Source organism: Armatimonadota bacterium (assembly GCA_013359125.1).
Lineage (GTDB): Bacteria > Armatimonadota > Fimbriimonadia > Fimbriimonadales > GBS-DC > JABWCR01.
The window spans coordinates 1-57671 of sequence record JABWCR010000012.1 but is presented as its reverse complement, the minus strand read 5'-3'; the positions used below and the strand labels follow the sequence as shown (position 1 = coordinate 57671).

Genomic DNA, 57671 nt, shown 5'->3' with positions numbered 1-57671 from the left:
GTTGGTGGTGCGCACATCGGCATCGATGGTGAGGCTTTCGATGGGCTTCTGGACGCCGCGCAGAGGGCGCAGCGCGAGATCGAAGACATCGATGCCCGCATCGCGGCGCAATGTCTGCGAATAGGTAACGGTGATTCTCCGGGATTCGCCCGCGGGGATGGGAAAAACTCGGGCGCGGAGCACCGATCGACCGGCAAACTCCAACAGAGCGGGGTCTTGTCGGCGGCGGACGATGCTCTCGAAAATGCGCCTGGCTTCGGCGGCGTTCAGCAGCTTGGCTTCGATCTTGCGATCGCCGAACGACATTGAGAAGTTGCTGACCGCCGCGCCGTCTGGCAGCGGGAACATATAATCAGCCATGATCGGGCGCGGGCCGTTGTTCTGGAACAGCTGCTCGACGGTGGTCTCGGCCGTGCCGTCCTTGATGGCTATCCGAACGTGATGCTCTCGAATAGTATAGCCTTGGTGGTCTCGTTGTGGGATCTCGTCGGTCTCGATCAGCAGGCCTTGGGCGGCCGCAACGTAGGAAGCGAATGCTATCGCAATGGCAAGCGCAATCTTCATGGTTCTCCCTCACGGATTGATTTGTGCCACTGTTTTGACGAACCGGCAGGCGCGCGGGGTTCATAATCTGTTCGATGAAGAGACTGGGGGTCGATACCGGCGGCACCTTTACGGACATTGTGGCCGTCGATGGGGATGAAGTTCGGCTGCTCAAGACGCCTTCTACGCCGTCGAATCCCGCCCAGGCGGTTGCAGAAGGCGTTCGGCTGTCTGGAGTCGACATGCCGTATGAACTTCTGCACGGCACCACGGTCGCTACGAACGCTGTTCTACAACAAAAGGGCGCAAAGACGGCCTTTGTAACCACGAAAGGGTTTGGCGACCTGCTAAGGATCGGACGGCAGACGAGGCGGCGCATTTATGACCTGCGCGCCGAGGGACCGCCTTGCTTGATACCAACCGATTTAGTTTTCGAAGCAGAAGAGCGAATAGAGCAGCGCGCTCTTACGGCGTTCGATGGGATAGCCGGACTGGAAAAGGCCGCTCGAAAATGGGCGGATCAGGGCGTCGAGTCGGTCGCGGTCTGCTTTATCAACTCGCCGTTCGATCCCAGGCTGGAGCGATTGGCCGGGCAGATACTGGGCGATCGCTTCTATGCGTCTCTGTCGATCGATGTCTCGCCCGAGTATCGCGAGTATGAGCGGGCATCGACCACGGTCTTGAACGCCTACGTGGGACCAATGATGCGGCCCTACCTCAGTTCGCTAAGTGGGTCCCGGGTCTTGATAATGCGTTCGGACGGCGGCTTGATGTCGGCGGAACGGGCGGCGAGACTGCCTGCGTTGACGCTGTTGTCGGGCCCGGCGGCGGGCGTTGTCGGAGCGCGCGCCGTCGGGCAGTCATGCGGTTTTGAGAAGTTGCTGACCTTGGATATGGGCGGCACCTCGACCGACGTTTCTCTCATCGATGGGGACTATGGTCGGTCGTATTCAGGGGAGATCGACGGGCTGCCGTTTCGCCTGCCAAGGATCGATATCGAGACGATTGGGGCGGGCGGAGGATCGATCGCGCGATTGGATCCGGGAGGGGCGCTTCGCGTTGGGCCCGAGAGCGCGGGCACCGAGCCTGGCCCGGCCTGCTATGGCAATGGCGGCCCGCCGACCGTAACGGACGCATGCCTCGTGCTGGGTTGGATATTGCCCGATTTGTTCGGGTATCAAGGTGCAAAGTTGGACATTTTAGCAGCAAGCGACGCAATCGGCGGCATTGCGCGCGGGCTGGGATTGAGCGTTTCAGAATCTGCGCAGGCTATCGTCGAGTTGGCGCGAGAGAAGATGGCGAGGGCGCTGCGGTGGGTCTCGGCGGCCAAAGGATACGATCCGGCGGAGTTTTCGCTATTGCCGTTTGGCGGGGGCGGCGGGCTTCATGCGTGCGCTCTGTGCGAGCGGCTCGGCATGAAGCGCTTTTTGGTCCCCACCGCTCCCGGTCTGCTTTCGGCTTGGGGATTGCTGCTTGCAGACGTTGCGCACGAAGAGACGGCGAACATCTTGCACCAAGACCGGCGGCCCGAGCGACCAGGCGACATCGATCCAAAGGCTGTCGAAGAGCGATTCCTCGATCTGCGCTATGTAGGGCAGTCGTACGAGATCACGGTTCCCGAGAACGGCGCCGAGAGGTCGTTTCATGAGCGGCATCGGCAGTTGTACGGCTTTGCGGACGAAAGCAAGCCGATTCAGGCGGTCAATCGCCGCGTTCGGTGGACGGTGAAGCCTGCTACAGCTGCGACGACCATACCCGTAGCGCCAGTGCGATATGCAAGCGGGGAGATACACGCATGGCTAGATGGGGTTCGGATGCGGCTGCCTGTAGTTCCTCGGTCTGACTTTCGGCAAGAGTTATTGGGCCCGGCGCTGGTCGTTCAGCACGACTCAACGACACTGATCGAGCCGGGCTGGCGCGCGACCATATTGAACGGCGGCGAGATGCTGGTCGAGATGGTGTGAGAGGGCCAAGTTACGCGCCGCGCTTGTGCGCGAACGGGAATCATCGGAAATGTAGCACAAAATCGAGTACGAATCGAACCCTGAGCACGGCGACCTGTTCAGGGAACATTCTTGCGAGGGGCGTTACGCTCTATGGCGAAGCCGATAGACGTACGCCAGGACTTCGGCGACGGCCTCGTAGAGATTGACCGGAATCTCGTCGCCGACTTCGGCTCCGGCGTAGAGGCTGCGGGCTAAAGGCGGATTGGCTATTATCGGCACGCGATGGAGTTCCGCCTCAGCGCGGATTCGGGCTGCCAGCGGCCCCTTTCCCTTAGCGATCACTTTAGGAGCGCGCATCGATGCCGAATCGTATCGCAGAGCCACGGCAAAGGTCGTCGGGTTGGTTACCAGCGCGTCGGCGCGGCGCACATCCTGAATCATGCGGCGCATCGCCAACTTGGTCATTTTCTGCTTGATCATGCCCCGCATGTGCGGGTCGCCCTCGCTCTGCTTGTACTCCTCCTTCACCTCGTGCTTGGTCATCTTGATGCTCTTTTCGAACTGCCAGCGCTGGAACAGATAGTCGGCCAATGCGAGCGCGAGCCAGGCAAAGCCGATTTTGACCAGCATGGCGTGAGCGGCTTGACCGATAAGGCCGACCGCCTGCGCAAAAGGCAAGCGCGAGGCCGACAACCACTGCTCGCTGCTGCCCAAAGCGGCGCGATAGGCCACGTAGGATATAAGCAGGAATTTGAAGAGAGCTTTGAGAATTTCGAACGCCGACCGAACGGAGAGCAGCCGCTTGAAGCCGTTGACCGGGTTGATGCGGTCAAGATTGGGCATCAGGGCTTTGGGGCTGGCGGCAATGCCGACCTGGAGCATGTTGGCGACCACAGCGATAAAAGCCGAGAGCGCGAGGATCGGCACGGCGGCCAGCATTCCACCAATGGCCATATCGGCAGAGAAGCGCATTTCGCCTGCAGCGACGACTCCCTGTTTCATCGTATCGATCAGACGGCCGCCGCTCCAACTGGTCAGCAAAGGCAGCGTGAGCGCAAAGGCAAGAAAGAGCGCCGCGCTGGAGACCTCGGGCGACCGAGCGGTTTGCCCCTTCTGTCGGGCGTCCTGGCGCTTCTTAGGAGTCGCCTGTTCGGTTCGGTCGTCTCCGCTCATGGTTTACAGTAGTCGCGCCAGGCCTGCCAGCGACTCGGCAATTAGGGCGATGATGCGCTGGCTGCCCCACAAGAGCGCGGGCAAAGCGACTGCGACCGCGGAGATACCGATCAGGATTTTGGCCGGCATACCGACGATCCAGACAGGGATTTGGGGAACTGCGCGAGAGACGGCGGCCATGGCGGCGTCCGTGATGAAGAGGGCGCCGATGGCAGGCGCAGCGATCTGTGCGGCTAGCATGATGGCTTGGGTCAGCAGGGTTGCCGCGCCCGACATGGCGCCGTGGGCGAGCGCGGTTGCAGTAGGCGCCGATCCGAACTCAAAGCTGCGCACAAGCCCGGCCATCAAGATATGGTGCCCATCGGAAATAGCAAAGATCGTCAGCGCCAGCAGGTAGTGAAATTGCGCGAGCAGGCTGGATGGGAAGTTGGTGAAGGGGTTGATTTGGTGGATCATTCCGAAACCGATTTGGGTATCGAGCCATTGACCGGCCATCTCGGCGGCAGAGATGATCAGCGTCGCAGTGTATCCCAGCGCGATGCCGACCAGAGCGCTTTGAACTACGCCTGCGCCAATCGCTATGAGATTGTCCGGGTGGGGGCCGACGGTCTCGCGCAGCATGGGCGTCAGTCCGAGGCTCAGCGCGAGCGCGAGACCCAGGCGAATGGGCGCCGGCACGCCCTTGCTGCCAAAGATCGGAGCGACAGCCGCCAGCGCCGATGCTCGAGCAAAGAGCAGCAAGAACGTCCAGATCCATTGAGCATCAAGGTCCATGCGCTATCTCGGCGGGATGCCGCCCAGCGTGCGGGAGGTGAAATCGACCAATTGATTGAGCATCCAGCCGCCGAACAGAACCAGGGCAAGGGCGCCCGCCAGCAGTTTAGGGATATACGTGAGCGTCATCTCTTGGATCTGGGTAACGGCCTGAAACACAGAGACGAGCACGCCGGCCACCAGGCCAAAGAGTAGGATCGGCATACAGGTTTGCAGCGCGATCATCATGGCTTGACGGCCTAACTCGAGGATTTCGGTTTGGTTCATTTTTCTTGTCCTATCTAAAGCCGGAAACCAGCGCCTGAGCCAAGGTCGACCAGCCGTTGGCGAGCGTGAATACGAGGAGTTTGGCCGGGAGCGAGACGACCATTGGCGGCAGCATCATCATGCCCATTCCTAACAGGACGCTGGCCACGACGAGGTCGATGATGAGAAACGGGATGTAGATGTAGAAGCCGATCAGGAAGGCAGTTTTGAGCTCGCTGACGATGAATGCGGGAATGAGGGTCAACAGCGAGAGATCCTCGGGCTTTTCGGGCGGCGGTTTGCCCTGCATTGATATAAAGAGGTTCAAGTCCTGCGTATAGGTTTGGCGCAGCATAAAGTCGCGCACGGGCGCTTGAGCCCTTTCCAGCGCGACTTGGAACGTGATTTCCTTGTTCATGTAGGGTTGCAGGGCGTTCTTGTTCACGTCGTCCAGCGTGGGCGCCATCACGTAGAAGGTTAGGAATAGGCTCAGGCCGATCAGCACGGGGTTTGGGGGCGTCGTGGGGCTGCCGATGGCCGTGCGCAAGAAGGAGAGGACGATGACGATGCGTGTGAAGCCGGTCATCATCATAAGGAGCGAGGGTGCGAGGCTGAGCAGCGTCATAAACGCCACGATCTGCAGCGTCAGCGCAACGTCTTGCGGGTTTTGCGCCGAATCGACGCCGATGGAGACGCGCGGAATGGGCGTCTGGGCTAATGCGGTCGCGGCGGCGAGGAAGAGGATGCAGGCTATCAGCCGCTTCAATCGCGCTCACCTGCCATCGATCGTAGCCTTTCCGTGGCAGCGCGAATCTTGTCCTGCAGCGCGGCTCGCTCGTCGTCCTTTACGGAGCGAATCAGCGCTTGTTCGAAGGCATTGTCGGATGGCAGGGGTTCTGGATGTTCTTCAAGAACCGTTAGAAGCTGGACCGATTGTGCGTTGGAGGCAATGAGCATTAGTCGGCCTCGAACGCGGATGAGGCTGAGGGAGCCGTTCGGTACGGCGCGCGTTTCGATGATGCGGATTTCGCCGTCCAACTGAGAGCCGCTGCCCGACCGACCCGCCCAGCGCATGGCCAAGGGTAGCCCGTATCGTAAAGCAAGCGCAACCAGAGCAAGCGCTGCCAGCATCTGTGCGGCGTTGCTTGCTCCGACGGGCGTAGCGGCCTGGGTTTGCGTTGCCAGAGGGCCGCCCGACCGAGTGCCCATCGCTCCCGGCTCAAGTTCTTGGGCGAGGGCGAAGCAAAGCGAGAGCAGGGTTGCAACGAGGATTCGCATCACGCCCCCATGCGCTCGATCCGCTCGGCTTTGCTGGCTACTTCGACTATTCGGACGCCAAAGTTGTCGTCTACGACGACGACTTCGCCGCGGGCGATCAGGCGCCCGTTGACTTTGACTTCGACCGGCTCTCCGGCAGAGCTCATCAGTTCGACTACTGAGCCGGGTCCGAGGTCGAGGATGTCTTTGATGACCATCTCGACCTGGCCCAGTTCCACCGTTACTTCGAGCGGGATGTCAAGGAGCAGGTCGATATTGGAATCAAAGCTCTTGGATACTGTAGTTTGCGAGGCATTCTGTTGGAGTTCTTCGGTTAAGTCGATGCTGTTTTCGCCTGGCATTGCCATGAGGCGATGGGCGGTCGAGGTCGAGATGACCCAGACGAGTTGAGCGGTAATGGGCTGCTTGCCGTATTGCAGACGGATTTCCACCCAGTAGACATCGTCGGATGCCAGGAGATCGACGGGCGCTGCGCAATTGTCCAGACCGATGTCTTTCGGTCCCGGCGCCGGGGCGACATTCGAGTTTTCTGCAAGCGAGGCAAAGAAGGCGGCCATGAAGCCTTCAAAGAACTTGCCGATATTGCCGGTTTCTTCTTCGCCTATTTCTTTTGGCCGTACGCCGACGAGCGCCTCCATTAGGTTCAGGACGTTCTCGGTGGGCGGCCCGTCGCCCTGAAGCAGGAAGAGGTGCGATTCGTCTGGGTTCTCAGCCAAGGTCGTTCTTAGGTAGGGCGCTTGGCTGGAGATGCGGCTGGCCAGCTCTTCGGAGCTGACCAAGGCTACGGTCGGCGTTGGGATGGCGACTTCGACGCCGGTTTGGCCTGAGAGCGCATCGGCGATCTCCGGCCAGAGCTGGCTTTGAAACTCCATGAAGGCCGTTGTTTGTTCTTCAGGATTTGTGCTCATAGATTACTCTTCATCGATTGCCTCGATCAGGGATATGGCCAGTTTCTTGTTGCGGGTTGCTGGCCGTCCGCGAAACTTGAGCCTTCCGGCCACGTACATATCGGCCAGTCCATTGACCGGTGTTTGAAGCGCAAGAACGTCTCCAGGGCTCAGATTGAGCACCTCGCTGACCTTCAGTTTGCACTGGCCCAAGGTCACGCTGCATCGGGTTTTGACCTCGTTTAACTGAGCGGTCAGCGCCGCACGGGTTTGGGCAGAACTTCGTCGACCAGATGTGGCGTTCCACTTTTGCGAGCTGAGTTTGGCCGTAACCGGCTTGATAACCATGTGCGGTATGCAGACGCTGCAGGCGCCGCACTGCTCGCCGACGCGCGCCTCCATAAGGATTGTTAGCACAACGTCGCCGGGGGGCGCGATTTGTACGAATTGCGGGCTTGTTTCGAGACCTTCGGCCATCGGCTCCAGCGTCATAATGCCTTCCCATGCGCCTCTTAGCGCGATCAAGATTCTCTCTGCCAGCCCTATCACGAGCGGTCGTTCGACGTCTGTCAGGGTTGTTCTGTGCATCGCTTTGCCCGGTCCGCCCAACAGCCTGTCGACCAGTGTAAACAGCAGCGAGAACTCCATCTCGAACACGCACTGCCCGGCCAACGGAGGCATCGTGAACGTTACAAACGCCGATTGGTTGAGCGAGCGCAAATACTCCTCGAACGGCGTTTGCATCAGTTCGACCACTTCCAGTTGAATGGGCGATCTTAGGTAGGCGGACAGGTTTGTGCCGGCCAATCGGGCAAATGTCTCGTGCACCATTTGGAGCGTGCGCAAGTGCTCTCGCGAGAACTTATCGGGGCGTCGAAAGTCGTAGGGCTCGTACGACGTGCGCTTGCGCAGTTGTGCAAGCGGGTCGTCGCTCGCTTCGTCCGAATCGCTCGACTCGGACGTAGAGAGTTGCGCCAACAGCGCCTCGATATCGGCCTGGGACAGTATCTCGCTCAACTTGCCTCCGTTCCCAGGCTTGATTATCGGAAGATAGCCGGTAATCTTGCAATGTTTTGAAGAGCGGGGAAGCGCGGTTTAGGTAGAATCAGGGCGATGGAGACTGAGTTCGTGCTAGATGTGCCAAAAGAGTTCGAGCCGCTTTACAGGGAACGGCCGGGGGGCATTGTCAAATTTCCCAACCCTGTTTTGCGGCGGAAGGCGAAGCCTGTGCAGCGCATCACGCCCGAGATCAACGAGTTGATCGACCGGATGATAGAGCGGATGGACGAGGCGCGGGGCATTGGCCTGGCTGCGCCTCAGCTGGGAGTGGGCTTGCGCGTTATCATTGTCGCTCCTTCGGACAGGGAGCCTCGCGCATTGATCAATCCACAAGCGCTGGAGCGAGAGGGAAGCCAGCAGGCAGAGGAGGGCTGCCTCAGCATCCCGGCGTTCTATGGCGAAGTGATTCGACCCCAGATCGTAACGGTGCGGGCGCTCAATCGGCGCGGCAAGCCGGTGCGTTTGACGTTTGAGGGCATTGAAGCGCGGGTCGCGATGCACGAAATCGATCATTTGGACGGCGTACTGTTCATCGACCGAGCGATCCAGGAGACGTTGCACTGGCATTCGCCCGCATCGGACGACGAGAGCGACGAGGAGCAGGCTGCTGCGGGATAGACCGCCCATCGTTTTCTTCGGCTCGGGCCGGTTTGCGGTTCCGGCGCTCAAGGTTCTGCGCGAATCGGGCTGGCCCATTCTCTTGGTCGTTACGCAACCTCCCAAGCCGTCTGGCCGGGGTCTGCGGATGAATCCGACGCCCGTGCACGAGGCGGCTGCTGGGCTTGCGATCGAAGCGCCGCGACGATGCAAAGACCCGGAGTTCGTCGAGCGTTTGAGGTCTTTGGCGCCTGCCGCAATGGTAGTCGCGGCGTATGGCCAAATTCTGCCTCAAGCAATGCTTGACATTGCGCTCTGTCTCAATCTGCACGGGTCGATCTTGCCCAAATATCGGGGCGCCGCACCCATCCAGCGCGCGATCATGGCTGGCGAGAGCGAGACGGGCGTATCGTTGATGAGAATGGTTCTGGAGATGGACGCCGGGGACGTGTACGCGATCGAAAAGACTCCGATCGGCTTGATGGAGACGGGGCGCGAGTTAGAGACGCGGCTTTCGGAGATGGCTGCAGAGATGATTGCCCAGCATCTCGAGGCGATTTTGGAGGGGCGCCTAGACGCAGCGCCGCAGGACCATTCGGCGGCGACGTTCGCGCCCAAGATCGTCGGGGAGGATTTTGGCCTTCGTTGGGACGAGACGGCCAGGCAGTGCCACGATCGGCGACGGGCGTTGTGGCCAAGGGCGTTTGCTGTATGGAAAGGCAGGCGCGTTAAGGCGCTTAAAAGCGCCCCTGCAGAAGGGAACGGCGCACCGGGAGAGGTTTTGGCCGTTGGCGAGCAGGGATTGTTGATTGCTTGCGGCCAGGGGGCGTTGTGGATAGACGAGCTCCAGCCTGAAGGGAAGTCAAAGATGAGCGCTCAAAGCTTTGCCAACGGCTATCGAGCGCGACCGGGCGACCGTTTTGATCTTATTACGGCGGAGGCGGCGGAAAGTCGATGACCTCTACGGCAGCCGCGCTGGAGACATTCGATTCTGTCTCTAACACGGTCGCGGTGGTGCTGCCTTTTGCAACGCCAGAGACAACGCCCGATCCGTTGACGGTTGCAATACCGGTGTTTCCCGAAACCCAGACAAACGTGCCGTTGATCGGCACCGTTTGACCGGCTCCGTTGACCGCGCGGGCCGTTACAGTCCGGTTCTCGCCGACGAAAACGGTAACCGAACCGGCGCTCAGCAAGATTTGTGCGATGGCCGAGGTCATCGTTGCGGCGATCGTGCGCGTTTGACCGCTGACGACGGCCGTCTGCGCGCTGCTGAAGCCGATAATCACCGGACCGACGCCTGCATCGGGCGAGGTTCCCATCATGCCCATGTCCAACAGCACGTCGCCCGGCTCCATGTCGGTCAAGGTTACCGAGACAGAGCCGCCCACCACGTTGCCCGTAGCCGTCTTGATGACGGCTCCGTCTCGCATGGCGTTGACGGTGAAGGTCTCGCCCGCCTTGAGCGCCGCGGGGACGTTGACCGTAATCGAGCCTGTGCCGGTAAAGTCGAAGCTGACGGTGTTGTTGCCGGCGACCACGTTAATGGGGATCGTGGCGCTGCGAGTCTGGGCGCCGCCGGTCATGATCAGTCGGATGGTGTGAGGACCGACCGACACATTGTTGATAGTGGCGGGGGTCTGTTGCCCCGTGTCGGCGCCGTCCAGGAATATCTGTATGCCGGATGGGTTGGAGCTGATCGCGAGGGTCCCGAGCACGATGCCGCCGCCTCCGCCGCAACCGTGCGAACCCAACAAGACGAGGCACGCGACAAGCAAGGATATCGATCGAATCATCATACGGTAGACGCCCCTCCGAGCATTCTGTTTCGCCTTAGATGGCCGTCGTCCTGCATTCGATTAAAATCCGGGCATCCTCGTCGGCAACAGCCCCTCGATGCCGACCACTTGCCACTTGTCGTCGGGGATGATATAAAGGATGCGACTGGGCTTCTTGCGAAAGTAGATTTGAACCGGATCGACTTTCAGGTTTTCAGCCGCGCCCCCGATCCACGTTACTTCAAATCCGGTCGTAACTTGAGCCGTCGCGCCGGTTACATAGATCGCCGGTTCTTGATAGGTCGCTTTGATCTCCTTGGCAACCATGAAGAAGCGACGCAGGTTGCGCTGAAGTTCGTTCTTAGTAACGCCTTCGTAGTTGAAGTCGTCCGAGACGATCTGCATGAAGTCGGCCGTATTTCTGGCTTCGATGGCTGTTTTTGCTTCGGCGAATACCTCCCGAATAGAGGCTTGCGGGTCCTCCGGCTTCCCGATCGTGGCTTCGAGCCCAAATCGCGCCAGGATCAGCAAGACGAGAATGGCAAGGATTGCGCCGATGCGTCTTTTTCGTTTCATCGGTCGTCCGGGCGGGCGTTGGCGTTCTTGGCCCAATCAACGATGTGCAGGCTCTGTCGCTCGTTCAGGTCGGCCATGCGCTTGAGCTGATAGGCTCTTCCGGAGCGGACTAACTCAAGTCCGAACGGTTTAAGAACTTCGTCGTAAGGGAGTTCGTCCGTCGAGCGAATCAGTTTGTTGTAAAAGGAGGCCATGTCCTGTCCGGCAATTTCGGAGTAAGCCTTCAAGATGCCGTCTTCGTCATAGCCTGGTTTAGGCGGATTGTGCCTCTGCATCAGCAGCTTCATGACGTCGTCTAAGCTCTTCTTGTTGTCCGAGAGGGTGCGGAGTTTGACGTCCATCAGAAAGCCGACGATCATGCCCTTGTTATAGTAGTTGAGGCCGCCGAAACCGGAGCTGTCGCCGGTCTCCCAGACTTTGAGACTGCTGTCAGCGAGGGTTACGCGAGAGCGGGCGCGGTTGTTCTGAAGCTCGGCGATGTCGGCCGCGAGGCCGCTCAAGAACTGCTCCTCCGTTTCCAATCCTGACCGGCTCAATATGAGGCGGGCATAATACTCTGTAACGCCCTCGGCAAACCAGAGATTCTCGGTGCGAACCTCTTTAGAATAGTCGAAAGGACCGAGGACCTTAGGACGGATTCGCTTGACGTTCCAAGCGTGAAACAGTTCGTGAGCGGCCAATCCGGCAATCGAGTGGCCGACCGAAAAGTTGAGAACCGTGCTGTTCATGTGCTCCAGCCCGCCGTAGAAATTGGCAAAGTCGGCGGGCCCGATCGCATGGATGATGTAAAGGTATCGTCGGAATGGCGCGCCGCCCATGATTTGCATCGCTGTTTTCGATACGAACTCCAGTTCGCGGCGCCATTCGGCCCGTTGTTCGGGGGTCAGCGATCCGGTAACGCACATTTCAAAGCGTACGCCGTCGATAATAAAGCTTTCTAAGCGGAAGAGGCCTATTTCGATCGGGCAGTCGACCAGTTCGTCGTAGTTGACGGCTCGGTAGCTATTGGGCGTCTCGCCGGGCGCCATGCCGCTTACAGACGCCCAATCTTGCGGCAGTCGGAGCTTAACCTCGCTGGGAGCGTTTAGGCCGCCATCGACATAGAGAAAGGCAGACGGGCCATTGATGAAACCAGAAGCAGGCCCCAAGTAGCATTTGAAAAAGCCGTAGCCCAATTCGCGCGCCGCGACATCATAGGTCAGAGTGAAGGTTTCGCTCTTGTTGGCCACCCGCCAACTTCGAAGACCGGATTGTGTTACAGAAAGCGCTTCGCCGTTTGCATCGTTTGCAGAGAAGTTGCTGAGGCCCTGCTCATATCGCTGAATGATATACCACCCAGGGCACCAAGCGGGAATCGATAGCGTTGTCGATTCGCCCTCGGCCCCATAGACGCGCATCTCGATGCGAAATCGGCGGGAAGCCGGTTGAGAGGCATCGACCGTATATTCAGTTCGAACTTGAGCGTCGGCAAAGAGCACAAGCGCGACGCTAAGGACGACTACGAAGGTTTTCATTGTGTCGAATAATACCCAAGGGGGAGATTTCAGGTTAAATATGGGCATCGAAACCGTGCGCGCCTTTCTGATAACCGACATTGAGGGAAGCTCAAGGCTTTGGGAGACAAGCCCCGCCGAGATGAGCGAAAGTCTGCTTTTGCACAACGCCATCATCAGCGAGGCCGTCGCCAGTCATGGCGGTCGCGTGTTCAAGACGGCCGGCGATTCGATCTGTGCGGCGTTCGATTGTCCTTCCGACGCTCTGGCTGCAGCGGTCGAAGCGCAAAGCAGGCTAGAATCTACAAATTGGTCGCTGCCTGAATCGATTCGCGTGCGCATGGGCATTCATGTCGGCGTTGCCGAGGAGCGGGATAACGACTTTTTTGGTTCGACTATCAACCGAACGGCGCGATTGGCGGGCGCGGGGCACGGCGGGCAGATTCTGATGTCGGCCGATGCGTGCGACCAGTTGAACGGATCGGCGAACGAAGGCGTGGCGCTGAAGGACCTTGGCCAGCATCGATTGCGCGATCTGATCCATCCACAGCGCATCTGCCAGGTGGTCGCGCCCGACCTGCCCAGCGAGTTCCCGCCCCTGCGAACCATCGACTCGCTCCCGAACAATCTTCCCAAACAGGTCAACGCCTTTATTGGCCGCGAGCGCGAATTGGACGAAGTCAATCAACTAGTACGGCGGTATCGGCTGGTTACGATCTTAGGTTCGGGCGGCGCCGGCAAAACTCGATTGGCGCTGGAGGCGGCGGCCGAGCTGATCGAGCGGTTCCCAGACGGCGTTTGGGTAGTCGATTTATCGACTGTAACCGATCCGGACCAGATCGCGTGCGCCATAACAACAGAGTTGGCATTGCGCCAAGATGGCGGTCTGACCCTTGAAGATTCCCTTGTTCGATACATTGGCAGCAGCACGACGCTGCTTGTTCTGGACAATTGCGAGCACGTGATCGAGGCGGCTGCCGGTTTAGTCGAGAGATTGCTTCAGAGCTGTCCTAATCTTAAAGTATTGGCAACGAGCCGCGAATCGCTTGGAATTGTCGGAGAGACGGCTTGGCGCATTCCATCGCTCAGCTTCCCTCCTCAGCAAGATTTTAAAGGCTTTGCACTGAGGGATTTAGAGCAGTTTGAATCGGCCCGGCTGTTCTTGGATCGCGCGCTGATTACCCTGCCAGGCTTGGAACTGAGCGATTCGATGGCTCCGGCCATCGCACAGATTTGCAGCCGGTTGGACGGCATCCCATTGGCGGTCGAGTTGGCCGCTGTGCGAGTACGGGCATTGAGCGTCGAGCAGATCGCACAGCGGTTGGACGACCGGTTTCATCTGTTGACCGGCGGCAGTCGGACGGCGCTGCCCAGACAGCAGACATTGCGAGCAACCATCGATTGGAGCTACGGTTTGTTAAGCGAGGAGGAGCGCCTCTTCTTTCGACGCCTTTCGGTGTTTCTAGGCGGCTGGAGTTTGGAGGCCGCAGAGCAGGTCGCATCGGGCGATGGGGTCGACGAGTATGCCGTGATCGATCTTCTGGGGAATCTGGTCGATAAGTCGTTGGTGAACGTGGAAGAGCGCGGACCGGACGGGCTGCGGTATGCCTTTACAGAGACGATTAGAGAGTACAGTCGAGACCGCCTGATGGAAACGGACGACATGGCCAGCCTTCGCCGCAGGCACATGGTCTATTACCTGGGGCTGGCAGAACGGGGCGAAGCTCACATTGACGGGCCTGGACAAGCGGCGTGGCTGCCTAAACTGGATCACGACTATAAAAACTTGCGTTCGGCGATCGAGTGGGCATTGAGAAACGACGGCGAAGCGTCGTTGACGCTAGTGTGCCTGTTGTGGCGCTATTGGATGATCCGCGGGATGTACCACGACGGCCGCAAGTTCACTCAGAAAGCGCTGGATGCGGTTCCGGAGGCGCCTCAATGGCTGCGCGCAAAGGCTCTCAACTCGCTGGCGTTGCTCGTTCAACAGCAGGGCGACTATCGCTTGGCTCAGGCTCTATCGGAAGAGAGCCTCGCTATTCGCACTCAGTTGGGCGACGAGCAGGGCATGACGTTTGCGCTCGCCTCGATCGGCGCAAACGCGCTCTTTGTGGGCGACTTAGAGGCTTCGCAAAAGATACACGAACAGACGCTCGAACTTTCCAAGAAGAGCGGCAATGCTTGGGGAATGGCGCAGTCCGAGGCAAGCCTTGGGCTGATCAGTTGGTATCGGGGCGATTACGAAAAGGCGAGAGAAGGCTTCGAGTCCAGCCTTGCCCGATGGAGCGAGTTGGGCGATCTGGTCAACTATCAATATGCTCTGGTCGGCCTTGGCCTGGTCGCATGGCAAGAGGGCGATCTGGAGAAATCGATCTCGCTCCTGCGCAAGGCGCTCAAATCGTCGCGCGACTTGGGCAATAAGATGGGTACCGCACAGGCGCTCAACGTTCTGGGAATCGTGCTGCTGAACGCAGGCGAGTTGGAAGAAGCCGAAACTTGGTTGATCGAGGGGCTTGAACTGTCAGAGAAGTTGGATGCCAAGTGGTTGATCGGCTTGGCGTGCGGCGGCATCGGATGGCTGAAATTACAGCAGGGCGATGCAAAGGCTGCCAGACAGTATGTCAGTCGGTCGCTCGCTCTGCGCGTTCAGGTGGAGGATCGGTGGGGGGCGCTGCTGAGCCTAGACGGATTGGCATTCATGGCGGCGCTTAGTGGTCGTCCTGAAATATCGGTGCAGATATTCGGGTTTACGGATGCCGGCAGGGCGGACATGGGCGCCCTGCGATTGAAGACGGACGTGCGCAACTATGACGAGATTTATGCAAGCATAAGGAGCGCATTGGGAGACGGGGAGTTTGATCGACTCTATGCGGAGGGCGGCAAAATGACAATGGATCAGGCGGTCAAACTGGCGAACGAGGGCTGGTAAGTGGCAGACAATCCGTTTCGTCTGATTCGAGATATTGCTGCATCGCGCGATAGAAACGAGCAGAAGTTGCTTTCGAATCGCTTGGAACGAGCGTTGCGCGAGCAAAAGAGACTGCCCATCGAGAAGGATCACGCCCTGTTTAGCTACATCGGCGCAGAGCAAGCGTTCGTAGCGGGCGATTGGACCGGATGGCGGCCTACCGTGGCGCTGGGGCGGCTGCCCAACTCGCAAGTTTCAGTCGCGCTGATTCGTTTTGCTTCGGACGCGCGATTAGAGTACAAGATTCATGTTGGAGAACGGTTGATTTTAGACAACCTTAATCCGCTGAAGTGTTCTAACGGTTTGGGAGGCGAGAACTCGGTGCTGGAGATGCCGCGGTATCGAGCGCGGCGATATATGGGCGGGGCGTCAACGAGACCCCTGACGCCCATTCATTGGAAAGCGGGCGGTCGCGAGATTAAGCTTTATCTTCCGGCAAAGGAAGCCGGCCGATATCCGTTATTGCTGTTTCACGATGGATTAGATTATATAGATAAAGTTAAGGCAGATGGATTATTGGACGATTTGATCCGTCGGAGAAAGATTCCGCCGTGCGTCGCCGCCTTTGTGCCGCCGGTCGATCGGATGTCGGAGTATTGGCGCGGGATGGACGGTTACATGCAGGCGATCGTTGAGGATTTGATGCCGTTGCTATTTGCAAAGGCGCCGATCGATCCGACTCGATGCGTTTCTGTGGGCGCGAGTTTGGGCGGGTTGCTCAGTTTGCGTCTGACAATGGATTATCCGCAGGTGTTCAGCCGCGCGCTGTGCCAATCGGGAGCGTTTCAGGTCGATGAAAAGGGATTGGAAGAGAGACTTAAGCTTCCATTGCCCATCAAGGTGTACTTTGACAACGGAGTGTATGAGAGCGACCTAACAGCGGCTAACGACAAACTTGCGGAGGCGATCTTGAAGCGTACAAACGCAAAGAGGACGGTTGCAAGCGCCGGGCACAATTGGACCGCGTGGGCCGATCGCTTGCCCGCAGCGTTGGAGTGGGTGATGAAATGAGCAGAAGTCGTATCAAAGTGTCGCAATATGCGGATTATTGGCGCAACGGCTTCCTGGTCGTGCCGGGACTTGTGCCCGAGTATGAAGCGCTGCGGCGCTATGCCGACGACCTATTGCACGGTCGGATTGAGGTGCCTGGCATGCCGTCTCCTCCGGAGAAGGCCGACATGGAAACTCTGCACAGTCGGTTTACCCGAATCCATATGCTGCACAGGGCGTCGGGCGAGGCGGAACGAGCGATGTTGCACAGCCGCGTTTTGGACGTGCTGGAGGCGTTGATGGGGCCGGACGTGCTGGCGCTGCAGACTATGCTGTTCTTGAATCCGCCCGGGCGCGGCGGGCAGGGCTGGCATCAGGACGCCTATTACATTCCAACGTTGCCGCAAACATTGATCGGGGCATGGATCGCTTTGGACGATGCGGACGAAGAGAACGGCTGTTTGTGGGTCGCGCCCGGTTCGCACGTCGAGCCAATCTATCCGCCAGACGAGATGGGCGGGCCGTTGCACAGGCAGGAAGCGTTCGACGATCTGGCCGTGGCCGAGAATGTCAGTTCGCTGAACGATCAGGCAAACTCGTTGACCGCCATATCTGAGAGGTATGGCGCCGTCTCTGTTCCAGTGGAAGCGGGCTCGGTCGTTTTCTTTCACGGTCATTTGCTGCATCGGTCGTACCCTAATCGTACGGCGGATCGGTATAGGCGGGCGTTTGTGAGCCATTACTGCAATGCGAGAAGCTGGGTGCCCTGGAACCATGGACGGCCTTACGACGGCCCGAGCGCCAATTACTGCCACATATTGGCCAGAGGGCGCACGCACTTGCCCTTTGCCCAGCCGCTGTTTGGGACGCCGTGCGCCGCGCTGGAGCCTGATGCGAGCGAGGCGCCGCCAACGGACGAACGCATGATGGGCGTGGGCGGCGAGATGGTGTCGATCGGAGCGGACTATCCCCAGGAAGATTGAGGCCGCCTCTATGGAATAACGGATTGGAGGGAGGCTGATGAATCCATACTTTGTGAATTTGATTGGAGAGCGGGCTGAGCGGCTGCGGCTGTTGGCAGAGGCGATGGGCAGGGAGACAGGGGCCGTGTTGGTTGATTCTGAGATTGCGGAGAAGGCCGGAGCAGAGGCGGCGTACAGGGCTCAGTCTTCGGTGCGGGTTGTGGCGGTCCCATTGCCAAGGGTCAGCGTTGCCAGGCTTTGCGGCTAGGGAGATTGGGTATAATCGTCCTCTGTGGGGCGATAGCTCAGTTGGGAGAGCGCTTGCATGGCATGCAAGAGGTCAGGGGTTCGAATCCCCTTCGCTCCACCAGTCTCAACCACTTTCGACTCTTCTCGCTTTTGCCAGTTCTTTTTCAGAGATCAGCAAGGGGCTGGCGCACCGATCGACCAGGGCCAGCCCCTTTTCTCGAAAGGATGATGCCTTTCTGCTGGAAGGCAAAATGCGCGCCTCCCAGATTTTTAGACCGGAAAGGGCGAAGATAAGTTCCCAACGGTAATGAAGTTTGCGGACCGACCGGATTGGCGGTCGGCCCGCTGTGGGGAGGGGAGGCGTCAGAGAGAAGTCTTATGCTTTGCGGCGCCGGCGGATCAGCCCGGCAAGGCCCAAACCGAGCGCGGTCATGCTGGCTGGCTCCGGCACGGCTTGGGTGATCACTCGAATCTGATCGCCTGGGCTGGATGCGCGCAGATGTACCTCGATCTCGTTGGCAGCGATCCATCGCACATACTCGTTCGATCCGATCTCCAACCCCCGAGCATTGAAATGCGAGGTCGATTTGTTGCCCGCAGGCACAGCCGGGTCGATCAGATAATCGCTGAGCATAAAGTGGTTGTTAGCCGCATTGTTTCGCTCGTTGGTGATCAGTCCCAGAATGGGCATATCGAATCGGAAGCGTGCGACTGCGTTCTCGCTGCTGCGCGGATCAAAATAGAGGTAGTAGCTATCGATCATCGTGCCTGCGGCGATCTTGTTGTCGTTGTTCTCAAAGTGGCTTGTAACATTGGTCGGGAAACTGACCGGAGGCCACATGCTAACGACGAGGTCGTTGGCCAGTGGATGGTTCTCGCGCTCGGTCCAATACTTGACGTTGGTGGAACCGTAAGCGTCGGCTCTGTATTTCATATCGTTCGGGTTGGTTATGTGGAAGGCCGGACCGCTCACGTGGTGGATGCCGGCAAAGGCGTTCAGGGTCATTGTTGCGATACCGACTGCGATGGCAAGTTTGAGTCCTTTCATCTTGTTCTCTCCTTGGCGATGCGCCGAGGAGGATAGATGCAAAGGCTGTGCCAGGAATGCTGATTCGAATGCGGGGCAACAGGAAACCAGAAACAAAACCGGCCAGGAGAGAAGCCTCCCCCGGCCGGGATTGGGTTACTGCGTTACGACAGGTTTAGAACTTGACGCTGAGCGTAGTGCTCGCGACGCCGCCCTTGTTTCGGCCGGTGGTTGGGAACGCGAATGCGGGCGCTCCCTTGGCGTCGAAGTCGATCACCTGGTACATCACGTTGAGCGTGGCGTTCTCGCCGAGGTTGTAGCCCAAGCCGAGGGTGAAGTAGTTCTCGATCGGCTCGGCGCCGGCGTTGCCGCCCGCCCACGTTGCCGACTTCAGTTCCCACATCACGCCCTCGTAGTTGAACATGGCGCTCCAGCGCTCGTTGAACTTGTAGTCCACGCCCGCCATGACGCGGTTGATCTTGTCGGTGGTTCGCAGACCAGGACCGCCGTCGGCGCCCTCATAGAACTCGCCGCTGGCTCGGAACGAGAGATTCTCGCCCGCCTGGTAGCTGGCCTTCGCCATGAAACCGCTGATGTCGGTCGGGTTGTACCAGTTGCCGATGCGGCCCCAGGAACCCGGCGCGCCGAAGGCGAATCGGACTTCCTTGGCGCCGACCGAAATGTTCAGGTTCTCGCCAAAGTCGTAACCGATCCAACCGTAGGCTGCCCAGTTGTCGTCGTCCAGCATCTTGGTATCATCGTTGTAGAGCAGCGATGCGGCAAACTCGGCGCCGTAGCTGATGCGTCGAGCCTTACCCTTCAGATCGGCGCCGAAAACGTCGACGCGATTAAAGGTGCCTGCTGCGCCGGTCGGCAGAGGAGCCGACGGGCCGCCCACTGCGAAGTAGGTCAATCCCAGCGTTCCGCTCATGTCGTCGCCGCTAAAGAGGTTGATGTTGGCGCGCGCGCCAGCCATCTGCTCTGCGGTCAACATGCCGCCCATGGTGCCGACGGGCTTGCCGCCCGCGTTGGTGATGGGCATCATGCCGCCTGCGGTGAAGTTCATGTAGCTATCCAACAGGCCGCTCGAGTTGTTGGAGCGGACCGTGTTGGTGCGCGCGGCCCAAAGGCTGAGATTGATTCGACCGAAGTCGATCATACCGCTGGCGCCGTCCACTCGATACTGGCGGTCGTTGTAGCCGGGCATTTGCAGATAGTAATCGGGGTTGACGCGGGCAAGGGTCAACGGGCTGACCATGACGGGCATACGACCAACCGTGAGGTTGAGCGTCTTGCCGAACAGGTCGACCGGAGCCTTGACGTAGCCTTCCCAGATAGTGATGTCGGTGTTGCCAGGGGTGTAACCGCCGCCAACCATGCCTGCGTTGCCGATAGCGGGCAGATAGTTGCCCACGCTCAGCATTGCATGAGCCGACACATCGTCGTTGATCATGGCGTTGTAGCCCAATCGGAGCTCGTGGAACACCTCGGTACCGTTGAGGATGCTGCCCTGGGCTCCTACGGACTGGCCGTTGAGGCCGAACGCGCTGCTGCCGTCGATGCCGTGGGGGCCATAGACGCCAACGCCGAAGGTACCGGTCAGTTGGGGTCCCTTCATCTTCTCCAGTTCGGAGACGCGATTGGCCAAGCTAGCGTAGTCGCGCTTCAGGGCATCGATGTCGACGCCGCGAGCGTTCAGTTCTTGTTGAAAGGTCTGAGCCAGTCGCTCCATTCGGTTGACGGCGTCCTGCATGCCTCGAAGGCCGGCCATTTCGCGATTCAGTTCGTCCAATCGCGCATTGATCGGGCCGAGGTTGACAGGGTCTTGTCCTCCACCGCCTGTGGGGCGCGCCTTGAGCGCATTGATCTCGCGCTCGAGCTCATCCATTTTCGCCATGCGCTGATCCAGCCAGCTGCGAAGGTTCATCCACGCTCTGTGGAGCGCTTCGGCGAACTCGTATCGGGTCAGGGTGCGGGTGCCTTTGAAGGTGCCATCGGGGTAGCCCACGATGATGCCTGCGCGCACCAGCTCGTCTACGGCCTTGTAGGCCCAGTGCGACGGATCCACGTCTTGGTTCTGCGCGGTGGCCATCGAAAAGACCAGCGTTGCAGTCGCCAATACAACTGAGAGACGTTTCATTTGGAGCATCTCTCCTCCTTGAGTGAGTTTCCGCGCTCTGCCTGGCCGCCCGTGCGAAAATTTCCTTGTTGCCTTTCGCGCCGCGCTACCGGCCAACCGCGGTTCCTAATGCTACAGCATGGAGTCTAGCACAAAGACCAGGGCGATTGCAACCCTGGCGGATTGGTTTAGACATCTTTTAGACGATTCGGTCCTCTCGCAGGTTTCATCGACCAAACCTCTGTTTGATCAGCGTCCAAAAAGCCTGCACGCCGTCCGTCCAACGAATCTTTTTGCCGCCCTTCTTGGTCCTTGGTCGATATTTGTAAAGCGAAACTTCTACAATTCGAATCCCTTGGCGCAGCGACTTGGCCGTTACTTCGGGGCAGAACTCGAAGCCGGTACAGGTCAGGTTCATTTGTTTCAACGTTCCTGCTTCAAAGGCCTTGTAGCAGGTCGCTTCGTCTTGGAGCGGGTAACGGTAGAGAATGCGAACGGCCAGCGAGAGAAGTCGATTGGCGATCTTGTTCGGCAATGGCATCTCCTTTGGAAGACCTTGGCTAAAGCGATTGCCGTAGGAGACGGTTGTGCGACCTTCGACGATCGGCCTGATCACCTCGGGGATTTCTGTCGGGTCGTATTCGAGGTCGGCGTCTTGGATGATGACGATGTCGCCAGTAGCCATTGCAATGCCGGTACGGATTGCACTGCCTTTGCCGGAGTTCTTATCGTGTCGAGCAAGCGAAATGTCCGACTCTTTTTGAAGAATTTCCCAGGTGCCATCGTCCGAATGGTCGTCGACTACGATGATCTCTTTGCGAAAGGGAGCGTCGCGCAATCGACGCAAGACTTCGGAGATGGTGTGCCTCTCGTTGTAGACCGGCACGATAACGGAGACGAGCGGGTCGGCCTGCATGAGGCCGAAGTATACCTACGAATCTGATGGCACGGATTGTCTGCGCCGCTTGACGATGGCGAGGATCGGCTTGGTCCAAAAGGCGCCGTAGAGGCCAAAGAAAACGACCGTTGCAATGAGCAATGAGACAAACTCTTGCGCAGCAAACTTAGACAAATACCATGCTGAGGGTGCTGCAACGCCGACGCAAAGCAAGGGCTTCCAGAGGCGAGCGAACAGAGGCCAAAGGGGCTCTTTGTCCGCCTTCATAAAAAAGAGGCTCAAGGCAATGTGGATCAGTCGGCTGGCCAAGAAGAGCCAAGCGATTTGGACGCCGTTGTAGGATCCGCCGCTGAGCCAGTACATGACGAAGATGAAGATGATGGAAGGGGTGATGGAATAGGCGAGCAGCTTGGGCCGCACGGTGCCTAGGAAGTAGTTTCTGAGAGGCGTTGTGAAGACTCCGACGAAAAACCAGTTAAGCGCCAATACCTGAAGTATCGGCGCGGCTCCAATCCAGCGTTCCGACAGCACGACCCCAATAATCAACTCCGGGAAGAGCATAAGAAAGGCGTAGAGAGGCGCCATGAGCAGGGCGACGTAGTAGGTGATCTGTACCAAATGCGCATAAGCCTTGTTCTCTCGATTGGCGTCTGCGACCATGACGATGGCGATGCGGTCGAGCGGAAGCACGACTACTTGAAAGGTTACTTGCACAAGGTTGTTGGCTTGGCCGTACAGTCCCAATTCGTGCGCTCCCTGGAAGCGACCCAGGTAGATGCTATCGGCGAAGGTGATGACCCCCGCATAGAGGAGCAGGTCGAGATAGGCCCACTTTCCGAAGGCGAACAGTTCTCGCGCGACCGGCCAACTGAACTGCTTGCGGGGCCGCCAGCCGTTGATCCAGTAAGCCAGCGCCATTGTGCCCCCGCACCGAATCAGGACGGAGGCTGCGTAGCTCCAATAGGCGTAGCCGTTGATCGCGCCGACCACCAGCACGATGGCGCCGAGCAGTTGCGGGGCAAACTCGCTGATCGCCAATTGATCCCATCGGCGCTCTAGCTGCATGATCACGCGCGGCACGACGGTCAGCGTGTTCAAGACAATGGTGATCGCCATCACGCGCAGGAGCGATTCGACTTCGGGCGTGTTATAGAACCGTGCGACATCGCCGGCAAAGATGAGCGCGAGGGCGAACATCACTAGCCCTGCGGCGTTCGAGATGTGAAAGGTAACGTCGCAGGCCATTTTTCGGTCGCCCGAATAGGTTTGGAGCGCGCGCGCCATTCCGATGTCTCGAAACAGTTCCATGACGATGACCAGGTCGGCCACCATGCGAAAGATGCCGAACTCGGCGGGCGTTACGTGGCGGGCAACGACAATGAGCGACAGGAATGCGGCGGTTCGTCCCAGCAGCGAGGCAGAGGTGAGCCAGGCCATGCCGGTAAAGAGCTCTCGCCTTACAGTTTGCTTTTTAGGGGTATCCGGGGGCATTTGCGCCCGTTAGCTCGCGGCGGCTTCGACGCTCTTGGGCTCGTCTTGAATGAAGCCAATGCGTTTGTAGTAAGGAATGAGTTCGAGGATGGCCCAGCCGATGACGATGATGGGGAGCGCCTCGGGCTGGCTAATCATGATGTGGAAAGCCTGAAAGATGAAGAGGGAGACCATGAACGCTCCGAGCGATAGGACGAACGCCCGTGCGTATCGGTTGTCGGTTACCTTCCAGACGACAAACAGGCGATAGAAAAAAGCGCCGATCAGCAACAGATAGAGAAACAGCCCTACGATGCCAATGCGCAGGAGCGCGCCGACATACTGATTATGGATGTGTGTTTTCTGCCATGTGCCGCCAAATCCCCATCGGGTCATCGGCACAGTCTCGTAGAAGCCGTATGGAGTTTGAAGACCTTGCCCGAACCACTTTTGGAACATGGTGCCGTGGGACCAAGTATCGATGGCGTATCGAGCTTCGATCACCCGCCAGGCAAACGAGCCTTGGCCCGTATAGTCGCGAGGGTCGAACGTCTTTTCAAAACGGGTTGCGACTTCGACCCAAATCTTGGTCGCTTGGTCGTTGACGGCAGGGTGGAACAAGGCGGCGGCCACCACAAGACAGAAGGCAAAAGCCGTCGTAAGATGTCTTGCGACGGCTTCGCGGGGCTTCATAAACATTAGGAAAGGCACCGACGCTGCAAACAAGCCCCAAATGATTCGCCCCTTCCAAGAGGCGAACGCAATCATGACCAAGCCGAAGACTGCCCAAACCCAAAAGCCGTTTAATTTTGCATTCAGGCCTTTGAAGGCGACTAACAGCATCCCGAGGAAGAATACGAGCATATATCCAGGCGAACTTAAGATACGGTTGCCTTCCGCCGATTCACCGGTTTGGAACAGTTTGAAGGCGATTTTCAGCTCGCGCGGCAATGGAGAGATGTACTCCCAGACCGTGATGACCGTCGACCAAAGCGCGAGAATGATAAAGCCTGCTATAACTGTTTTAAGGCGTTCCGGCTTACTTAGAATCACCATCGCCGGGATGACCATCAGCCACAGCGGCAGGTGGTCGAAGTAGCGGAAAGTCGGTTTCCAAAATCCGGCCGCGAATTCCTTAACGTAGATGTCCGTTCCTCTGATGTCCGGGTCGAAAATGTAGATATAGGCGATATGCAGTAGATAGAAAGATTGGAACAGCAAGAGGAAGAAGACCAGACCGGAAAGGATTTTAGGGCGCTTGTCGCGAGGTATTCCGACCCATTCCCAAAGCGCTCGCGCGCTCAGAGCGACAGCCATAACGAGCGACAAAGTTCGTTCGCCGCTCGCGCCTTCGGTAACAAAGTGGATCGCGTTGACAAAGCCGCCGGCGGTTACGGCAACAAAGACGACCAATCCGATATGCGGCCAAAAAAAGGAGAGCGGAGCAATCAGACCAAGGACGGCGACCAATATCGCAAGGGACATCCTATCGGAAAGGAACAGATACAGGATGGTGATATTGGCGGCGATGACGAAGAGCAAAAAGGTGCCCATGGCTAGCCTTTCGGCGGTCAGCCAGTTGGCAATGGAGCCCCATCCGTCCAGGATCGAATCCCAGATCGTGCCCGATCGCTTGACTCTTGGAGCCTGGTATGCCATTCGTTCTTGCCTTGTCGCCGGGCATGGCCCGACACTTTTCGATTATGGCATATCTCCCAGTTCGAATTAGCCGGGCGTCGGTATAATCGAGCCATGGCCGAACGGGTGAGACTGAAGATTACCGGGATGACTTGCGCCGCCTGTGCCAGGCGGATCGAGAAGGTCGTCTCCAAAGTGGACGGGGTGTTGGAGAGTCAGGTTAACTTTGCGACGGAGAAGGGCGAGTTTCAGGTGGACCCGTCAGTTTCGGTCGAGCGGTTGATCGAGGCGATTCGAAAAGCAGGCTTTGACGCTCACAAGGCCGATGCAACGGCGCCGCATCGAGAAATCTATACGGCGGCCCGGCTTTGGCTTGCAGTCGTGTTTTCGCTTCCTGTCGTAGCCATTTCGATGTTTATGCACGACAAGACTCACGAGTTAGGCTGGCTGCTGTTTGCTTTGACTCTGCCGGTGCAGTTTGGCGCTGGGCTGCCTTTTTATAGGAGCGCTTGGAGCGCGACCCTAGCGAAAGCGCCCAACATGGAGACGCTGATCGTGCTAGGATCGACGGCCGCATTTGTCTACAGCGTTGCCGTATTGTTGATGTCTAATCACGGAAACTTATACTTTGAGGCTTCGGCGGTCATTATCACATTGATCCTTTTGGGCAAGCGAATCGAGGAGACGGCGAAGCGGCGAGCAAGAGAAGCATTGGCGAGCGTCTGGACGCTCTTGCCGCGGCGAATCATGGTGGAGAGAAATGGGGAGTATGTCGAATCGGAGCTCGGCGAGGCGAGGATTGGGGACAAACTGCTGGTGCGCGCGGGCGATCGGGTTCCGGTGGATGGGGAGGTTGTTTCGGGCGCTGCCTGGATAGAGGAATCAGCCTTAACGGGGGAGCCTGTACCCGTATCGAAGGGAGAAGGCGAGCGCGCTATCGCCGGATCGATCGTAACCGATGGGGCGATCGAACTGATCGCGACGGCGGTGGGCGAGGACACGCTCATTCAGCAGGTTGCCAATGCGGTGGAGACGGCGCAGGCGAGCAAGGCGGCTTTGCAGCGGCTGGCGGATCGAATTTCGGCTGTGTTTGTGCCTGCAATCATTGTCTTGGCGCTTGTTTCGGTCGCGGTCTGGTTCTTGATCACGAAGGATGCTGCAAAATCGATACTGACCGGCGTGAGCGTTCTGGTGATCGCGTGTCCCTGCGCGCTTGGGTTGGCTGCGCCAATCGCCATTTTGACGGGCACTGCGCGGGCCTCGAGATCGGGCATTGTAGTGAAGGGCATCGAGGCATTGGAGCGGGTAAGGCGGTTGGACGCGGTTGTGCTGGACAAGACCGGCACCTTGACCGCGGGCAATCCGGTGGTGGTCGATACCGCGCTTTTCGGCGGCGATTTAGAAGCGAATCTGGCCTATGCGTCTGCGCTAGAGAAAATGGCCGATCATCCCTTGGCGAGGGCGATCGTGGCTTATGCGCCTGGCGTTGTGAAATCTGTAGAGAATGTGAGAATCGTTCCCGGCGGCGGGGCGATGGGTGAAATCGACGGCGTTGGGGTCGCCATCGGCAGTCCAAGGTTTCTTTCTCAAATCGGTATAGAACTAAACGGAGCGGCAGATTATCCCGTTGTGCTGGCAGTGGATGGCAAGGCATCTTTGGGCTTTGTGTTTGCAGACGAGCCTACTCCCGAAGGCGCCGAGGCTATACGCAGATTGCAAGAAGCGGGCATCGAACTGTACATCTGTTCGGGCGATCGGCGCGAGGCGGTGATGCGAATGGCGGAGGCTGTCGGCGTGTCGCCAGAGAACGTCCTGGCCGAGATGTTGCCCGATCAGAAGGCCGAATTGGTGCGAACGTTGCAAGCGCAGGGAAAGAAAGTAGCCTTTGTGGGCGACGGCATCAACGATGCGCCCGCGCTGGCCAGCGCGGATCTGGGCATCGCGGTGGGGGCCGGAACCGGTTTGGCTGCAGAGAGCGCGGATTTGATCCTATTGAACAACGATCTGCGTTCTCTTCCCATCGCATTGAGAGTCTCTCGGGCGATGGCCGCGACCATACGATCGAACTTGGGTTTGGCTTTTCTTTACAATGCGATCGCGATTCCGATTGCGCTTGCAGGGCGGTTGGATCCGATGATCGCAGCGGGCGCCATGAGCCTCAGTTCGCTATCGGTCGTTTTCAATGCGCTCCGTCTGCTTTATCTAAGGTAAGCAGGGCTTTTAGGCGCAAAATCTCGGCGATGCTCCAGGCTTGCGCGGGGCAGCCGCGAGGCATGTGTGGCGGTTCGGCGTCAAAAATCTCTGAAACGTGGCCGACGCAGGCTTCGTTTAGGTGAGATTCTAAGCCTTGTAGCCATGCGGATGCGCGTTCTTTGGCCTCGTCGCCTTGATGCCGGATCGCTGCCGTCCAAAAGTGTCCAGCGAGCCATGTCCATACAGTGCCTTGATGATAGGCGCCGTCTCGAGATAGCCGGTCGCCTTCGCAATGGGGTCGATAATCGGGGTCGTTGGGCGATAGGGTTCGCAGGCCAAAGGGGGTCAGCAATTCTTGCTCGACGGTCTCCAGCACAGGCAGTGCGCGGTCGGAGCGCGCGATCGAATGTGCAAGGCTCAGGGCGAAGATCTGATTGGGTCGGAGAGAACGATCGCCCGCAACGTCGTCAAAGTAGCGACCGTTCCAAAAGAGGGCGTCGAAGCTGACCTTGGCCCTTTGAGCTATCTGAGCGTACTTTGCATCGCCCGTCCACTCGCCAAGGCAGAGCAGGGCGTTATGCCAAAGGGCTTGAATCTCGACCGGTTTGCCCATGCGCGGCGTTACGACCCAATCGCCGACTTTCGCGTCCATCCAGGTTAGTTGCAGGCCGGGGGCGCCTGCAGAAAGGAGGCCGTCCTCGTCCATACCGATTCCGTGCAGCGTGCCCTTGGTGTGCCAATCGATGGATTCTACGAGTCGTTCCAACAGGCCGTCGCCAAAAACGGATCGGTCGTCTGAATACTCAAGATAGGCTCGAAGCGCCTCGAAGTACCAAAGCGTCGCATCGACGGTGTTGTATTCCGGCTGGTCGGCGCCTTCGATGAATCGATTGGGTAGCAGGCCTTGGTTGAAGAGTTTGCCGTACTCCGTGAGGATGGATCGCGCGATTTCGTGCCGCCCGGTTACCAGGGCAAGTCCAGGCAGGGCGATAAAGGTGTCGCGGCCCCAATCGCCAAACCAGGGATAGCCGGCGATGACGGTATGGCCTGTGCCGCGTCGGACGATGTAATGATCCGCGATCGATTTTCGTTTGATTTCGAACGGTGCATCGGGATGGAGGCCGACGGCGAGCTGTGCCGCTTGATCGGAGGATAAGTCCGTTTGGAGTTCGAAGGGACAAAAGAGGTCTTCTTGATGCTCAAGACCGCGCTCGCGCTCGTGATGATAGTCGAATTGGCGATACCATTGGCCGACGTTTGTAACGCCCATCCGCTGGAAGCAGAAGTGAAGTCTGGGGAGCGAAGCATAGGGTTGGAGGCTGGTTCCGTGCGGCTCGATCCGCCATTCGGGATCGAGGTCGTGGTTTTCGCGCGTCAGGCTGTGGTAGTCGCGAAAGGCGATCAGAGGGCGTAAGATCAGTTGACAGGCGCCGCTGGATCGCCTTGTTCTGTAGCCCGATCCATCGATCGTGCGATATTGGGTAACGACTGCGTTCTCTTCGTCCGGCATGAAGAGACGCTTTTCGATCAGACGTCCGTCAACGTTGAAAGTCCAGACAGGGCCTGGATCGAGGCGGAATTCGGTTAAGTATCGATAGCCTTGCGGGTGGGTAGCGCCTGAGTAGTGATTGGTGGAAAGTTCAAAGGGTTGGCCATCGATGAGAAGGGTTTCTTCTAACTTGGACAGCAAAACGTAGCGGTTGACCGGCGAACCGAGCGCGGCAACCAATAGTCCATGGTATCGGCGCGAGTTAAGGCCCGCGATGGTGGACATGGCGTACCCGCCCAGACCGTTCGTCTCCAGCCACTCTCTGGAAAGCCAGAATGACGGATCGGAAACTTGGTCGCCCGAAAAGGCGATCATGTCTGGGCGGGCGCGCTCAAGTTCGAGTTAGTTCTTGACGTATTTGCCTGGGTCTCGCTTGAACTGGCCGACGCACATGGCGCAGCACATGTAAACCTTTCGGCCGTTGTGCTCGACAAAGTGCTCCTTCTTGACGGCCATTCCCATCACGGGGCAAGTCTCGATTCCGTCGCCCTTTCCGGCAAAGTCCTCTCGATCGCTCGTCGACTTGCCTGGGTTTGCGGCGCCCGGCGTAGGACTAGCCGTTGGTGCAGACGCAGGCGTAACAAACATCGTATGGAGCATCTTGACGGTTTCGGGTTTGGAACTGGTCATCACGACGACCACGCCGGTCTTGCCTTGCATCACGTCGAATTCGACCCCTGCCATCATGCTCGACACAGTCTTGCACTGGTCGCAAGCGTCTGCCGGGGGTTTGGTCATCATGTTACAGATCGAGACAGCTACGGCGTGTAAGTCCTTGACGTTCTTGCCCTCGTTGATAGTTGAGTAGCTCAGAGCGCCGTTGCTCAGCTTCAGCATGTTGCCCATCGGCGATTTGCCCAACTCTTCGACCTTCATCATCGCCTTGCACATCGAGCAGTCTTGCGCGATGGCAAAGGCAAACAGCGTCAGAGCTGCGACTGCGGTTAGAACCGTTTTCATCTTGTTGCCTCCTAAGTTCGGTTAGGCGAAGCGGATAAGCTCCTCTACCTTTGCAAGGGCCTCTCCCGACCCTACGGCCTCCTGAGCAAGGTGGGCCGCGACGAGCAGAGTCGGCGCAAGACCGCATAGCCAGATCGCGGCGGCTGCGTTCAACGTTGCCGACACGGAACAAGGATGCCCGGGTTCGCTCAAGGCGAGCCGTAGCTTCTCCGCGTTCTCGGACGGCGAAGCGCCCGCTTCGATCTGCGACAATTCTACCTCTTTCAATCCAAAATCTGACGGCGAAAGCGTTATCTCGGTTACCGCGCTGCTTTCGTCCAGAAGGGCCGCAAAGGTTGTCCCGACCGGCGATATTTCGTCGAGTCCGACCTCGCCATGAACGACCAACGCTCGTTTGGAGCCTAATTGGCCCAGCGCTTCAGCAACCGGTCTCACCCATTTCTTATCAAAGACGCCTAAGAGCTGGATTTTGGCTCCGGCTGGATTGGTGAGAGGGCCAAGAAGGTTGAAAATGGTGCGGGCGCCCAACTCTCTGCGGATCGGCGCGGCGCCCTTCATGGCGGGATGCATCACTGGCGCAAACATGAATCCGATGCCGACCTGATTGATGGCCCGCGCGACATCCGGCGGCGCGAGGTCGATCTTGATGCCGAGCGCTTCAAGCACATCTGCCGAACCGCAAGGGCTGCTGACGGCGCGATTGCCATGTTTGGCGATCTTTGCTCCTGCGGCAGCGGCAATAAACGCGGCGGCGGTCGAGATGTTAAAGGTGTTGCAACGGTCGCCGCCCGTGCCGCAGGTGTCCAATAGATTCTCAGATTTCGCGTTGACCTTCTCGCTCAGTTCTCGCATAGCGCGCGCCATGCCGGCAATTTCGTCGGTCGTCTCGCCGCGAGTGCGCAGTGCGATCAGGGCTCCCGCGATTTGTACGGGCGTCGCGTCGCCCGAGGCGATGGCATGGAGCAGATCGCCGGCTTCTTGCTCGGTCAGCGGTTCGGCATGGATAGCTTTGCGAACGACGGACATGCGGCTATTCTACCGAAGATTAGGGTATAATCCCCGTCCGACGGAGGCAAGATCGATATGGCTAGTAAGAAAGGCGTAGGCAGTACTCGAAACGGCAGGGACAGTTCGCCCCAGTTTTTGGGCGTCAAGGAGTTTGGAGGCGAGGCGGTCAAGGCCGGCCATATCATCGTGCGTCAGCGAGGCACCAAGTTTCATCCGGGTCGAAACGTGGGTCGAGGAAAGGACGACACGCTGTTCGCCATGGTCGACGGCACGGTGAAGTTTGAGGGACCCAAAAATCGCCGCCGTGTCTCTGTCGTACCTGTCTAGAATCTTCGAGGCTCTGAAATGAGCCTATTTAGCCCAGATAGGGCATATCTAACCGAGGTCTTCAGTTCCGTTCAAGGCGAGGGTCTCCTCGTTGGCGAACGACAACTCTTCGTTCGTTTCTTTGGCTGTCATCTTAACTGCTCTTTTTGCGACACGCCGGAAACGGTGCTGGCGCGCCATCCAAAAGGCTACCTGCCTGAGAAGTTCTCCGTCGAACGACGGCCAGGGTCGGGGATTGTCGAATCGTACGCAAACCCGATCGATGTAAATGCGCTCTTGTTGCTTTGCCGCGAGATGGACCAACCAAGAGGCTTGCATCGGCATATCGCGCTGACGGGCGGGGAACCGCTGTTGCACGGTCGCTTCTTGGAGCAATTCGCTCCGGCCGCGGTTTCTGACGGCTTTTATCTTTATCTGGAGACCGCGGGCGATCTCTCAAAAGCGTTAGAGCCGCTGTTGCCGTACTGGTCCGTCATTGCGATGGACGTTAAGTTGGTCTCGGCGACCAAGGATCGCGACCTCTGGACGCAGCACGATCGGTTCTTGCAGACGGCGGCGAACTTTGATGGGCTGGTGTTTATTAAGGCCGTGGTAACCAGCGAAACGACCGAAGACGAGGTCGTACAGGCGGCGCGATTGGCAGAGAAACATGGCCGACCGTTGATCTTGCAGCCCGTAACGCCGAACGAGCAGGCTCCGACTCCAGAAAGGATGTTGCAGATACAAGCAGTAGCGGCTGGAGAAGGCTCGGATGTGCGGGTGATCCCTCAAACGCACAAGATGATGGCTCAGCGTTAGAAGCCGAGGCCGACCATCGAATCGACAGACGAGTCGGGCTGAATAGCGAACGGCTTTCGAATCCCGATCTCTCGCGCAAGGCGGCGCAGATTCTCATCGGCTTCGATTAGCAGGCTGTCCACCTGCCCCTGCTCGCCGCCGCGCATCTTCATCAGTTCGCTGATGTCTTCCTTTCGCATGGAATCTTGGATGCGAATCATGGCCTCAACGTACCGTCTCAGCGCGGTGTCGTAGGACGCTGCCAAAGTAGCGCACTGTTGGGGAGGCCGGACGCTGGCGTACTCCTTCAGCAGATCGTACCAATTTTGGGCGTACTTGTGGTAGTTCTCGTCCAAGCCCTTTTTCTTTTCATCCATCTCGTCCAGATCAATTTCGGTCTTCATGCCCAGCGCCGTTCGAAGCATGTCCAGCGCGGGCGAAAAGTCGTTGCGCATGGCTCGGCGCTTCATCTCAATTCGGCGCAGGTGCTCCAGCCAGTCGAGCACGTCTTTGGGCGGCTCTTTGGGCGGCTGTCCGGGTTCGATCTCCGCACGAAGCGGATTGGCGCCCGAGTTCGGCTGAACTTCGGCTCTTAAAGGATTGGCGCCTTCTGGCGGTTGCATAGTCGCGCTGAGCGGATTGGCGCCCGACGGCGTCTTGACTTCTGCCCGACCGAACCAACCGGCTTGCCTACCCCCTAAGTAGGCAAGCGCGCACAAAATCCCCAACCCGACCAACGCGCCGAGAATCTTCGCAACGGGCTTGGGCTTCTTCGCCGCTACAGGCAGAGGGGCGCCAATGATCGTTGCGTTCGGGGCAGTGGCGACGGCGGCCGCTCCGCATTTGTGGCAAAAGCGGGCTTCGCTGGCGAGCGGCTCGGCGCATTGAGAACAGTAGGCCATACCCTTTGGATGCACTATTCGACGGAACGGTTCCCTTTACCTGCGTTGGTATCTTTCGTTCAGCACGGCCATCGCCTGTTCCTGCGCCCGGTCGGAGATCTCGGTGCCCGGCGCCGCTCGAGAGGCCATACCCCAAAACCGTAGCGCCCCAATGTTGTCGCCTTGGGCATAGCACACATCGCCGATCCTCAGATAGATTCGGGCGGCCCGCACCTTGTATTCAATGCCGTCCCCGGCCAGCTGCGCGGCTTGCTCGTACATTTCGGCCGCTTGCACCGGGTCGCCCGCCTCCAACAGTTGCCCCAATGCGCCGTACCCTTCGTGCGTTTCGGCGTGTCGAAACGATTGGCGGTACCAGCGTTCGGCTGTCAACAGATTCCCCCGCTGGTAGTAGGCATGCCCCTGCGAGACGCACGCGATCGCGCCGTTGCGCCGCAGCGTGTCCCGAGTCTTGTCCAGTTTGGCGCGCTGCGCCAACTCGCCATACAGCGCGGCGGCCTCGGCAAACCGCTCGCTGTTGAACAGAGCCTCCGCCCGCGCGATGTCCTGTTCCAATCTCGCGTCTTGCTGATGCAGCTCGTACCGTTCGTAGGCTTGCGCCGCCAGATAGTAGCCGCCTCCCAGTACGCCCAATATCGCCAAGCCGATCAGTGCCACCGCGCCCACCGTGCCCAAAAAGTGGCGCGTTTCCGGCGTCATCCACGGCGCGGGCGGCGGAGGCGGAATGTAAACCGGAGGCTGAACCGGAGGTGGCGCCGGCGCTTGAGCGATGATCGTCGGGTCGGGCGCGGACGGCAAGCCAAAAGCGCCGGTGGCGCCCACTGTAGCCTGAAGCGGCTGGGGAGCCGCTTTCGCCTCTTCCAAGGCGCGTTTCATTTCGCCGGCCGACGAAAAGCGCATCTGCGGATCCTTTTGAAGCGCTTTCCGGATGGCGTGCTCCAATCCGGTCGGCACAGACTGCGGGATCGCAGGCTCAGAATTCATGATCGCGTGCGTGATGCTAACGACCGAATCGCCTTGGAACGCCTTGTGCCCCGCCAACATCTCGAAGAGCAGGGAGCCGACGGAGAACAGGTCGGAGCGCTCGTCGATCTCTTTGCCCAGCACCTGTTCGGGCGACATGTAGCTCGGCGTGCCGAATATCTGCCCGTCGATGGTGATGGAAGGCTCGAACTTCAGCCGGGCGATGCCAAAATCGGTGATCTTCACCCGCCCATCGGGCAATAGGTGGATGTTTTCGGGCTTTAGATCGCGATGGATGACGCCCTTGGTGTGAGCCTCTATCAGCGCGCTCAATATCTGGCCGGCGATGTCGGTCGCCGCTTCCGGCGGCAGGGCGCCCTCGCGCTCCATCCGGTTGCGCAGCGTCTCGCCCTCCAAATACTCCATCACGATGAAGTAGCGGCCGTCCTCCTCCTCCGTCTCGTGGATGGTTACAATGTTGGGGTGCGACAGGCTGCCGCCCGCCCGCGCCTCGCGCAAAAAGCGCTGAATGCGGTCGGCGCGGACGCTGTCGGTGGCGCCGTGGGGGATGTTCAACTCCTTGATGGCCACGCGGCGATGGATGCGCTCGTCCAACGCCTCGTAGACGATGTCGTTGCTGCGCGCGATCTCGCGGATGATGCGATAGTGGCCGAGTATGGTCTGAGCGGGCATCTTATCTCATTATAAGATACCGCGGCGGGTCTCAAAAGGTTCGAACGACGCGATGATTTTCCAGCCTGCTACATTTGCCCGAAAATCGCTATATAATAAGTTATGAACCTGAAAACGACTTTTGGCAGACGGATAGCTTCGGTTTCTCTCAAATCGCTGGCGCTGGCTTTGAGCGCCGCTCTACTCGCAGTCGGCTTGACCGTACCGGGCGAGGCCTGCCCGAACGTGAACATGATATGGACCAAGACGATGACCGTTCCCAGCTACGCTCACGGCGTGCGATTGTTCGTTACGCACGGCAACAACAACGGATGCGCGGGGCCTTGGAACGTGTTCCCAGCGGGCACCTCGACGTGGGTGAGCGCCAACAATTGGCACGTCAACATTCCGGCCACGCCCGGCTCGACGATCACGGCGGGTTTTGGATGGATCAGCAACTATGGCACGCCCGCCGTCACGGTGCGCTATCTGGACATCAACATGAATGTGATTCCTTCTCGTTGGGGCAACATGATCATCGTTCCGATCGAGGATCCGCTGGGCTTGGGCCACGGCGCTCATGCTCGCGGGACGGTGGGTCCTCAGGTGTTGGAGGAATTGGGCTACGCGATCATCGATTCGGCGATGTCGATCGAGCAGATGCGGGACGGCGGGCACGGGTTGACGTTTGATCCGGTGCCGGGCGGCGACCATCTGATGGTGAACCCGGACGAGGAGATATTCCTGCCGTTTCCGACTTCTCCGGGCCCCGGTCAGACGATTGTAACTCGGCACAAGATCACGACATTTGACGAGGGCACGGTTCAGACGTTTATCGACTATACGCAGACTTTGACTCCGCTGCCGGGCGATGTGGACAACAACGGCACGGTGGACGATCTCGACCTGGCTATCGTACTGGAGCTTTTCGGCACGGCCGACGAGTATGGCGATCTGGACGGGGACGGCGTCGTAACCGATGTGGACTTGGCCATCGTGCTGGAGAACTTTGGCCGAAGCCGATAAGGGCTGACTGAACGAGCCTTGACGGCGGCGGGAACTTTCTCGCCGCCGTTTTGCTACATCTCCTTGCCCCGCCGCATCTATTAGGACATAACTGCACACCGCGACGACCTCGCGCAAGGAGAAACGAACTTGAACTTGAAAACGATAGCCCTTGGAATCACGGCCGTAGCGCTGACCGCCTCGCTGGCGACCTCTGTCGAGGCCTGCCCCAACGTCAATATGAGCTGGAGCAAAACGGTTCACTTTCCTCAGGGCGCGGCGTATGTCCGCCTGATCGTAACGCACGGCACCGGCTATTGCGCCGGACCGTGGATTTATCCTTACAACCTGTCGACCTGGATAAGCCCGGGCCTTTGGCACGTTACCATCCCCCGCACTTCGTCGGTCCAGACGGTCGGCTTCGGCTACATTAGCAATTACGGCAATATTGGCGTAACCGTGGTCTTCCTGGATTCGAACCAGCAGCCGCTTTCCGGTCGCCGCTGGGGCAACGCCGTGCCCATCTCCTGGGAGACCGTGGGCGGGTGGATGCTCAGCTATCGCAACATCACGGCGCGGCAGGTTGTCAACAACGTTGCGTATGCCGTGCTGGATCATACGGTGAGCCAGGATGAACTGCGCGACGGCAACCCGATGCTGGGCAATATGGAGCCGGTGCCAGGCGGCATGGATCTTTACTTGGAGCCTGGCATGGAGCTGGATTTGGGCGTGCCTACGATGCTCTTGCCGGGTCAGAACTTGGTGGTGCGACAGGAGGTAACGGCCTTCAGCGACGATGGCGCCGTTGAGACGTTCGTGGATTACATGCAGATGGTCTCTCCGCTGCCGGGCGATGTGGACAACAACGGCACGGTGGACGATCTCGACCTGGCTATCGTACTGGAGCTGTTCGGACAGATTGACGATTACGGCGATCTGGACGGCGACGGCGTGGTAACCGACATCGACTTGGCCATCGTGCTGGAGAACTTTGGCCGAAGCCGATAAGCGATAAAGTTGAAGAAGAGGGCCGGGCTGTACGCTCGGCCCTTTTTGCTTTATGGCTGTTCTTTCTTTTCGATCTTGATTCGGCCGTGGGTAACGTCGGTCGCTTCGTACCACTCCTCGCCTTCCTTGACGCTGAGGGCGATTTTGGCGGCTTCGAACGATTGGCCTTTTTCGTCTTCTAGCAGAACTTTGCCGATGAGGGTGAGGACTTCGTTTTTGGCGTCGAACTCGGCGCGTTCGGCAGTGGCCGTGCGAAATTTGCCGTCGGGCAGGCGCTGTTCCACCTTGAGGTTTCCCGTTAGGATGGCCCTTTCTTCTTCGTAGAACGATTCGAGCCGGTCGCAGGTTACATAGATCGGGTATTTGCGGATGTTTTCGGGTCGGAGGGCTTCTTCGTCCTTGGGCGGCGACTGGTCGGGAATTTCTGACTTCTTTTCTTTGATGATGAGGACGACGCCTTCGGTGAGGAGGGCGCGCTCGTCGTTCAGCCAGGCTTCCAGTTTGCCGGCGGTGGCGTCGATGCGGGCGTCGATGTAGAGCAGTCCGCCCTTGGCCAGCACGTAACGGCGGTCGTCCGTCTCGTCGTAATCGACGATGTCGGCTCGCATGAAGGCGTCCTGGTCGACGATCTCGACGTTCTCTGCTCGGGTTTTGTTTTTGGCGGTGCGGCTCTTTTTATATCGAAAGATGACCTCTCGGCTCTTCTTGGGCGGTTGTGCGGTCAGCGTTGCCGTTACGTCCTCTAGCTCGAGAGTTTTGTCGGCCAAGTTGACGCGCATCGCCTGTGCGGTGGCTCTTCCTGTGGACCAAGCGAGGGACATGGAATGGCTGGTCGTTAATAGACGTCCTCGAATGTCCCAGACGGCTTGTTCGGTCTGTAGCGCGATCGCTTCGCCTCTTATGGCTTTCGCTCCGGGCAGTTTCAGATCGGCTTTGCCTTTCAGGGTTGCTGTTTGTCCGTGAGCGCTATAGAGCATGTTTTGGCATGTGGCGATGGCGAACGGCTTGCCTTCTTCCAAGAATTCGGCGTTTTTGACGCCCGATATTTGCCATTGAGAGCGGTCCTGATCCATCACGATCTGGTCGACCGAGACATGAGCCAAGGGGGTCATGCCTTTTCGCAAGGTGGCCTCGACGTTTTTTAGGCGAATGGCCGATTTAGGATCTATCGGCGTCCCGGCCATGCGACTGAGGGGGTCTTGGCGGCGCAAATACTCGGCGCCGCCGACGAGCAATGCTAGGCAACCGACCACGATGCTCCAGACGAGCAGCCGTCTGGCGACCATAGGGTTTGCCTTACGGACAGGACTCCGTCATGGCGGGCGGAGGCGGACTGCCCGCCGTGTTTTGATACAGGTCCACTCGTCCCAAATGGGTCGTGCCCGCTACAAAGTCGGATTGCTGTCTGCCATTGGCCAAAAGGCAGCCGCCCGCATTGAAGGCGTTCAAGAACTGGATGACTCTTTGAGGAATGCCGCGACTGGGGTCGGCGACTTGGCGGACGACCTTGTGGAACCCGGCAGGCGTATTGATCCAAACGCCCATGAGGGTTCCCGCTGTGGGCAGATCGGCGATCTCGTAGGTTCCGGGCGTTGTCGTCGATTCGACGAACTGAGCGGAGGTGATAACGCCTCCGCTGGCCATCACATAATGGACTTCGGCGCCAGTCAAAGGCGCCCCTGTTCCGGCCACCGTCAAATCTATCCTTACGCCACGACCTTCCGGCGGTGGCACTACAACGATTCCGCTGCCGCCGCCGCATCCTATCGAGCCCAGAATCCAGGTCGCCATCGCCGCTATCGTCAAGCCTTTTACAAAACTCTTCATAATGTCGAATCGATCCTCCGGTCGGGCGAGTCCGTTCGCCCTGATTGACTACTTTCGTTAATTATGACCGTTCTCCTGCCTGCATGGTTACGGTCAATTTTCACCGATACTCCAACTCGTTCAGCAAGGCGGGGTGATTGCGCCATTTTGGCTTCACTTTGACCCACAGTTCGAGGAAGACCTTCTTGCCCAGCCATTCTTCCATCTCTAATCGCGCCTCTTGGCCGATCTGCTTGATCATCTGCCCGCCATGTCCGATGAGGATGCCTTTGTGCGCGTCTCGCTCTACGATGAACGTGGCGGAAATATGAAGCAGATCTTCGCGCTCCTCTTTCCATTGCTCGATCATAACGGCGACGCTGTGAGGCACTTCTTGGTAGGTGTGGATCAGCGCTTTCTCTCTGATTAGCTCGGCGGCGTGGGTCTGTTCGGGCTGATCGGTGATTTGGTCGGGCGGAAAAAGCGGCGGGCAGAGGGGCAGCCGGGGTTCGATCAGCTTCCAGAGCTTTTCTTTGTTGTGCCCTCGGAGGGCATTCGTCATCATCCACTCGGCGGGTTTGAACAGGGCGACATAAGCTTCGGTATTGCGCACGACGTGCTCCGGCTTCAGCCGATCCATCTTGTTCATCACCAAAATCACGTCGCACTTGGCCTCGTTCTCTAAGAGTTCGGCTATGTGTCGATCTTCCTGACCTGGCAGGCAAGAGGCATCGACGACCGCCAAGACGCAATCGGCGTCGGTCAAGGCCGAGACGGCCGATTCCAGCATATATTGTCCTAGTCGGTGCTTGGGACGATGGATGCCGGGCGTATCCAAAAATACGGCCTGAGACTTTTCGGAGTTCATAACTCCCAAGATGCGCCGACGCGTGGTTTGAGGGCGAGGGGAGACGATAGAGACTTTTCGGCCGACGAAGAGGTTGACCAGCGAGCTTTTTCCTACGTTCGGCCTCCCCACTACAGCGACATACCCAGCGCGAAACTCGGGGTCGCTGTTCCAGGGAGCGAGGTTCGGCTCGACGGTCGGCTCGGCAATCATCGGCAGGATTATACCTTTGGGGTATACTCTTGTCGCAGGGGCATCAGAGGGCGCAAGGAGAGTGGGCGCAACCCACTCTTTTTTATAGGCGTGCTGTTACTCTGCAGGTGAACATTATGAATAGAGGAATCTACGAGGGTTTGCAACAATTGGCGCAAGAGCGCGACATTCCGGTCGAGGAGCTGATCGAAGACCTTGAGAATGCGATGGCCAAAGCGTACAAAAAGCACGTTGGAATGCCGGAAAGCGCCATCGTTACCGTCAGCTTGGATACCCGTGTGGGAGAGTTTCACGTCTATGCTCACAAGGAAGTGGTCGGGGTCGTAACGTCCGATCAGACGCAGATTTCATTGGAAGAAGCGCAGAAGCTAGACGAGAAGTACGAGGTAGGCGATCTTTATGAGGTCGAGGTGCCGACGGAACATCTCGATATGGGGCGGATCGCCGCCAGCACCGCGATGCAGGTGCTAAAGCAGAATATTCGAGAGCGAGAGAACAAGCATGCCGTCGATGAGCTGAAGCGCAGAGAAGGCGACATCGTTTCGGCCACTATTCAAAGGTTCGAGGGTCGCAATGCCATTGTGGCAATCGGTCGCGTCGAGGGGCTGTTGGCCTATTCCGAGCAGGTACCGACGGAGCGATATCGGTTTAACGAACGGTTGCGCGTTTACGTTCTACAAGTCATCGATCGGGAGAAGGGCATTCGCGCGATGGTCTCTCGGACTCATCCGCGATTGGTCGAACGTCTATTGGCTTTAGAAGTGCCCGAGATTGAGGAAGGACAAATCGAGGTGAAGGCGGTTGCTCGCGAGCCGGGCGTGCGGGCAAAGGTAGCCGTTACCTCCCGCAATCCAAGAGTGGACGCGGTCGGATCGTGCATCGGGCACAGGGGCGCCCGGGTACAAGCTGTAACCGATGAGCTCTTTGGCGAACGAGTGGACGTGATCTTGTGGCATTCCGACCCTCAGCTTTTCATTATGGAAGCATTGGGCCCAGCGCGAGTGAACCGTGTTGAGTTGGATGAGGAAAAGACCGAGGCGATGGTGGTGGTGCCTAACAATCAACTTTCGCTGGCTATTGGCCGCAACGGCGTCAATGTGCGATTGGCGAGCAAATTGACCAACTGGAAACTGAACGTGAGATCGGAAGCGCAATTAGCGCAAGAGCGCTCTGGAAAGAGCCTTTCGCCGGAGGAGATTCAACATTCGTCAGCCTCTCCCGAAGAGCCTAAGGTCGAGGAAACGCCGGTCGAAGCAGAACAAGCTCACGCAGCAGGATGAACCAACTCCGCCGTTGCGTCGCCTGCAGAAGGTGCGGAGCGAAGCAGGAGTTTGTTCGCATTGTGCGATTGAAGGACGGGTCTGTAGTAGTCGCGGGCGATTCGAGAGTGCACGGCCGGTCGGTTTATTTTTGTCGCACGGCCGAGTGCATTGAAAAGGCAAAGAAGAAGGGAACGGCCTCTCGCCTTCTCAAGGCGCAGATAGCGTCTTGGGCGTGGGACGAGGTCGTCGGACTTTTGGTACAATAAAGGCAGATGCTCGGAGATTCGAGCAATGGAGACAATGGCAAAAGTAAGCGTTCAGGAGCTGGCGAAAGAGTTTGAGGTGCCGTCCAACCGGTTGTTGCAGGTATTGACCGAGTTGGGCGTGCCGGCCGACGCCGCCAAGTCCGGCATCGATCAAGAGACCGCGGACACTCTGCGCGAGATGGCGACCGATCTGGGCGACGAACTCCGCACCATTGTTCTGCCGCCCCAAATCACCGTCAGAGAGTTGGCGCAAACCTTAGAAAGGACGCCGACCGAAGTGCAAAAGGTTCTGATGGGCGAGGGCCACCTGTTTACGCTGACCCAGAAGCTAGAAAAAGAACTGGCCGAACTGGTCGTCTCGGAATTTGGATTGACCGCGCGATGGCAGGAGCCTCAGGCACAGGCGGTTGTGGCGCCCAAGGCGAAGAAAGCGCTGAAGACGGCCGGAATGCAGCCAAGACCGCCGGTCGTAACGATTTTGGGCCATGTCGACCACGGCAAAACCTCGCTTTTGGACTACATTCGAAAGACCAAGGTCACCGAGCGCGAGTTCGGGGGCATCACTCAGCACATCGGCGCCTATCAGGTAGAGACCGATGGGAAGCTGATTACCTTCTTAGACACGCCGGGCCATGCCGCGTTTACCGCCATGAGGGCGCGGGGCGCACAGGTTACCGATATCGCTGTGCTGGTGGTGGCGGCGGACGACGGCGTGATGCCGCAGACTATCGAGGCGATCAACCACGCCAAGAACGCGGGCGTGGTGCTGATGGTGGCGATCAACAAGATCGACAAGCCCGAGGCCAACGTTGAGAAAGTCAGGCAGATGCTCACCGAATACGAACTGGTACCGGAAGATTGGGGCGGCAAGACGATCATGGTGCCCGTATCGGCGATCACGGGCGAGGGCGTGGACAAGTTGCTCGAAATGATCTTATTGGTCGCCGAAGTCGAAGATTACCAGGCCGATCCATCCGCACCGGTAGAGGGCACGGTGATCGAGGCGAAGCTGGACAAAGGACGCGGCCCGTTGGCGACCGTGCTGATCCAGCAGGGAACGCTCAAGCGATCCGACATCATCAACGTTGGCAACACAATGGGCAAAGTGCGCGCGATGTTGGATCATAAGGGCAATCAGTTGGACAAGGCCGGTCCGGCGACCCCCGTGGAGATTATTGGGCTTCAAAACGTGCCATTGGCGGGCGATCGGTTGACCGTCGCATCTGGCGAATCAATGGCTAGACAGATCGCGCAGGAACGACAGAACGCAGAGCGCGAAGAGAAGTTTAAGCATCAGCAGAAGAAGAAGCTGAAGCTTGAAGATGTCTATCGCCATCTAGAGAGCGATCAGTTTAAGGAACTGGCGGTCATCATCAAAGGCGACGTATGGGGCAGCGTCGAGGCGATCCGAGACGCTGTGATGAACATTGAGCCGCCGGAGAACATCGACATTCTCGTCGTCCATGCAGGGGTTGGAAACGTCAACGAATCGGACGTCCAACTGGCCTCGGTCGCCAATGCGGTCATCTTGGCTTTTAACGTCAAGGTCGAACCGAAGGCCGAAGCAATTGCCAAGTCGGACGGAATCGACGTGCGCAGCTACAAAATCATCTACGAACTTTTGAACGACATTGAAAAAGCGCTGCGCGGTCTGCTGGAGCCGGAGTACGAAGAAGTTTACTGCGGCACGGCGGAGATTCGCGCCGTGTTCAAACTGAGCCGCGGCATAACGGTCGCTGGAAGCTATGTGTTGGACGGCAAGATTTATCGCGGTTACAACGCGAGGCTGATCCGCGAGGGCGAGGTCGTCTATGACGGCAAGGTCGCCTCGTTGCGGCACATAAAGGAAGACGTTCGCGAGATCGCTGCCGGATACGAGTGCGGCATCAATCTGGACGACTTTACCGCCTACAAGGTTGGCGACAAGATCGAATGCTACCAGGTGCGCCAGAAGGAACTGGATTAGTGCCGAGCCATGGCAGCGCGAATTGGAGTTCTCACATTGCGCCTTGCCGTGCCGGGCGCCCAATCGCTTAAGCAGAAACGGCAAGTCGTTCAAAGCCTTATCGTTCGTATCCGTAGCGCATTCAACGTTTCCGTTTCCGAGGTGGACGACCATGACCTCTGCCAGACAGCGACCATTGCCATCGCGTGCGTCTCGAACGATCGGTCGGCGGTGAACGCGATGTTGAGCAAGGCGCAGGAGCTTATCGATAAGGAGTTGCGCGTCCAGATTCAGGCGGTCGCGCTTGAGATCGATTGACATGAACCGAATGGACAGAATCGAGTCGTTGCTAGTCGCCGAGATCAGCCAAGCCATCTTGAGAGATCTGAACGATCCGCGCATTGGGCTGGTAACGATCACCCGCGCTCAGGTGAGCAAGGACCTCTCTCATGCTCGCATCTTTGTCAGCAGCATGGATGGGGCGGAGGGCGCTGTCGAGGCGCTTCAAGGTTCGGCCGGGTTTTTACAGTCGCTTTTGGGCAAACGATTGCGACTTAAGCGCTTGCCCAAACTGTCGTTCGAGGCGGACGACAGCCTGAGCAAGTTGGACCGTATCAACCGGCTGATACGAGACTAGTCGCAGTCGTCGTCTATGTTGTTGAGGACGATGGCGATGTCTTCGTTCGTTACCCAGCCGTCGCCGTTCAGATCGATCTTAGGATTGAACGTTCCCAAATATCTTAGAGCAAGCTCGAGGTCGGTGGCGTCGACGCAGCCGCTCATGTCAACGTCTCCCGGTCCAAACGGATTCCGGTATATGCGGCTATCGAACGGCGTCGAGTGGAGCAAGGTCTTGTGATCGTGGGACGGAACGAAGGTCGTAGCTTGGTACACATCGTCAAGGTATCTAACCGCCGCAACCGGCATGAGGTCGAACATTCGGATGGATCGCCAAGCGCCGCCCGGGACTGGAAAGAGGTCTCCAGAGCTCCCAGAGTAGGATAGGAAGCGACCGTCCGGGCTGGGATAGTAGGGAGCGGCCGGCCAGACGCCCTGTACGGATTGCCGCGTTATCAGCCCGTTCGAATCATAGAACTTTAGATTGGATAGCGTTCCAGGCGCGGTGGTATGGAGAAGGAAGCCACCTGGTCCGGGAAGAGGACAAGCGCCTGCGACGCGCCTTCCAGGATCGTAGATCGCCCAACTTCGCATGCCGGTGTCAGTAGAAAAAGCCCAAAGATGCGCTCCCGGCCGTGTTTCGCCGCCGACGTTTCCGCCTTCATCGACATTAAACCAAACATAGAGAAGGGAATTGTCGAAGCTAAACTCGTGGGATGCAGCGCTGACCGGGCGATCGAGAGTTGACCTATCGACGCCGGTCCGAAGGTCAATGATCCGAGGCGGCAGCTGGCTTGCTGTCAGACCCAGGGCGCCATCGCGGCTGATAGTTCTGATGACGGCTGACGACAATGTTTGAGTTAGCGCCCAATCGGTAACGCGTCGGATTTCAGTCCGATCCGAGTATGAGACGGTAGCTACGGTACCGTCTGCGGAGATGCTGAGCGATTGAAACTGCCCGCCTAAGTCAAACGATTGCTCTTCGTTTCCGTTAGCGTCGTACAGAACGAGAGTATTTGCAACCTCAAGTGTGCTCGGATTGAAAACTCTTCGTCGTTCCCAATGAGCCTTGCTTCGAAGTCCTGCCTGTAGCGGCTGCCATAGCGCTTCGCCTAGCGTTTGTTCAGTTTGCATGGTCGATAGGTCGATCATATCGAGTTTGCTCGTCCAGAAAGGCCATCCGGCGGGGCGCAGCCCGACGATCGCTTTGGAGCCGTCTCCGACGAGGCGAGTTATAGTGCTGGAATTGTTTGGAGGCCGATGGTACGTACCGACGATCTGGCCGGTCTCCAGAGACACTGAGACCAATGTCGCATCGCCCGGTCCGGTGACCGTGAAGATCGCTTGATTATTCGGCGATATACCCATAAAGACTGGGCTTTGCAGTGTAAGGCGGTGCGACGCTATCGGCTGCCCGATCGCCGATGCAAAGCCATAAAGAAACGATACCTGGTCGTATCGCCCCAGCGCCCAGACCGTCGAACCGTCACGACTGAACGCGACGTCATTGACCGTTCCGCCAATTTCCGCATCGACCGACATTAGATTGGAGTTTCGGTCGTAAACCTGTAGTCGAGCGCGAATGTTGGGAAACTGCGTCTTTCTTGCGTGAAAGCGTCCCTCGAGATCGGACGTAACAAAGTCTGTGAAAGGGAGAAATACGGGCGTGAGAACCCCCGATGCGATGTTGATCCATGCATACCCCTGTCCAAATCGAGTCCACAAATGACTGCTGTCTCTAGAAAACTGGATGGGATTTCTAGTGCCGAGAGGCGGTGAAATTGACTGAACCCGCATCGTGCTGAGGTTTAAGAATCGGATGCGCGTCTGTCGATCTTTGAAGGCAAGCCAAGCGCCGTTCGGTGAGAAAAGAGCAACGTTGTTACTGTCGATCGCTTCTTCAAGCGAGCCCTGAGGCAGTCGCCAAAGGGCTCTTTCCGAAGAGTTGCTGGCTCCCTCGGTCATAAGCCATTCTCCGTTGGCGGTTGCATCTCTAAATATGCCGGTGGGTTGATCGGGCTTGGTTCGGTAGCGTTCTTGCAAATAGTCCGGTTTTTGCGCAGATGCGATGGCTAAGCCGACAAGACATACGACGAGAAATCGAATCACTTATATAGCACCTCCGTTTTTTTTGACGCAGTCTATCGACTTCAAGTTCCCAGGGGCAACGCCGTGCGCGCAGCCCCTACATGCCCAACGATCTCAAATGGCTTGAGCGTTCTTTCCCTATCCCGCCGTCTCGTTAGTAGTGAAATACCAGTCCACGACACTGTTGTTGGCTTCGTTCGCAACCCGGGCATCGGCTGAACGCTAAAAACTCGGTCGTGCAGACCGGCGTGAAATCGGCCGGATGAGAGAAGAGCGCGAGCCGCTTGCCCCTATAATCCTCAAGGCTCTCGTGGGTGGTAGCGGCCTCAAAGCGGGGAAGCAGGGTAGCGTTTTCCACGACTGAATCATGCCCAAGGAGGGGTCAATCCAAGTTGCTTTTTCGCAGGCGGCGCTGGGCGCGGCTGATGGCGCTCATGCGAGCAACAGTGCGGAAGATTTCATAGTACATTCGCCACCGTGCCGCAGTGCCTTTCAACCAACCGAGCTTTTCTTCCTTCATAGTGTGCGTGATGCCCGAGACCGGGATCATCGCCAAGGTGCATCGAGTCTGCTTAGCGCGAAGCGTCATTGCGACCTCGACGCCCATTCGAGCCTCTTCCACGCCCGGGATGCTTAGGAAAATCTCGCGTTTTAGCGCGCGCTGGCCGCTGATCATGGGGGCGAGGCGCTGCGCCCAATCGGTCAGAAATCGGCCGCCACGGAAAACGCCGATAGCCATAGCGCATTGACTGGCGACTACGGGTTCGACGATTGCCTCGATGTGCTCGGGTTTGAGGCCGATCAGGTCGGCGTCCAGGAAGAGAACGACGGGCGCATCGGTTGCTGAGACTCCTGCGAAGAGCGCGCCGCCCTTGCCCTTGTTGCGAGGGAGGTCCAGCACGCGCACGCCCGAAAACCTAGAGGCGACTTCTGCCGTGTTGTCTTGGCTGCCGTCGTTCACGACAATGATCTCATCCAAACAGTCGGCTTGGCAAACCGCCTCTAGCACGCGCTCGATCCGGCGCTCTTCGTTGTATGCCGGGATGACGGCGGCAACTCTCACTTTTTGCCCCCCGGCTTAGGAGGCGCGGGCGTTCCAGTAACTTTGGCTATGTGCTCTTGCGCCCGCCAGATGCGGTTTTCGGTCAAAGGATGCGAGCGCAGGTTGGCCAAGATGCCTTTGTCGCCGCCTTTTTCAAGCTTTTGCAATCGCTCGAAGAACCGCACGATCCCGTGGGGATCGTATCCGGCTTTGTAGTTGTACTCGATGCCGAGCCTGTCGGCTTCGTACTCGTCGTCGCGGCTGTATTGGAGCATCAACAGCGCCGATCCGATGTCCGTCAGATCGCTTGGGCGACCTTTTGTGCCGATCAGGACGGCAAGGTTGATGGCCAAGCGCTTGGTCTGTTGCTTGTTGATGTGTCGGGCGTTAATGTGGCCTAGCTCATGCCCCACTACGCCGGAAACCTCGTCCTCGTCGCTCGCAGCCTCGATGAGGCCCCTAAAAACATAGATCGGGCCGCCCGGCAAAGAGACGGCGTTGATGTCGTCCAGGTCGAGCACCTTGAAGGTATAAGCGTATTCCTTCTTGCCGGCAACCTTGACCAATCGCGATCCGATTCCATCGACCAGTCGGACGCGAGCGGGGTTCTTGTCGAGCTTGTATTCCTTCTCGATTTCGGCAGAGCCTTGCTTGCCAATTTCGACTTCTTGCTTAGCGTTCCAGACGACTGCGCGGCGACATCCGAGACCTAACCCCATGAGGGCCAGAGCCATCCAGAGGATGAGCCGAACAGCCAGTCGGTCGTAGCTCATGGCGTTTATAGTATACCTCTCTTCAGATTTATAATACGAACCCGAAGAGCAGATGGCTCCCGCTATCAAAGGCGACGGCGATTAGTCGCTGAGCGTTGCCGAGATTGCCGCGATACATCGTTCGGACGCGCCCTGATTGGCTTTTGCTAAGCGCCTTGCCTTCTCAGATAGGGAGAGCCTTAGCGCGTCGTCGGTCAAAATTCGGATGCACAGTTTTGCCGTTTCGTCAGCGGAGTTTGTTTCAAACCCCGCGCCTTCGCTCTTGGCCATGTGGGCGGCATCGCGAAAGTTGTGCATGTGCGGGCCAAAAATGACCGGGGCGCCGCGCGCCAATGGCTGGATCAGATTCTGTCCGCCAAAAGGCTCGAAACCGCCGCCGATGATGGCGATTTCTGCCGCCGAATAGATGCGGGAAAGCTCGCCAAAAGTGTCCAAAACGATCACGGGATGATCGTGCGGGCCACTGATTGCAGAGCGACGAACAGCCGAAAGCCCGGCCTCTCGGCAGGCCGCCAGGCATTCTTCGACTCGGTCGAGATGGCGCGGCGCGAGCAACAGCCGCAGAGATGGAACGGCCTTGGCTATTACAACGAAGGCTCTAATGGCCAGATCGTCCTCCATGCGGCTGCGCGAGCTTCCCGTTACCAAGAGTTTGGATTCTGGCGGCAGCCCAAGCGTGGTTTTCCATTGCGCGCCGCTTTCCGTCTCGTCTAACGCTTCGTCGAACTTTGTGTTTCCGGCGACGACGGTTCTGGCGGCATCGGCGCCTAGCGCTGTAAGACGGTCGGCATCGGTCTGAGTTTGTGCGAGCGCTTGATCGATCAGTCCTAATGCCGCCCGGTAATAGAATCGAAACCGGGGAGCGCGCCGATAGGTACGATCCGAGACCCGACCGTTCAACAAGAGTACCGTGGCTCCTTGCCGTTTAGCAAACCACTGAGCGTTTAGCCAGAACTCAGATTCCATCAGAGCCAGCACGGTTGGGCGAATCCGGCGAACGCCGATCCAGGCAAAGGGGTCGAGAGGGAAGTAGGCGATTTGGTCGACCCACTCGGCGGCCTGTCTGTCTGCGATTTCGCGCCCTCCGGGCGTTGTGGTCGTCAGCACAATGTAGGATTGCGGACGTTGCTTGCGCAGAGCTTTGATTACAGGGATGGCAGCGATCATCTCGCCGACAGAGACCGCATGAATCCAAACCGAGGGGCGCGAGGAGCGAGGCACAAAGCCAAAACGGTGTTGCCAATCGCTGCGCCATGTGCCAAAGATTATGCGGTAGAGGGCGTAGGCCAGCCAAATCGGTGCGGTCAGCAGAAGCGCAATGTTGTAAACGAGAATCAACGCTCTCCTCGAACGATCCTCTCGGCCTTGGCCTGTGCTTCGTTGATGGCGTTTTCCAGTTCGATCGCGATCTCGGCCAATGTCGCTTCGTCCGCCTCTGCCGGAACGGAAATTGGAGGCAGAAACACGATGGCCGCGCGAGAAAACGGTTTTGGAATCATATAGGAATCCCAAGACTTCATTGCCCAGAATCGGTTGGCGGCGATCCCCGTGGGCACGATAGGACTGCCCGACTTTTGAGCGATAAAGAGGACCCCTTGCTGCACCTTTTGATGCGGCCCGCGCGGACCGTCCGGCGTCAAAGCAAAGAACGCGCCCTCTTTGATCTTGCGCGAGGCTTGCAGCGCGGCTCTTACACCGCCGCGCCCAGTCGAGCCCCGAATGGTGTTGAACCCAAACGACTCGACCACGTTCTTTTGAATCTCCCCATCTTTGGATTGCGAAATCATCGCCCACCAGTTACGATGGGCAAAGCGGTAAATGCCGAGCATCGTGCGACCGTGCCAAAGCGCTAACTGGCCGCCGGCCTGTTCTACGGGCAGCAGGTTGTTCTCGCCATCGACCTCTATCCTTACGGTTGCCAGCAGCAGCCGAGTAAACCAGTGAATGGCGCGTCCGATGCGCCGCGCTTTGCGGTTGTGTCGGTCGCGGTCGAGGTCGGGCGATTCCTCTGCAGGCAGGGCTTCAACGCTCATGCTGGCCGGAATGATACCACCGGTATAATCGCGCTATGAGGGAGCTTCACGAAGTATGGAAGTTTGGAAGGGTTCGCCTGGCTCAATCGATCGAGGGGATTTCGGACGAGCAATTGCGCTGGCGGCCGTACGAAGGCGGGCACAACATTGCCGAAATTCTCTATCACATTGCCGGGGCGGAGCATTACTGGGCTAATCGGATCGTAGGTTGGCCCGAGCCGACCACCGAAGCCGACCGAGCCATCGATCAAGCGGTCATCATGGGATTCCTGAGAGAAGGCGCTTTCCCAATCCCAGAAACCGAGTTTACTGGAGACGCAATCGAGTCGGCGCTGGGCAAAGCTGCCGGACGCATTGAGCCCGTGTTCTTGATCGCATCGGAAGAGATGCTGAGCAGGCCGATCACCAGCCCGATCGGCGACACGGTGCGAGGAAGCGAGGGCTTAGTTCGGCTTGCCCAGCACGCCAGCTACCATACCGGCCAGATCTGGCTGATGCGGATGATGCCGACTTTTCCTACGACTTGATCTCAACGTCCTGTATGTTCCACTGAGCGTTGCGGTTGCCGTTGAACTCGTCTAACTCTAACTGGTAAGCAACGTCTACAGTCGAGCCGGCGGCAATAGGAATCGAGCCCATGCCGAACGCGATGCCCTTTATGGGAATGCCGCGATCGCCGATAAGGCTCAGTTGAAGGTGCTTGTCGTCCTTGGTCGGTCGGCTGGCCAAAACTCGAACATTGCGCGACACGAACGTCGGCCTCTCGTTGCCATGGCCGAACGGCGCCATCCGATCGAGCTCTTCTAAGAGGCGCAAATTGGCCTCAGGCGCATCGACCTCGCCATCGACGTTGAGAATTGGGACAAGCGCTTCGTCCGGAATGAGCGCGATTGAGGTTTCGCGAAGTCGCTCGGCAAACTCGTCAATCTTGTCGCCCTGAATGCTGAAGCCGCCCGCATGGGGGTGCCCTCCAGACTTAGTGCATAGCGGCGAAAGGGCTTCTAAGATCGGTCTTATGTCCACCCGACCTCCGCTTCGGATGCTGCCCACATAATCGCGGCCGTCGGCATCGGATGTCATCACGAACACTGGACGGGCATGTTTATTGGCCAATCGCCCGGCGACAATGCCGATAATGCCCATATGCCAGCCGTCGGCTTTAACCAAGATAGCCTTTTCGTTCATCAGGCTATCCTGTTCGATCTGCGCCTCGGCCTCGGCCAGGGCCTCCTGCTGGATGTGTTGTCTATCCGAGTTTTGTCGCTCTAGTCGTTCCGCCAAGGCTAGCGATTCTTCTTCATCCTTGGTCAAAAGCAACTGAAGCGCGAGGCTGGCATGATCCATGCGCCCGGCGGCGTTCAACCGTGGGCCGATGACAAAGCCGATTGCCCGCGGATCGACGGCGCTGCTCAGCCCGGCCAAACGCTTCAGCGCCCTCAGCCCTGGCCGATCGGGATTTGACAGCGCCTCGGTCCCAGCCTTGGCAAAGATGCGATTTTCGCCGATGAGGGGCATAACGTCCGCGACCGTGCCAATTGCCGCTAGGTCGATGTATCTTTTTCGAAAGTTATGGATCGGAAGCCCTAGCTCGATCGCGAGAGCCTCTGCCAGTCGAAACGAAACGCCGACGCCGCTCAAATGCTCAAAGGGATATTGGTTGTCGGTGCGATGGGGATTGACGACGGCCAGCGCCTTGGGAAGGTCGTCGCCCAGTTGGTGATGGTCGGTAACAATGGTCTCGATGCCGTAGGACGCGGCCTGCTCGATCACCTGATGCGCCGTTGAGCCGCAGTCGCAGGTTATGATCAGCTTAGAGCCAATCTCCCTCGCGCTCGCAATAGAGGAAGCGTTCAGGCCATAGCCGTCCGCGCTCCGACTGGGGAGAATGGCCGCAACCTTGGCGCCCAAGCGTTCGAGGCAGTCCTTCCAAAGCGCGGTCGAGGTGACTCCGTCGCAGTCGTAGTCGCCAAAAACGACGATCGTCTCCTTGTCTTTGACCGCTCTGACAAGTCGTTGAACCGCCAACCTGGCATCGGGCAATAGCAAGGGGTCGGCTAAGTGCTCGTAGTCCGGCTCTAGAAAGCGCCTCGCTTCGTCAACGTCTTTGATGCCGCGATTCAGAAGCAACGAAGCGACGACTTCGGAAACGCCCAGTTCAGACGAAAGGGCGTGCGCCCGATGATCGTTCTTAGGCGTCAGACGCCACTGATAACGCGCCATGCCGGACTTGATTTAGTACCGTCGCTTGCGCTTGGCGGGCTTGCTGGGCGCCGACTTGGCCGCGGAGGCAGACTTAGCCTCTTCGTCCGATCTGTCAACGCCTGCCTTGGGCGTTGCTTGCATGGGCTTGCCCGTGGCCGTTGCGGTCATCGCGGAGGCTTGCCGCTCGGCAGAGCGGCGCCGCATGTTGTCCCAATCGATGATCAACTGGCTGGCGTTAAAAATGGACGAGTACGTACCGCTGATCAGACCAACGAGCATCGCCACATAAAAGTGCCGCAGGTCGTGCGAAACCGAGCCAAAGAAGAGCAGCGCGCCCACCGCGAACACCACGGTCAAGGTCGTATTGATCGAGCGTGCGAGCGTCTGCAAGATGCTCTTGTTGACGATCTGTTCGAACTGCTCGCCCCGTTGACGATGCTTTAGGTTCTCTCGGATGCGGTCGAATACGACGATCGTATCGTGTACCGAAAATCCGATCAGGGTTAGAATGGCGGTCAAAAAGAGCGAATTGACCTGCCAGTTGAGCAGATAGCCGAACAATGCCGCCGCGCCCACCACCACCAAAGCGTCGTGAAAGGTCGCGATCAGCGCGCAAACGCCAAACTTGAGACCCGTCCAGCCGCCCTCTATCGCAAAGCGAATGGTGATGTAGAACATGATGAAGCCGAGCGACAAAATAACCGCCAGGAGCGCGTTGTACACAATCTCGTCCCGAACTCGGGCACTGATCGCGGCGTAGCTGACCTCTTCCAAGGTTCCAAGCGGTTTCAGCGCCTCCATGACCTTGGCGCGATCCTCTTCCTTACCGTCCGCAATGTGAAGGATCAATTGCTGATTGCCCTCGGCAAACTGCGCGCTGGTCCGCTGATAGCCGGCGCCGCGCAAGAGCCGTTCGACCTCGCCCAGGCTCGAAGTAATGGGACGCTCCGACTTGACGATCAGTTCGCTGCCGCCCGCAAAGTCGATGCCGAACTTCAAACCGCCCAAGCCGAGCCAAGCCACCAGGCCCACCAGCACCATCGCCGCGCTGATGCCGTACCAGAGCTTTCGGCGGCCGACAAAATCAAAGCCCTTCTTTCGTTCGCCTTCCTCGTGAATCACGTCCACACCGAATTGGCGCCTTAGTCCGAACCACTTGGGATCGGGATGCACGCCCAGGGCGACCAGCGCGTACAACAGTGTCCGAGTACAGGTGATCGCCGTGAAGAAACTGATGACCACACCGAGCGCTAGCGTAGTAGCGAAGCCTTGCACCGGACCTGTGCCAAAGTAGTACAAGAAGCCCGAGGTGATGATAGTACACATGTTAGAGTCAAAGATTGCCGTAAACGCTCGTTTGAACCCCGCATCGATCGAGGCCAACAGCGTCTTGCCGTAGCGAAGTTCTTCCTTGACGCGTTCAAAGATCAGGATGTTCGCATCGACCGCCATGCCGATCGACAAGATAAATCCAGCGATGGCGGGGAGCGAAAAGGTAACGCCCATCATCTTGAACAGGGCGATCGAGAAGACGATGTAGAGCGAAAGGGCAATGACCGACAGGAAGCCGGGAAGCAGATAGTACAGGAGCATATAGACCGCGATGATGCCGGTGCCCCACATGCCGGCTTGCATGATCGATTCCCAGGCGCGGCTGCCCAAGGTCGGCTCGATCCGCATGATCTGCTCTTCGACCAGTGAAACCGGCAATGCGCCGGCGGTCAGGAGCTTAGCAAATTGGGTGGCGCTGGCAGGCGTGTAGTTGCCCTCGATGATCGGATCGCGCAGGTTGCCGCTTCTCACCACAGGCGCCGAAATTATGCGACCGTCCAAGATAATCGCGATATTCTGCTCGATGTACTTGGAAGTGGCCGTGGCAAACTTGTCCTTGCCTTCGCTCGTCAAGTCGAGCGCGATGCTCGGCGGCCCCATTCCGGTTGCCTGAACCGTCGCCCGGCGAAGCTCTCCGCCTGCGATGATCATGGGCCAAGTCTCGATGATCTTGGCGTATTCCGGGTCGGTCTCCTTGATCGTCCGACCCGGATCCTTCGGATCGTTCATGTCGCGCAATCGAACGACCTCGTTGCCCGCTTCATCCTCGGTCGGATCTAATTCGTATCTCGCGCCGGGCATGCGCTGGTTGCGCGTGTCCTTGGCGTATCGGAACTCCAGTCTCGCAGTAGTCTGCAGCAGTTTTCTCGCCTCGGCCTCGTCGGTAAATCCGGGCAGCTCGACGATCAGTTCGTCCGTACCCTTGACGCCGACATAGGCATCGATAACGCCCAAAATGTCGATGCGCTTTTCGAGAATGCCGCGAACCGTGGCCATGCTCTCGTTGTTCCAACGCTGAAGTTCGGCCGGCGGAAGCTTATCGATCTCGGCTCTGAGGCGAATCCGAAGACCGCCGCGAACGTCCAATCCCTGGCGAGTGGGCTGTTCTTTGACAACCCAGCCGGCGCCGACGGCCAGCAGTATGATCAATCCCAAAAAGAGTAAATGGCGTTGCAAGGGTCCGAATCCTCCTCAGAAAAGAACGCGCATCCCTGCGCGCTCGGCAATTTCAAACCGAGGAAGTATACCCAAACCCAACGGAATTAGAGAACCGAGGCCGCTAACTGAATGGCCTTGTCGATCTGCGCTTCGTCTACGCCTAAGTGCGTTACGGCTCGCACATTGGCTCCAGACCGGCTCAACAGCACGCCGTTTTCACTCATAATCTGCACAAAGCGACCCGGATCAGGCGCTCCAAAGATCACGATGTTGGTCTCAATCTGGCTTGGATCGATCTGGATGCCCGGGAGCTTGGCCAAACCCTCGGCCAATCGCTTGGCGTTCCAATGATCCTCCGCCAAGCGTTCGACATGATGATCCAATGCATACAGCCCAGCAGCCGCCAAGATGCCCGCCTGACGCATGCCGCCGCCCAACATCCGCCTCGTGCGCTTGCATTCGGCTATAAACCCCGCCTCGCCGCACACCACTGAGCCGACCGGCGCCCCCAACCCTTTTGAAAGACAAAAATTAACGACTTTCGCCGTCGAGGCATAATCCCGAACGCTAATGCCCGATGCAACGGAGGCGTTGAAGAGCCTCGCGCCGTCCAAATGCAGATAAACGCCGCGCTCTTCGCACAGCGCCGCGACTTTGCGCAAATAGTCCAAAGGCAGCACGGCGCCGCTGCAGCGATTGTGCGTGTTCTCTAACGAAACAACCCGCGTTACTGGCGTATAGATTTCACGGCGGACGGCGCCAGCCAGAAGTTCCAAATCAATCTGGCCGTTGGGCAGATTAGACAGAGGACGCAGAAAGACGTTCCCCAAAATCGCCGTCCCGCCCACTTCGGACGTGTAGACGTGCGCCTCGCCGCCGCAGATAACCTCCTCGTTCCGCCCGGTCAGCGTCAACAGACTGACCAGATTGGCCATGCAGCCGCTGGGCACAAAGAGCGCGGCTTCCTTGCCCGTCAGCTCGGCCGCTCGCTCTTGAAGCCGAATGACCGTCGGATCGTCGCCCAATACGTCGTCTCCCACCTCTGCTAAGGCCATCGCCTTAATCATCTCCGCAGTCGGGCGAGTTACGGTGTCAGAACGCAGGTCGATCATCGTCGGTTAGTGTATCATATTGGGCAGACAATGGGCGACCATCGCGACGAAGACAAGACGCTGTCCAGAAGAGACTTTTTGACCCGCGGCTCCAAGGCCGTCGGGTCGTTCAGCATCCCCAGCGTCATCGCCAGCGGCATCCTGGCCATTGCCGGTAAGGCGGGCGCAAACGATCGCATCGTAACAGCCGTGATCGGGTGCGGCGGCATGGGCCGAAACCACATCGCGCCCGATTGCGCGGCGCTCTGCGATGTGGACCTCAACCATCTGAACGAAGCGGCCAAGCGCGTTACCGTCGGCCAGCCGCTGATGACCAAAGATTACCGCCACATCCTCGACCGCAAGGATATCGACGCGGTCTACATCGCGGCGCCCGACCATTGGCACGGAATCATGAGCGTGCATGCCATGCAGGCGGGCAAGCACGTCTACTGCGAGAAGCCGACCGCCAGCACGGTGCACGAAGGCATCGCCATGATCAACGCCGCCCGCCACTATAAGCGCGTGGTGCAGATCGGAGCGCAAGGGCGTTCGAATAACAATGCCCGCGCCGCCGCCCAGTTTGTACGAAACGGCGAGATCGGCCGCGTCAAGCACGTCGAGGTGTGGCACGAGCCCAATTGGCCGGGCGGATGGGGACAAAACACGGAGCCGCCGCCGCATCTAGATTGGAACATGTGGCTGGGCCCGGCTCGATGGGTTCCCTACAATGCGCTCCGAGCGCACTTCAACTTCCGATGGTTCATGGACTATGGCGGCGGCTTCGTGCGCGACCGCGGCCACCACGTGCTCAGCATCGTGCTGTGGGCCATGAACCAGGACAATGCCGGCCCCGTGAGCGTCGAAGCGACGGGAGAACTGCACAAGGACGGAATGTACGACGTGCCGCACACGATGAGCGTCAAATGGGAGTTTAAAAACCCCGACTGGACGCTGACTTGGGATCAACCCGGTACCCGCCACCGCTTTCCCGGAGCGAACGAGGAGATCCCTTGGGGCGCTCTGTTCCACGGCGACCGAGATACGCTGCTCCTATCGGGCGGGGACGGCGGATGCGACACCGAGCCCAAAGCCAAGGAATATTCGCCGCCCGCCAGGGGCGTCCACCTGCCTCTGTTCGAGGGCAGTTCGCCCGATGCCACCGTGCGCCATAGAGAGAACTTTCTGCACTGTATCCGCACGGGCGAGCGACCCGCCATGCCCGTCGAGGTCGGCCACCGCGTCATCACTCTCGGCAACATTGCGAATATCGCCTTTCAGTTGAGGCGCAAACTGCGATGGGACCCCAAGGCCCAGCGCTTCATCGGCGACGACGAGGCCAATCGATTCCTCTCGACGCCCTACCGTCCGCCCTGGAGGCTGTAATCGTGCAAGGACAGAATCCAAGACCAGTCGCCACCGTCATCGAACTGCTAAAGTCCATCAATCCCGATATGCGAATGCGCGGCATCAAAATGGCCGCCGGATTGGGCGGGGAAGGGGTCTTCTTCATCGCCACCGTGGCAGCGTCGGAAGACCGCGCTCAGGCTCGCGCCGCCATGATGGCCTTGCACAATCTGGTTCACCATGCCGCCCGTCCCGAGTCGAGAGAGGCGCGCGACGTGGCAACCCAACTTCTAGAGTTGGCACAGGGGCCGCGCAGCCGATTCGTTTGGACCGAAGCGTTCTATCTGCTTGGATTGATCGGCGATCGGAGCATCGTGCCCCAATTGGCCAAACTGTTAGAAAACTCCGAACGCCGATACGACGCGAGAATGGCATTAGAGCGCATACCGGGACGCGAAAGCCTGGCCGCGCTCAAACAAGCCCACAAAGGCGCTGTGGGCGACTTCCGCGAGGCGCTAGCGCAGTCGATCGAGGCGCGAGAGACGCCCGAGAAGAGTTTGGGCATCCGTCGCTGATTGTGGAGTACGCTGTCGTCTGCAGCGTCGCGCTCGTCGCCTCGCTGTTAACGCTCCTATCCGGCTTCGGGCTGGGCACGATCCTGCTGCCCGCCTTCGCCCTCTTTTTCGACGCGGCGACCGCCGTAGCCATGACCGCGGTCGTGCACCTGGCGAACAACCTTTTTAAGTCCGGCCTGCTGGCGCGAATGGCCGATTGGGAGATCGCGCTGAAGTTCGGCCTGCCCGGCGCGTTGGCGGCCATAGGCGGCGCGCAGATCCTGCTGATGCTGGAAGGCGATCAGGTAAAGCGGCTCATCGGCGCCTTGATGATCGCCTTCGCGCTGTTCGATCTCATCCCCCGCCTGCAGAGCCTCTCGTTTTCTCGACGAGCGCTGCCCGTCGGCGGGCTGATCAGCGGCTTCTTTGGCGGCCTGTCCGGGCATCAGGGCGCGTTGCGAGCGGCATTCTTGACCAAATTAGGCTTGAGCGCGACGGCGTTCGTGGCGACCAACGTCGTGATCGCGATCATGGTCGACTTGGCGCGGATACCGGTCTATGCGGCCTCCTGGCGGCATGGATTTGCGAACTGGGAGTTAGTCGCGTCGGCCTGCGTCGCTGCCTTTGTCGGCGCCGTGATCGGCGCCCGGCTGATGCGCAAAACTGCCATGGGCTTCATCCGCTACCTGGTCGGAGCATTGATGGTCGCGATCGGCCTTGCGATGGTAGCGGGCTGGATTTAAGGGTCGATCAACGCCCTTTGGAGCGCCGCTCTTCCGGGAGGCCCTGCCGAACAGGAGCCCGGCGCTCCGGTTTGAGACCCCCCGATTGGCGCGGCAGACCTCAAAAAAACTGCATACAAACATCGACTGTCCGTGCGATATCCTTTCCGATCCCTCCGCACCCGCCGTTTGGTGTGGAGTGGAGATACCGTCTTGAAAAGTCAAGTGGGCGAGCCGAGGCTCGCCCAGTCTGGTTCGAACGGTTGTTGAGGGATCCCGATAGAACGAAAGGCGCCCCTCCCCTATATCCCCTCCCCAAACGCTCCGCGTTTGGGGA

At 58.6% G+C, this 57671-nt stretch carries 53 protein-coding genes and 1 tRNA gene (1 of these 54 running past the window's edge); 21 read left to right on the top strand and 33 right to left on the bottom strand.

Translation table 11 applies throughout. From position 1 onward, the window contains the following. A protein-coding gene (locus HUU60_07190; GenBank protein ID NUL82494.1) for a VWA domain-containing protein crosses the window boundary here: on the bottom strand, nt 1-564 show its start. It extends 1758 nt beyond the left edge of the window; the window shows 564 of its 2322 coding nt (coding positions 1-564); the start codon lies at nt 562-564; the stop codon falls past the left edge of the window. 74 nt (nt 565-638) lie between these two features. Here HUU60_07190 and HUU60_07185 point away from each other — a divergent pair, with 74 nt between their 5' ends. Further along, nucleotides 639-2507, top strand: coding sequence for a hydantoinase/oxoprolinase family protein (locus tag HUU60_07185; protein ID NUL82493.1), 1869 nt, complete (start codon nt 639-641; stop codon nt 2505-2507). 123 nt (nt 2508-2630) lie between these two features. Here the strand turns inward: HUU60_07185 and flhB are convergent, their stop codons facing one another. From flhB to fliM, 7 genes are read right to left on the bottom strand one after another with little or no spacing between them, the layout of a single operon-like run. Next, nucleotides 2631-3662: a flagellar biosynthesis protein FlhB gene (flhB, locus tag HUU60_07180; GenBank protein NUL82492.1), complete on the bottom strand. Its 1032-nt coding sequence runs from the start codon at nt 3660-3662 to the stop codon at nt 2631-2633. 3 nt (nt 3663-3665) lie between these two features. After that, nucleotides 3666-4436: a flagellar biosynthetic protein FliR gene (locus tag HUU60_07175; protein NUL82491.1), complete on the bottom strand. Its 771-nt coding sequence runs from the start codon at nt 4434-4436 to the stop codon at nt 3666-3668. Nucleotides 4437-4439: 3 nt separating this feature from the next. Continuing rightward, a complete protein-coding gene (fliQ, locus tag HUU60_07170) occupies nt 4440-4703 on the bottom strand; it encodes a flagellar biosynthesis protein FliQ (protein NUL82490.1) in 264 nt (87 codons plus the stop codon). A 10-nt stretch (nt 4704-4713) separates the two neighbouring features. Further along, complete coding sequence (fliP, locus tag HUU60_07165; protein ID NUL82489.1) at nt 4714-5448, bottom strand: flagellar type III secretion system pore protein FliP; 735 nt, start codon at nt 5446-5448, stop codon at nt 4714-4716. Further along, nucleotides 5445-5963, bottom strand: coding sequence for a flagellar biosynthetic protein FliO (locus HUU60_07160; GenBank protein NUL82488.1), 519 nt, complete (start codon nt 5961-5963; stop codon nt 5445-5447). The genes fliP and HUU60_07160 overlap by 4 nt, the downstream gene beginning before the upstream one ends. Then, entirely contained in the window at nt 5960-6868 is a 909-nt protein-coding gene (gene fliN / locus HUU60_07155) for a flagellar motor switch protein FliN (protein ID NUL82487.1), read from the bottom strand. The genes HUU60_07160 and fliN overlap by 4 nt, the downstream gene beginning before the upstream one ends. 3 nt (nt 6869-6871) lie before the next feature. Further along, a complete protein-coding gene (gene fliM / locus HUU60_07150) occupies nt 6872-7864 on the bottom strand; it encodes a flagellar motor switch protein FliM (protein NUL82486.1) in 993 nt (330 codons plus the stop codon). Nucleotides 7865-7960: 96 nt separating this feature from the next. On the opposite strand from fliM, the gene def reads away from it, so the two are divergent. Together def and HUU60_07140 are read left to right on the top strand one after the other, a co-directional pair. Then, entirely contained in the window at nt 7961-8524 is a 564-nt protein-coding gene (gene def / locus HUU60_07145) for a peptide deformylase (GenBank protein ID NUL82485.1), read from the top strand. 82 nt (nt 8525-8606) lie between these two features. Next, the gene (locus HUU60_07140; GenBank protein ID NUL82484.1) at nt 8607-9461 is read left to right on the top strand and encodes a methionyl-tRNA formyltransferase; all 855 of its coding nucleotides are present in this window, start codon (nt 8607-8609) and stop codon (nt 9459-9461) included. On the opposite strand, the gene HUU60_07135 is transcribed toward HUU60_07140, so the two are convergent. The 3 genes from HUU60_07135 to HUU60_07125 are packed head-to-tail and all read right to left on the bottom strand — an operon-like array spanning nt 9433 to nt 12371. Beyond that, nucleotides 9433-10302 carry a PEGA domain-containing protein gene (locus HUU60_07135; protein ID NUL82483.1) on the bottom strand — a complete coding sequence of 290 codons (870 nt, stop codon included), beginning with the start codon at nt 10300-10302 and terminating at the stop codon, nt 9433-9435. The genes HUU60_07140 and HUU60_07135 overlap by 29 nt on opposite strands. A 60-nt stretch (nt 10303-10362) precedes the next feature. Next, nucleotides 10363-10857, bottom strand: a complete 495-nt coding sequence (locus HUU60_07130) for a hypothetical protein (protein ID NUL82482.1) — start codon at nt 10855-10857, stop codon at nt 10363-10365. Then, nucleotides 10854-12371: a M61 family metallopeptidase gene (locus tag HUU60_07125; protein ID NUL82481.1), complete on the bottom strand. Its 1518-nt coding sequence runs from the start codon at nt 12369-12371 to the stop codon at nt 10854-10856. The genes HUU60_07130 and HUU60_07125 overlap by 4 nt, the downstream gene beginning before the upstream one ends. Before the next feature lie 40 nt (nt 12372-12411). Here HUU60_07125 and HUU60_07120 point away from each other — a divergent pair, with 40 nt between their 5' ends. The 4 genes from HUU60_07120 to HUU60_07105 all read left to right on the top strand — a co-directional run bounded on the left by HUU60_07120 (nt 12412) and on the right by HUU60_07105 (nt 17640). Further along, the gene (locus HUU60_07120; GenBank protein ID NUL82480.1) at nt 12412-15279 is read left to right on the top strand and encodes a tetratricopeptide repeat protein; all 2868 of its coding nucleotides are present in this window, start codon (nt 12412-12414) and stop codon (nt 15277-15279) included. Continuing rightward, nucleotides 15280-16329, top strand: coding sequence for a hypothetical protein (locus tag HUU60_07115; GenBank protein ID NUL82479.1), 1050 nt, complete (start codon nt 15280-15282; stop codon nt 16327-16329). Continuing rightward, the gene (locus tag HUU60_07110; protein NUL82478.1) at nt 16326-17291 is read left to right on the top strand and encodes a phytanoyl-CoA dioxygenase family protein; all 966 of its coding nucleotides are present in this window, start codon (nt 16326-16328) and stop codon (nt 17289-17291) included. The genes HUU60_07115 and HUU60_07110 overlap by 4 nt, the downstream gene beginning before the upstream one ends. Nucleotides 17292-17564: 273 nt before the next feature. Continuing rightward, nucleotides 17565-17640 (top strand) — tRNA-Ala (locus tag HUU60_07105). A 255-nt stretch (nt 17641-17895) separates the two neighbouring features. Here the strand turns inward: HUU60_07105 and HUU60_07100 are convergent. The 5 genes from HUU60_07100 to HUU60_07080 all read right to left on the bottom strand — a co-directional run bounded on the left by HUU60_07100 (nt 17896) and on the right by HUU60_07080 (nt 24692). Further along, nucleotides 17896-18567, bottom strand: a complete 672-nt coding sequence (locus HUU60_07100) for a PEP-CTERM sorting domain-containing protein (GenBank protein ID NUL82477.1) — start codon at nt 18565-18567, stop codon at nt 17896-17898. Nucleotides 18568-18721: 154 nt separating this feature from the next. Next, nucleotides 18722-20686, bottom strand: a complete 1965-nt coding sequence (locus tag HUU60_07095; GenBank protein ID NUL82476.1) for an S-layer homology domain-containing protein — start codon at nt 20684-20686, stop codon at nt 18722-18724. A gap of 205 nt (nt 20687-20891) precedes the next feature. Then, nucleotides 20892-21581 (bottom strand): glycosyltransferase family 2 protein, encoded by a 690-nt coding sequence (locus tag HUU60_07090; protein ID NUL82475.1) that lies wholly within the window; start codon nt 21579-21581, stop codon nt 20892-20894. A gap of 15 nt (nt 21582-21596) precedes the next feature. Then, complete coding sequence (locus tag HUU60_07085; protein ID NUL82474.1) at nt 21597-23000, bottom strand: oligosaccharide flippase family protein; 1404 nt, start codon at nt 22998-23000, stop codon at nt 21597-21599. A 63-nt stretch (nt 23001-23063) separates the two neighbouring features. Further along, the gene (locus tag HUU60_07080) at nt 23064-24692 is read right to left on the bottom strand and encodes a hypothetical protein (GenBank protein NUL82473.1); all 1629 of its coding nucleotides are present in this window, start codon (nt 24690-24692) and stop codon (nt 23064-23066) included. A 93-nt stretch (nt 24693-24785) separates the two neighbouring features. On the opposite strand from HUU60_07080, the gene cadA reads away from it, so the two are divergent. Then, nucleotides 24786-26882 (top strand): cadmium-translocating P-type ATPase, encoded by a 2097-nt coding sequence (cadA, locus tag HUU60_07075; protein NUL82472.1) that lies wholly within the window; start codon nt 24786-24788, stop codon nt 26880-26882. Here cadA and HUU60_07070 read toward each other — a convergent pair. Genes HUU60_07070 through trpD form a run of 3 tightly spaced genes read right to left on the bottom strand, consistent with a single transcriptional unit; the run spans nt 26851 to nt 30399 of the window. After that, nucleotides 26851-28728, bottom strand: a complete 1878-nt coding sequence (locus HUU60_07070; GenBank protein ID NUL82471.1) for a glycogen debranching enzyme N-terminal domain-containing protein — start codon at nt 28726-28728, stop codon at nt 26851-26853. The two genes, cadA and HUU60_07070, sit on opposite strands and share 32 nt — an antisense overlap. Before the next feature lie 27 nt (nt 28729-28755). After that, the gene (locus HUU60_07065) at nt 28756-29373 is read right to left on the bottom strand and encodes a hypothetical protein (protein NUL82470.1); all 618 of its coding nucleotides are present in this window, start codon (nt 29371-29373) and stop codon (nt 28756-28758) included. Between the two features lie 21 nt (nt 29374-29394). After that, nucleotides 29395-30399, bottom strand: coding sequence for an anthranilate phosphoribosyltransferase (trpD, locus tag HUU60_07060; GenBank protein ID NUL82469.1), 1005 nt, complete (start codon nt 30397-30399; stop codon nt 29395-29397). A 57-nt stretch (nt 30400-30456) separates the two neighbouring features. On the opposite strand from trpD, the gene rpmA reads away from it, so the two are divergent. After that, nucleotides 30457-30708, top strand: coding sequence for a 50S ribosomal protein L27 (rpmA, locus tag HUU60_07055; protein NUL82468.1), 252 nt, complete (start codon nt 30457-30459; stop codon nt 30706-30708). 18 nt (nt 30709-30726) lie between these two features. Continuing rightward, nucleotides 30727-31506 (top strand): 7-carboxy-7-deazaguanine synthase QueE, encoded by a 780-nt coding sequence (locus HUU60_07050; protein ID NUL82467.1) that lies wholly within the window; start codon nt 30727-30729, stop codon nt 31504-31506. Here HUU60_07050 and HUU60_07045 read toward each other — a convergent pair. After that, nucleotides 31503-32387, bottom strand: coding sequence for a zinc ribbon domain-containing protein (locus HUU60_07045; protein ID NUL82466.1), 885 nt, complete (start codon nt 32385-32387; stop codon nt 31503-31505). The two genes, HUU60_07050 and HUU60_07045, sit on opposite strands and share 4 nt — an antisense overlap. Before the next feature lie 36 nt (nt 32388-32423). Then, nucleotides 32424-34043, bottom strand: coding sequence for a protein kinase (locus HUU60_07040; GenBank protein ID NUL82465.1), 1620 nt, complete (start codon nt 34041-34043; stop codon nt 32424-32426). A 102-nt stretch (nt 34044-34145) separates the two neighbouring features. On the opposite strand from HUU60_07040, the gene HUU60_07035 reads away from it, so the two are divergent. Together HUU60_07035 and HUU60_07030 are read left to right on the top strand one after the other, a co-directional pair. Then, nucleotides 34146-35048 (top strand): hypothetical protein, encoded by a 903-nt coding sequence (locus HUU60_07035; GenBank protein NUL82464.1) that lies wholly within the window; start codon nt 34146-34148, stop codon nt 35046-35048. A 135-nt stretch (nt 35049-35183) separates the two neighbouring features. Beyond that, nucleotides 35184-36035, top strand: coding sequence for a hypothetical protein (locus HUU60_07030; GenBank protein NUL82463.1), 852 nt, complete (start codon nt 35184-35186; stop codon nt 36033-36035). A 50-nt stretch (nt 36036-36085) separates the two neighbouring features. Here the strand turns inward: HUU60_07030 and HUU60_07025 are convergent, their stop codons facing one another. The 3 genes from HUU60_07025 to era all read right to left on the bottom strand — a co-directional run bounded on the left by HUU60_07025 (nt 36086) and on the right by era (nt 38901). Then, nucleotides 36086-37321: a hypothetical protein gene (locus HUU60_07025; GenBank protein NUL82462.1), complete on the bottom strand. Its 1236-nt coding sequence runs from the start codon at nt 37319-37321 to the stop codon at nt 36086-36088. A 10-nt stretch (nt 37322-37331) separates the two neighbouring features. After that, on the bottom strand, nt 37332-37862 hold the full coding sequence (locus HUU60_07020; GenBank protein ID NUL82461.1) for a hypothetical protein: 531 nt from the start codon (nt 37860-37862) through the stop codon (nt 37332-37334). 100 nt (nt 37863-37962) lie between these two features. Beyond that, nucleotides 37963-38901: a GTPase Era gene (gene era, locus HUU60_07015; GenBank protein ID NUL82460.1), complete on the bottom strand. Its 939-nt coding sequence runs from the start codon at nt 38899-38901 to the stop codon at nt 37963-37965. Nucleotides 38902-39017: 116 nt separating this feature from the next. On the opposite strand from era, the gene nusA reads away from it, so the two are divergent. Genes nusA through rbfA form a run of 5 tightly spaced genes read left to right on the top strand, consistent with a single transcriptional unit; the run spans nt 39018 to nt 43011 of the window. Continuing rightward, the gene (gene nusA, locus HUU60_07010) at nt 39018-40181 is read left to right on the top strand and encodes a transcription termination/antitermination protein NusA (protein ID NUL82459.1); all 1164 of its coding nucleotides are present in this window, start codon (nt 39018-39020) and stop codon (nt 40179-40181) included. After that, a complete protein-coding gene (locus tag HUU60_07005) occupies nt 40178-40429 on the top strand; it encodes a YlxR family protein (protein ID NUL82458.1) in 252 nt (83 codons plus the stop codon). The genes nusA and HUU60_07005 overlap by 4 nt, the downstream gene beginning before the upstream one ends. Before the next feature lie 25 nt (nt 40430-40454). After that, nucleotides 40455-42395: a translation initiation factor IF-2 gene (infB, locus tag HUU60_07000; GenBank protein NUL82457.1), complete on the top strand. Its 1941-nt coding sequence runs from the start codon at nt 40455-40457 to the stop codon at nt 42393-42395. A gap of 9 nt (nt 42396-42404) precedes the next feature. Beyond that, entirely contained in the window at nt 42405-42692 is a 288-nt protein-coding gene (locus HUU60_06995; GenBank protein NUL82456.1) for a DUF503 domain-containing protein, read from the top strand. Beyond that, on the top strand, nt 42679-43011 hold the full coding sequence (gene rbfA, locus HUU60_06990; GenBank protein NUL82455.1) for a 30S ribosome-binding factor RbfA: 333 nt from the start codon (nt 42679-42681) through the stop codon (nt 43009-43011). Before HUU60_06995 ends, rbfA begins: the two co-directional genes overlap by 14 nt. On the opposite strand, the gene HUU60_06985 is transcribed toward rbfA, so the two are convergent. From HUU60_06985 to HUU60_06960, 6 genes are all read right to left on the bottom strand, one after another. Then, nucleotides 43008-45101, bottom strand: a complete 2094-nt coding sequence (locus tag HUU60_06985) for a hypothetical protein (GenBank protein ID NUL82454.1) — start codon at nt 45099-45101, stop codon at nt 43008-43010. The two genes, rbfA and HUU60_06985, sit on opposite strands and share 4 nt — an antisense overlap. A gap of 133 nt (nt 45102-45234) precedes the next feature. Next, nucleotides 45235-45438 carry a redoxin domain-containing protein gene (locus tag HUU60_06980; GenBank protein NUL82453.1) on the bottom strand — a complete coding sequence of 68 codons (204 nt, stop codon included), beginning with the start codon at nt 45436-45438 and terminating at the stop codon, nt 45235-45237. 24 nt (nt 45439-45462) lie between these two features. Further along, nucleotides 45463-46143, bottom strand: coding sequence for a glycosyltransferase family 2 protein (locus HUU60_06975; protein NUL82452.1), 681 nt, complete (start codon nt 46141-46143; stop codon nt 45463-45465). After that, on the bottom strand, nt 46140-46895 hold the full coding sequence (locus tag HUU60_06970) for a M48 family metalloprotease (GenBank protein NUL82451.1): 756 nt from the start codon (nt 46893-46895) through the stop codon (nt 46140-46142). The genes HUU60_06975 and HUU60_06970 overlap by 4 nt, the downstream gene beginning before the upstream one ends. An 81-nt stretch (nt 46896-46976) precedes the next feature. After that, nucleotides 46977-48233, bottom strand: coding sequence for a hypothetical protein (locus HUU60_06965; GenBank protein ID NUL82450.1), 1257 nt, complete (start codon nt 48231-48233; stop codon nt 46977-46979). Beyond that, complete coding sequence (locus tag HUU60_06960; GenBank protein NUL82449.1) at nt 48230-48928, bottom strand: lysophospholipid acyltransferase family protein; 699 nt, start codon at nt 48926-48928, stop codon at nt 48230-48232. The genes HUU60_06965 and HUU60_06960 overlap by 4 nt, the downstream gene beginning before the upstream one ends. A 35-nt stretch (nt 48929-48963) precedes the next feature. On the opposite strand from HUU60_06960, the gene HUU60_06955 reads away from it, so the two are divergent. Further along, a complete protein-coding gene (locus HUU60_06955) occupies nt 48964-49455 on the top strand; it encodes a DinB family protein (protein ID NUL82448.1) in 492 nt (163 codons plus the stop codon). Here HUU60_06955 and recJ read toward each other — a convergent pair. The 3 genes from recJ to ltaE form a co-directional block, all read right to left on the bottom strand. Then, nucleotides 49445-51148, bottom strand: coding sequence for a single-stranded-DNA-specific exonuclease RecJ (gene recJ / locus HUU60_06950; protein NUL82447.1), 1704 nt, complete (start codon nt 51146-51148; stop codon nt 49445-49447). The two genes, HUU60_06955 and recJ, sit on opposite strands and share 11 nt — an antisense overlap. Nucleotides 51149-51160: 12 nt before the next feature. After that, complete coding sequence (secD, locus tag HUU60_06945; GenBank protein NUL82446.1) at nt 51161-53638, bottom strand: protein translocase subunit SecD; 2478 nt, start codon at nt 53636-53638, stop codon at nt 51161-51163. A gap of 86 nt (nt 53639-53724) precedes the next feature. Continuing rightward, a complete protein-coding gene (gene ltaE, locus HUU60_06940; protein NUL82445.1) occupies nt 53725-54732 on the bottom strand; it encodes a low-specificity L-threonine aldolase in 1008 nt (335 codons plus the stop codon). A 30-nt stretch (nt 54733-54762) separates the two neighbouring features. Between ltaE and HUU60_06935 the strand changes: the two genes are divergently transcribed. The 3 genes from HUU60_06935 to HUU60_06925 are packed head-to-tail and all read left to right on the top strand — an operon-like array spanning nt 54763 to nt 57355. Continuing rightward, nucleotides 54763-56097, top strand: a complete 1335-nt coding sequence (locus HUU60_06935; GenBank protein NUL82444.1) for a Gfo/Idh/MocA family oxidoreductase — start codon at nt 54763-54765, stop codon at nt 56095-56097. 2 nt (nt 56098-56099) lie between these two features. Further along, nucleotides 56100-56633 carry a hypothetical protein gene (locus HUU60_06930; protein ID NUL82443.1) on the top strand — a complete coding sequence of 178 codons (534 nt, stop codon included), beginning with the start codon at nt 56100-56102 and terminating at the stop codon, nt 56631-56633. 2 nt (nt 56634-56635) lie between these two features. Beyond that, nucleotides 56636-57355, top strand: a complete 720-nt coding sequence (locus HUU60_06925; protein ID NUL82442.1) for a sulfite exporter TauE/SafE family protein — start codon at nt 56636-56638, stop codon at nt 57353-57355. Nucleotides 57356-57671: the final 316 nt, after the last annotated feature.

Bases quoted from the DNA above. Each gene is read 5' to 3' on its own strand.
- HUU60_07185 (NUL82493.1), top strand. From the start codon at position 639: ATGAAGAGACTGGGGGTCGATACCGGCGGCACCTTTACGGACATTGTG.
- flhB (NUL82492.1), bottom strand. From the start codon at position 3,662: ATGAGCGGAGACGACCGAACCGAACAGGCGACTCCTAAGAAGCGCCAG.
- HUU60_07175 (NUL82491.1), bottom strand. From the start codon at position 4,436: ATGGACCTTGATGCTCAATGGATCTGGACGTTCTTGCTGCTCTTTGCT.
- fliQ (NUL82490.1), bottom strand. From the start codon at position 4,703: ATGAACCAAACCGAAATCCTCGAGTTAGGCCGTCAAGCCATGATGATC.
- fliN (NUL82487.1), bottom strand. From the start codon at position 6,868: ATGAGCACAAATCCTGAAGAACAAACAACGGCCTTCATGGAGTTTCAA.
- def (NUL82485.1), top strand. From the start codon at position 7,961: ATGGAGACTGAGTTCGTGCTAGATGTGCCAAAAGAGTTCGAGCCGCTT.
- HUU60_07135 (NUL82483.1), bottom strand. From the start codon at position 10,302: ATGATGATTCGATCGATATCCTTGCTTGTCGCGTGCCTCGTCTTGTTG.
- HUU60_07130 (NUL82482.1), bottom strand. From the start codon at position 10,857: ATGAAACGAAAAAGACGCATCGGCGCAATCCTTGCCATTCTCGTCTTG.
- HUU60_07125 (NUL82481.1), bottom strand. From the start codon at position 12,371: ATGAAAACCTTCGTAGTCGTCCTTAGCGTCGCGCTTGTGCTCTTTGCC.
- HUU60_07120 (NUL82480.1), top strand. From the start codon at position 12,412: ATGGGCATCGAAACCGTGCGCGCCTTTCTGATAACCGACATTGAGGGA.
- HUU60_07110 (NUL82478.1), top strand. From the start codon at position 16,326: ATGAGCAGAAGTCGTATCAAAGTGTCGCAATATGCGGATTATTGGCGC.
- HUU60_07100 (NUL82477.1), bottom strand. From the start codon at position 18,567: ATGAAAGGACTCAAACTTGCCATCGCAGTCGGTATCGCAACAATGACC.
- HUU60_07095 (NUL82476.1), bottom strand. From the start codon at position 20,686: ATGAAACGTCTCTCAGTTGTATTGGCGACTGCAACGCTGGTCTTTTCG.
- HUU60_07090 (NUL82475.1), bottom strand. From the start codon at position 21,581: ATGCAGGCCGACCCGCTCGTCTCCGTTATCGTGCCGGTCTACAACGAG.
- HUU60_07085 (NUL82474.1), bottom strand. From the start codon at position 23,000: ATGGCCTGGCTCACCTCTGCCTCGCTGCTGGGACGAACCGCCGCATTC.
- HUU60_07080 (NUL82473.1), bottom strand. From the start codon at position 24,692: ATGGCATACCAGGCTCCAAGAGTCAAGCGATCGGGCACGATCTGGGAT.
- cadA (NUL82472.1), top strand. From the start codon at position 24,786: ATGGCCGAACGGGTGAGACTGAAGATTACCGGGATGACTTGCGCCGCC.
- HUU60_07070 (NUL82471.1), bottom strand. From the start codon at position 28,728: ATGATCGCCTTTTCGGGCGACCAAGTTTCCGATCCGTCATTCTGGCTT.
- HUU60_07065 (NUL82470.1), bottom strand. From the start codon at position 29,373: ATGAAAACGGTTCTAACCGCAGTCGCAGCTCTGACGCTGTTTGCCTTT.
- trpD (NUL82469.1), bottom strand. From the start codon at position 30,399: ATGTCCGTCGTTCGCAAAGCTATCCATGCCGAACCGCTGACCGAGCAA.
- rpmA (NUL82468.1), top strand. From the start codon at position 30,457: ATGGCTAGTAAGAAAGGCGTAGGCAGTACTCGAAACGGCAGGGACAGT.
- HUU60_07050 (NUL82467.1), top strand. From the start codon at position 30,727: ATGAGCCTATTTAGCCCAGATAGGGCATATCTAACCGAGGTCTTCAGT.
- HUU60_07045 (NUL82466.1), bottom strand. From the start codon at position 32,387: ATGGCCTACTGTTCTCAATGCGCCGAGCCGCTCGCCAGCGAAGCCCGC.
- HUU60_07040 (NUL82465.1), bottom strand. From the start codon at position 34,043: ATGCCCGCTCAGACCATACTCGGCCACTATCGCATCATCCGCGAGATC.
- HUU60_07035 (NUL82464.1), top strand. From the start codon at position 34,146: ATGAACCTGAAAACGACTTTTGGCAGACGGATAGCTTCGGTTTCTCTC.
- HUU60_07025 (NUL82462.1), bottom strand. From the start codon at position 37,321: ATGGTCGCCAGACGGCTGCTCGTCTGGAGCATCGTGGTCGGTTGCCTA.
- HUU60_07020 (NUL82461.1), bottom strand. From the start codon at position 37,862: ATGAAGAGTTTTGTAAAAGGCTTGACGATAGCGGCGATGGCGACCTGG.
- era (NUL82460.1), bottom strand. From the start codon at position 38,901: ATGATTGCCGAGCCGACCGTCGAGCCGAACCTCGCTCCCTGGAACAGC.
- nusA (NUL82459.1), top strand. From the start codon at position 39,018: ATGAATAGAGGAATCTACGAGGGTTTGCAACAATTGGCGCAAGAGCGC.
- HUU60_07005 (NUL82458.1), top strand. From the start codon at position 40,178: ATGAACCAACTCCGCCGTTGCGTCGCCTGCAGAAGGTGCGGAGCGAAG.
- infB (NUL82457.1), top strand. From the start codon at position 40,455: ATGGAGACAATGGCAAAAGTAAGCGTTCAGGAGCTGGCGAAAGAGTTT.
- HUU60_06995 (NUL82456.1), top strand. From the start codon at position 42,405: ATGGCAGCGCGAATTGGAGTTCTCACATTGCGCCTTGCCGTGCCGGGC.
- HUU60_06970 (NUL82451.1), bottom strand. From the start codon at position 46,895: ATGAGCTACGACCGACTGGCTGTTCGGCTCATCCTCTGGATGGCTCTG.
- HUU60_06960 (NUL82449.1), bottom strand. From the start codon at position 48,928: ATGAGCGTTGAAGCCCTGCCTGCAGAGGAATCGCCCGACCTCGACCGC.
- HUU60_06955 (NUL82448.1), top strand. From the start codon at position 48,964: ATGAGGGAGCTTCACGAAGTATGGAAGTTTGGAAGGGTTCGCCTGGCT.
- recJ (NUL82447.1), bottom strand. From the start codon at position 51,148: ATGGCGCGTTATCAGTGGCGTCTGACGCCTAAGAACGATCATCGGGCG.
- ltaE (NUL82445.1), bottom strand. From the start codon at position 54,732: ATGATCGACCTGCGTTCTGACACCGTAACTCGCCCGACTGCGGAGATG.
- HUU60_06935 (NUL82444.1), top strand. From the start codon at position 54,763: ATGGGCGACCATCGCGACGAAGACAAGACGCTGTCCAGAAGAGACTTT.